The organism is Paraburkholderia terricola (genome assembly GCF_900142195.1).
GTDB lineage: Bacteria > Pseudomonadota > Gammaproteobacteria > Burkholderiales > Burkholderiaceae > Paraburkholderia > Paraburkholderia terricola.
Map to the genome: position 1 here is coordinate 1 of NZ_FRAB01000047.1, position 47,478 is coordinate 47,478.

Below are 47,478 nucleotides of genomic sequence, written 5' to 3' on the forward strand. Positions count from 1 at the left end.
AATTAGCGGTGTGAGCCGCTTTCTTTTGCCTACTTTTCTTTGCGGCCGGCAAAGAAAAGTAGGTGCCGCCCCGCACAGGGGCAACGCTAATAGACCACTAACAAATCAAGCAAAGGCCAAAACAGCAAAACAACAAAGCCACACCCCAACCCGCCGACCAGGCAAAAAAATCAAACCTGCCGAAGGCAATACTCAGCCACAGCATCCAAAACGAGATCATCCTCGCCAACGGCAACAGCACACCGAATCTCGGCAGAAGGAAACAACCCGCGACACCGCTCGACCACCGCAGGCAAATCCCGGCGAACATGCCCACCTTGCCCAAAAAAAACCGGCACAACGGTAACGACAGAACACCCGTCAGCGACAAGAACCCCAACAGCCGTCGGCAAATCAGGCTCCATCAACTCGAGAAAGGCCAACAAAACCGGCCCGGCCTCGCCGCGAGATGCCCGCGCGGCCCGCAGTTTGTCGGCGAGCCGCTCGAACGGCTCGCGCCAGCGCACATCGCGCGCGCCATGCGCAAACAACACCATCCCATGTGTAGCCATGACAAGGCTCCTAATGGCGATCGACCCACTTCAATCCGACTAACCCGAGCACCAGGTACACGAGCCCCGGAGTGGCCGCGGTCAACGCCGCTGGCCACGTATTCAACGTGCCGATATGCGAGAACAGCGTGTTGAACAATTGGAAACTCATCCCCAGCATAATCCCGCCGAACACCTTCACGCCCACCACGCCGGCGCGTGTATGCAGATAAGCAAACGGCAGCGACAACACCAGCATCACGAACACCGCGAACGGATACAGCAGCTTGCGCCACAGCGCGATTTCATACCGCTGCGTGTCCTGATGATTCTCCGTCAAATGCTGGATGTAGCGGAACAGGTTGAACATCGACATGCGGTCCGGCGACACCAGCAGCACCGACAGAATCTGCGGCGTCAATTCCGAACGCAGCGAATACTCCGGCAAGCTCACCTGCTTCGCGCGGTACACGGGGTTCAACGCATCGGCGGGCGTGCCGGTGGGCGGCGCTACGTCGATCAACTGCGTATCGGTCACGCCCGTCAGTTGCCAATGACCCGGCGGCTGGTACTTGCCGCTCTTGGCCATGCGGACGTTCGACAGGCGGAACTTCGAATCGAATTCGTAAATGCGCACGTTGCTGATCGTGGCGTCGGGCTTCAATTCGCCGACGTTCACGAAGCGCGTGACCTGCTCGCCGTCCGAGCGCGCCGTGAGCGTGTCCTTCACCCACACGCCCGACTCGAAATTGCTCGATACCGACGAGCCCATCGCCTCGAGCCGCACACGCTCCGACAATTGATCCGTGTACGGGCCGACCACTTCGCCGATCAGATACGTGAGGAACACGAGCGGAATGCCGATCTTCAGCAGCGAGCGCAGCGCCTGATTGGTGGCGAGACCGGACACGCGGAAAATCGTGTACTCGGAGTTCGCCGCCATCTGCGCGAACACATAGATCGCGCTGATCAACGCGGCGACCGGAATGATTTCGTAGAACCGCGAAGGCGTTTGCAGCGCAACCCGCAACACCGCGTACTGGAACTTGTAGTTGCCGTGGCCGACGGAATTCAGTTCGTTGATCAGGTCGAAGAAAAAGAACAGACCCGAAAACGCAAACAGAATGAAGATGAACGTGAGGTAGATCTGACGCGCGAAATACCTTTCATAGATGCGCATCGCTCAGCTCCCCCGCGAACGGTTGAACATCGCCCGCGTGAAAAGCGGCCGGTTGCGCACGCGCAGCCAGAAAATGAACGCGACGATCGCCGCCACGACGACGTGCAGGCTCACGAGCCCAACCCCGAACGACAGCTTGCCTTGCTCGATCCACGCCTGCACCACGTTCAACAGATTCGAATACGTCAGATAGATCAGGACCGCCATCACCAGGTTGATGGTGCGGCTGCGCCGCGGATTCTGATGCGCAAGCGGAATCGCGAGCAGCATCAGGTTGATCGCGATCAGCGGCAGTCCCGCGCGCCATGCGAATTCGGCGAGGTTCTCGCGGGTCGGATTGCGCAACAGCGTGAGCGTGGGCGTGCCGGTGGTGGTCGGCTTGTTGACGACCGGCTGGCTCTGGATCTTCACGCCATAGCGCTCGAATTCCATGATGCGGAAATCGGGGTGCCCCGGTTCGCCGTCGTAGCGGCGGCCGTTTTCCAGCACCACGAAGCGGTCGCCGTTCTTGCGCGTCTCGGTATGGCCGTTCTTCGACACCACCACGTTGACCTTGCCGTTCTCGGTGCTGGTCACGAACACGTTCTCGACATGCCCCTGATCGGGCGACATCTTCTCGATGAAGAACACCCGGTGGCTGCTGGCCGACTCGCGGAACTGGCCCGGCGCGAGCAGCGAAACCTCGTCGCGCTGCTGGAAGCGCGCGCGAATCAGTTTGTTCTGCTGGTTCGACCAGGGCCAGCCGACGAACACGAAGAACATGATGAGGAGGACGATCGGCGTGGCAAAGACGCCGATCGGCTTGATGAATTGCGTGAGACTCACGCCCGACGACAGCCATACGACCATCTCGGAGTCTTTGTACCAGCGTGTGAGGACGAACAGGATCGACACGAACAGGGTAGCGACGAGCATGATCGCCAGATAGCCGATCACGGTCAGGCCGATCAGGACCAGCACGTCGCGCGGGTCGATCTCGCCCGAGGCCGCGAAGCCGACGATGCGGATCATCATCGTCGTCAGCACGAGCGTGAGCAGAACCATGAACACGGCACCAGCCGTGTACGCGAGTTCGCGCTGGAGGGAGCGTTCGAAGATCATTATTGATGACGAGAGGGGGCGCTCTCGGCGGCGCGCGGGTTGCTCCCCATCACGCCCCCGGTGCAGCCGCCGCGGGAAAAATAGCGGATAATTGCGGCTTTCATCCTAAGCCCAGATTTTATCCGAGGACAAGCGCGATGGACTTTAGCATAAAAGCCTGTGATTGGACCAAAGGCTCGTCAAACGGTTTCCTGACCGGGAAATCGGATTGCATCGTAATCGGCGTGTTCGAGTCGCAGACGCTCTCGGGCGCAGCGCTGGAAATCGACGCGGCCACCAAGGGCCTTCTCACCCGCATCATCAAGGCGGGCGACATGGAAGGCAAGGCAGGCACCACGCAGTTCCTCCACGAAGTGTCGGGCATCGGCGCGTCGCGCGTGCTGCTCGTCGGTCTCGGCAAACAGGACGCGTTCGGTCAGAAGGCCTACGGCGAAGCCGTGCGGGCCGCCTGGCGCGCGCTGCTCGGCACCAAGATCGTCCAGGTCACCTTCACGCTCGCGCAGTTGCCGATCCAGGAGCGCTCGGCGGAATGGGGCGTGCGCGCCGCGATCCTCGCGCTGCGCGAACTGACCTACAAGTTCACGCAGATGAAGAGCAAGCCGGAGAACGGCGCGCGCGCGTTGAAGCGCATCGTCTTCAGCGTCAACACCGGCGACGAGAAGGCCGCCAAGCTCGCCGCGAAGCAGGGCGCCGCGCTCGCCAACGGCATGGACCTCACGCGCGACCTCGGCAATCTGCCGAGCAACGTCTGCACGCCCACCTACCTCGCCAACACCGCGAAGAAGCTCGCCAAGGACTGGAAGCTGAAGGTCGAGGTGCTCGGCGAGAAGCAGTGTGAAGCGCTCAAGATGGGCTCGTTCCTGTCGGTCACGGCAGGCTCGGTCGAGCCGGCGCAGTTCATCGTGCTGCAGTACCAGGGCGGCGCCGCGAAGGCCGCGCCGGTGGTGCTGGTCGGCAAGGGCGTCACGTTCGACACGGGCGGCATCTCGCTCAAGCCGGGCGAAGGCATGGACGAAATGAAGTACGACATGTGCGGCGCCGGTTCGGTGCTGGGCACGTTGCGCGCCGTCGCCGAAATGGGCCTGAAAATCAACGTCGTCGGCATCATCCCGGCGGTCGAGAACATGCCGTCGGCCACCGCCACCAAGCCGGGCGATATCGTCACCAGCATGAAGGGCCTGACGATCGAAGTGCTGAACACCGACGCCGAAGGCCGCCTGATCCTGTGCGACGCGCTCACCTACGCCGAGCGCTTCAAGCCGGCGGCGGTGATCGACATCGCCACGCTGACGGGCGCCTGCATCATCGCGCTGGGCCATCACAACAGCGGCCTCTTTTCGAAAGACGACGCGCTGGCGGGCGAGTTGCTCGACGCATCGCGCGAAGCATCCGATCCGGCCTGGCGCCTGCCGCTCGACGACGAGTACCAGGATCAGCTCAAGTCGAACTTCGCCGATGTCGCCAACATCGGCGGGCGTCCGGCGGGCAGCGTGACGGCGGCGTGCTTCCTGTCGCGCTTCACCGATGCCTATCCGTGGGCGCATCTGGACATCGCCGGCACGGCCTGGAAGAGCGGCGCGGCGAAGGGCGCCACCGGCCGTCCGGTGCCCTTGCTCGCGCAGTTCCTGATCGACCGCGCCGCGCAATGACGCATTGCTGTAAGGTTGAAAGTGCGTCTGTGGAAGCACAGCGGAGCCGCCGATGACGAGAATCGACTTTCACTCGAACGTCGGCGATTCGCTGCTGTATGCGTGCCGCCTGGTCCGCAAGGCGTATCAGGCGGGCCAGCCGACCATCGTGCTGGCCGAGCCCGCGCGCCTGCGAGCGTTCGACGAACAGTTGTGGACGTTCTCGCCGCTCGACTTCGTGCCGCACTGCATGGCGGGCACGCCGCTCGCCGCGCAAACCCCGATCGTGCTCGCCACGAACCTCGACGATGTGCCGCATCATCAGGTGCTGCTCAATCTCGGGGCAACGGTGCCGCCGCAGTTCGCGCGTTTCGAAAGATTGCTGGAAGTGGTCGGTAACGCACACGACGAACTCGCTGCTGGCCGCGAACGCTATCGTTTCTATCGCGATCGCGGCTATGCTTTGAACAATTACAAGCAGGGCAGTTAGGTCTTATCACGCCCGCGTCGCGTTGTGTCGTTGTCTTAGGATGCGGCGTGCGCGCGGCCTGCCTCGGCTTCGACTCAAACACGGAGAGCGCACGTGTCCGATTCCAACGACAATTCGATCCCGGTGCTGCACGAGGTTCTCGTACCGGGCAATCCTGCCCAGGCGCGTCCCGCGGCGGCCACGCAACCGGCGCCCGAGCCTGGCGCGCCGCGCGAACCGAGCTTCACTGTCGAACCGGTGCTTGCGCCCGAACCGGTGCTTGCGCCCGAACCGGTGCTTGCGCCCGAACCGGTGCTTGCGCCCGAACCGGTGCTTGCGCCCGAACCGGTACATGCGGCCGAACCTGCTCTTGCCCGGGACTCCGCGCAGGCGGCGGAACCCGCGCGTCACGCGGAACACGTTCAGCCGAGAAAGCGGGCAAGAGCGCACCCCGCCCTTGACTCGCTGCACGAGCGCGAAGCCGCGCTGGCCGCGCAACCCGGCGTGTTCGACCGAACCGAGCCGTTTGCGCCGCTAGAGGCCGGCGCGAGCGTGCCGCCGGACATCGCTCGCGAACCCGTCGACCAGGCACAGGCGGGCCTCGATGCGGATGCGATTGCCGAACGGCTCCGCGCACGGTTCGCGGGTTTTCTGGCAGGCGAGGGACGCGGCATCATCGAAGCGCGCTGCCGCGATGCATTGCAGGACCACACCGCCAGGCTCGTCAACCAGATCACGCGTGAAGTGGCGCTGAGTCTGGAGACCGAGATGAGCGGCTGGGTACGGGACGCGGTGGAAGAAGAAATGGCGCGGCGCTCAGGCAACGCCTGATGTGATGAAGCAGGGGCGCCCTTGCTGGCGCCTTCATTTGGCGCCTTCATTTGGCGCCTTCGTTCGGCGCCTTTAGCAAAGCGCCTTCACTTGAGCGTCATCACCCAGCTCGCGAGCGTGGCCGCCTGGTCAGGCGTGAGTTGCGTGTTGGCGGGCATCGGCACCGGACCCCATACGCCCGTGCTGCCATCCAGAATCTTGCGCTTCAGATACGTGACGGCGTCTTCGCGGACGGCATATTTCGCCGCGACGTCGTGCAGTGCCGGTCCCATGAAAGAACGGGACACCGAATGGCAGCTCATGCAGTTCTGCTGCTGCGCCAGCATGAGTCCGGCGGCGGCCTCCGCGTGCGCCGCGGGACTGCCGGCGCTTAGGGTCGCGCCGAGCACGCCGGCTATTGCAAGCGCTGCATACGACATTGATTTCATTCTGGTCTCCACCGGTGCAGGTGCCCGGCTTGTGGTGCAAGCATTATAAAAGCAAAGGGGCGCACGGTTTGCCGTGCGCCCCTTTGCGCTTTTACGTAGCCGCTTGTCGCCCACCGCTCATGACGCACACACGACCCGGAGCGCGCCGAACGGAGCAGGATCAGCCCGTCACCGCGCCCTTGTTGGCGGGCAGCGCGAGTGCCGAATACTTCGCGAGCACGCCACGCGTGTAGCGCGGCTTCGGTTGCTGCCATGCGGCGCGGCGACGCTGCAATTCGGCGTCGTCGATGTTCAGTTGCAGCAGCAGCTTATGCGCGTCGATCGTGATCGAGTCGCCTTCCTGCACGAACGCGATCGTGCCGCCCACGAAGGCTTCCGGCGCGACGTGACCGACCACCATGCCCCACGTGCCGCCCGAAAAACGGCCGTCGGTGATCAAGCCGACGCTTTCGCCGAGACCCTTGCCGATGATCGCGGAAGTGGGCGCGAGCATCTCCGGCATGCCGGGGCCGCCCTTCGGGCCGAGATAGCGCAGCACCACCACGTCGCCGGCGACGATCCTGTCGGCCAGGATCGCTTCCAGCGCGCTTTGCTCGTCGTCGAACACGCGGGCCGGGCCGGTGATGACCGGGTTCTTCAAGCCGGTGATCTTGGCGACCGCGCCGTCTTCGGCGAGATTGCCCTTGAGGATCGCAAGGTGGCCTTCGTTGTACAGCGCTTGCGCGATCGGGAAAATCACCTGCTGGTCGGCGCGCGGCTTGCCCGGCACGTCTTTTAGTTCCTCGGCGATCGTCCTGCCGGTGATCGTGATGCAATCGCCGTGCAGGAGACCCGCGTCGAGCAGGATCTTCATGACTTGCGGAATGCCGCCGGCCTTGTGCAGATCGGTCGCGACGAACTGGCCCGACGGCTTCAGATTGCAGATCACCGGCACCTTCTTGCGCATGCGCTCGAAGTCCTCGATGCTCCATTCCACTTCGGCCGCGTGCGCGATCGCGAGGAAGTGCAGCACGGCGTTGGTCGAGCCGCCCGTGGCCATGATCACGGCCACGGCGTTTTCGATCGACTTCTTCGTGATGATGTCGCGCGGCTTCAGATCCTTCTTGACCGCTTCCACCAGCACGCGTGCCGATTCGGCGGCCGAGTCGACCTTTTCCTGGTCGGGATTGGCCATCGTCGACGAGTACAGCAGCGACATGCCGAGCGCCTCGAACGACGAGCTCATCGTGTTGGCGGTGTACATGCCGCCGCATGAACCCGTCGACGGACACGCGTTCTTCTCGACCCCTTCGAAATCTTCCTGCGACATGCGGCCGGCCGTGAACTCGCCCACTGCCTCGAACGACGACACGATGGTCAGGTCCGTGCCCTTCCAGTTGCCCGGACGGATCGTGCCGCCGTACACGTAGATGCTCGGCACATTCGCGCGCAACATGCCGATCATGCCGCCCGGCATGTTCTTGTCGCAGCCGCCGATCACGACCACGCCGTCCATCCACTGGCCTTGCACGCAGGTCTCGATGCAGTCGGCGATGACTTCGCGCGACACGAGCGAGTACTTCATGCCTTCGGTGCCCATCGACATGCCGTCCGAGATCGTCGGCGTGCCGAAGATCTGCGGATTCGCATCGGCGGCCTTGACTGCGGCGACGGCCGCGTCGGCCAGACGCTGCAGGCCGGCGTTGCATGGCGTGATGGTCGAGTGGCCGTTGGCGATGCCGATCATCGGTTTGTCGAAGTCTTCCTTCTGATAGCCGAGCGCGTAGTACATCGAGCGGTTCGGCGAACGCGCCACGCCTTGCGTGATGTTCTTCGAGCGACGGTTGTATGCCATGGGGAACTCCAGTCTGTTTTGTTTTGACCCGGGCTGCAGGTTCGCCGCGGACCTTGTCGATGCGCTTGCCGGCGAGTGCCGCCGGCGCGTCAGTTCAGTGTAGTTCCGACGCGTCGCGCAAGGATGCGGTTTTGCCAAGCGCCTGTCCAATATATTATTCGGGCTCGACTAGGTCGTAAAATCTATTAATCATGCTGCCCGCCATTCCCGACTTGCGCCAGTTGCGCTATTTCGTCACCGTCGCCGAAGAAAAGCACTTCGGCCGCGCCGCCGCGCGCCTTTCGATGACGCAGCCGCCGTTGTCGCAGGCGATTCGCGCGCTGGAGGAGACGCTTGGCGTCGAACTGTTCGCGCGCACCAAGCGCTCGGTCGAACTCACGCCGGTGGGCGCCGATCTGCTGCCCGAGGTGCAGCGCCTGCTGGCAAGCGCCGAGGGCTTGCGGCCGCTCGCGCAAAGCCTCGCGCGCGGCGAGGCGGGCGTGCTGTCGCTGGCGTTCGTCTCCACCGCGGACTACGGCTTGCTGCCGCTGCTGCTGCGCGATTTCGGCGCGAGGCATCCGCGTGTGCGGCTCGAATTGACCGAAGCCACCAGCGACGTGCAGGTGGACGAACTGGTAGCCGGGCGCATCGACGCGGGGCTCGTGATCGCGCCGCTGCCGTCGCGTCATGCCACGCAACTCTCGTGGCTGCCGATCGCCCGCGAGCCACTGGTGATTGCGATGTCGACGGAATTGGCGCAGCGGCTAGGCGCCGCCGCCGGGTCCGATGCGGACCCGCAGGCCGAGTGGCTCGACACGCCCGTCAGCCTGCGCGACGTCGCCGACGCGCCGCTCGTGATCTTTCCAAGGCGTTTGGCGCCGGGCTTTTATGACATCATTATGGATTGCTACGGCGTGGCGGGCCTCGCGCCCCGCGTCGGCCAGGAGGCGATCCAGATGCAGACCATCGTGAGCCTCGTGTCGGCGGGAATGGGTGTCGCACTGGTGCCGCAATCGTTGCGTAATCTGCGCCGCACCGGCGTCGTGTACCGGCCGCTCTCGGAGTCGGTGCCCGCGATCGAAACGGGGCTGGTCTGGCGTACCGCGGAGGTGAGCCCGGTGCTCGCGGGCTTCATCGAAATCGTGCGCGCGCATGCGGCCACCGTCGAGGCGCAGTCCGTCGCGCCGCGTCTTTAGCAGCGGGGCGGCCGCGAACGCATTGCGCGCCGCACCGTCCAACGCATGCGCCGCCCGCTGCGCCCACCGCTTTCCGCCATTCGACAATCGCTTGAACAATCCGCTTCTGAACCTGAACCGCCCATAACAACACGATGCTCATTCACCCGAATTTCGACCCCATTGCCATTCATCTGGGGCCGCTCGCCGTGCGCTGGTACGGCCTCATGTACCTCGTCGCGTTCATCGCGGCGATCGTGGTCGGCCGGCTGCGGCTGCGCTTGCCGTATGTCGCCGCGCAAGGCTGGACCGCGAAGGACATCGACGACATGCTGTTCTACGGCGTGCTCGGCACGATTCTCGGCGGCCGGCTCGGCTATGTGCTGTTCTACAAGGCGAGTTTTTATTTCGCGCATCCGCTCGACATCTTCAAGGTGTGGGAAGGCGGCATGTCGTTTCACGGCGGCTTTCTCGGCGTGACGGTGGCCATGGCGCTGTTCGCGCATCAGCGCAAACGCTCGTGGCTGCAAGTCACCGATTTCGTCGCGCCGATGGTGCCGACGGGGCTCGCGGCGGGCCGCCTCGGCAACTTCATCAACGGCGAGTTGTGGGGCCGCGTGACCGACCCGGCCGCGCCGTGGGCGATGCTGTTTCCGGGCGCCGCGCCGGAGGACGCCGCGTGGCTCGCCGCGCATCCGCAGCTTGGCGCGCAATGGCATCTGAGCGAGGTGTTCACGCAATATCACATGCTGCCGCGTCATCCGTCGCAGTTGTATGAGATCGCGCTGGAAGGTGTCGCGTTGTTCTTCGTGCTGTTCTTCTTCTCGCGCAAACCGAAGCCGCTGGGCGCGATTTCGGCGGTGTTCCTGATCGGCTACGGCCTCGCGCGCTTCACGGTGGAGTTCGCGCGCGAACCGGACGACTTCCTTGGGCTGCTGGCAATGGGGCTGTCGATGGGGCAGTGGCTCTCGCTGCCGATGATCGTCGCGGGCATCGCGATGCTGGTGTGGTCTTATCGCCGGGCGCGACGCGAACCGGCGGTGGCGGCGGGCGCGAACTGAGCGCCGCGCTATCTGTTGTCTTCGTAGTCAATTAAAAAGCCACGGCATGCCGTGGCTTTTTAACAGCGGTGCGTGAGATTCAGCGCAAAACGCGTTACTTCATTTGCACCGAACCCGATACGTTGACCGTCACGGTCGACGTGCCGCCTTCGATCGGCATGGGCGCCGAGACCTTGGCGTCGGCGCTCATGGCGCGCGCGCTCATCATCATCATGGGGCGCGGAATGACGCCGTTGTGCCCGACGTTGACCTCGCGAATCGAATAACCGCCGTAGCCGAATGCTTGCGCCGACGAAGCGGCCTGCTCGCGGAACGACTTGATGGCCTCGCCGGTGAGCTTCTGTTCCGCGGCGCGCTGCGCTTCGGGCGACAGCGAGAACTGCACGTTGCCGACTTGCATGATCGATGCCAATTGGCCCGCGAGCTTCGAAGCCGCGGCGAAGTCGCGCGACTTGAGCACGACCTCCGTGCGGCCGCGCCATGCGGAAATGCGCCCGTCACGATCGGTGGACGGATAGATCGAGAACGAACCCGTGCGCGCCGTCACCTCGTTCACGCCCTTGGCTTTTTGCAGCGCCGAGTCGGCGCGTTGATTCAACGTCGACGTGAGCGCCGACGGATCCTTCGCTTCCTGCTCGTAGAACAGCGTGATGTCGACCACGTCTTGCGGCACGTCCGCGCTGGCCTGTGCGTTTAGCGACAGCACGCCCGCCGGCTGATACTGCGGCGCGTTCTGCGCGCGAGCCACGGCCGGCGTGAGCGCGAGCGCGGTGGGAGCGATGCATGCGAGAGCGAGCGCGATTGCACGTGCGGTGTTTTTCTTCATTGTTGGACTCCTTGCCTGAACAGGTGATGCACGATCGGAGCGAACGCCGCGCATTGGCGACGCCATCGGCATGAGCCAATGGCACGGCGTTTGCGGTCCAGCGTTTGCGAGTCCGTTAGGCGCTTGTAACCTGAGCTTGGTTCCCTAATTTGACGTTGCCTGACAGGCTCGATCCTTGCCGCGCGCAGTTCGGCGCATGGATCGGGCCGTAACGTGCCGCGTGCGCGTGCAATGTCAAATGAGTCGTTGGGTGATGAAGCGCCATTCGGCTTCGGTCACCGGCGTGATCGACAGGCGGTTGCCTTTGGCGAGCACGCGCATGTCCTTCAATTCTTCGTGCTCGCGCAATGCGGCAAGCGGAATCAGCGGGATCTTCTTCTTGAACACGACGTCGACGAGCATCCAGCGCGGCGTTTCCTGCGACGACTTCGGGTCGTAGTAGGGACTCTTCGTGTCGAACTGGGTGGGGTCCGGATAAGCAGTGGACGATACCTCGGCGAGCCCCGCAATGCCCGGCTCGGGACAACTCGAGTGATAGAACAGCACGCCGTCGCCGACCTGCATCATGTCGCGCATGAAATTGCGCGCCTGATAGTTGCGCACGCCGGTCCACGGCAGCGTGCGGTGCGGTGCGTGGGCGAGATGGTCGATGCTTGCTTCGTCCGGTTCGGACTTCATTAGCCAGTAGCGCATGAATCGAATTGGAACGTTAAGGGGTTTGAAGATGCGGAAGAAAATCGAGGCCCAAAGAAAAACGGCACCGAACCGAAGTCCGATGCCGTTCCAAATAAGGTCCCCGCCTTAGCCGCTAGGCCGGCATCCTGAACCGGGGGTTCAGAATTGGTCGCAGTTAGCAACACTTCGGGTACATCAGACAGAGTGACGCGCACGCCCGTGCTACAAATTTCCGCAACCGTGCACATGGCATTGGTTCAAGGAATATATGACCTTGGCGAACCAGGCAGGGAAGCTAAACCGATGAAACTAAAACGATGGAATTCAAACGTTTGCCGAGTCTTGTTGACTACCGCTCATGCACTTCGCTTGAATCAGCAGCCAATCTCGCGACCGGCCACTAGATAATTATTGCATGCTGTACTGCTCGATCACAGTACCCAGTTGCTCGTTCATTTGATGCATTGTACGCCGGATTTCCTCAGCGGGAAATGCTTCTCCGTGCCGCACGCTGCTTTGCAGCTTAAGCAGTTCCGATGCCAGCGACAGCGCAGCCATGACGGCAATGCGATCCGTGCCGCGCACGTTGCTGTTATTGCGGATCTTCGACATTTCGGCGTCGACACGCGCGACCGCTTCAAGCAGTGCGCCTTCTGTTTCAGCCGAGCAGGCGAGACGATAGGGCACGCCGAGAATCGACACTTCGATCTGCTTCGTGGTCATGCGTTTTCTCCGTGGCGGGTCACGTCGCTCCCGGTTTCGGCTTGATGCTGGGCGGGCTCGAGCAGATCGAGCTGGTTGTCCGGCTCATTGTGCGCGCGTGCCCGCGGCAGTTTCTCGAGAATCGCATTCAGCCGCACCTGGGCGTCGTCGATCTTGGCCGACAGTGCGTCGCGTTCCGCTTGCAGCGCATCGCGTTCCTCGCGAAGCATTGCAAGTTCCGTGCGCGTGGCTTCGACTTCGGCGCGTGATTGGGCGAGCTGCTCTTCGAGCGCGAGGCGCGCTTCGTTGTGGCGCTGGCTGATCGCGATCAGCTTGCCGATGTTCTGTGAAAGTGTTTCGAGTTCGGTGAGCATGTGCTGCGTCCTCTAAAGACATCGCATTTTAGCGCGGAATATCGCGGGTTCCGACATTTGTCTCGTTTCGAGACGTAACAACCTCGCTTTATGCAGGCATTGATCGACCATATGATGAAAAAGTACTCGCGCATCGGACAATAACCCGCACTTAACCGAACAGATCGCGCAACGATCAACGATTCTTGACGGGCTCCGGGGCCGCTCCTAAACTGGCCGCACTCTGGTGCCCGCGCGCGCTTTCACAGTGCGCGCAGTTAAACGGGAAGCAGGGCGCGTCGTTCGCCAGAACGCGCGAACCTGCGCTGCCCCCGCAACGGTAAGCGACCGCATTCATCATGCAGGTCGGTCCTGATCGCGTGTTCGAAGCTGAACGTGCGAGTGTGCCACTGCGCGTCACGCGTGGGAAGGCGGGATCGATGTGTCGCCAGCCCGGATACCGGCCAGAGGGAGAGGAACGTCCGCGAAAACGTTGAAAAGCGCGGGCGCCTCGTTACGCATCGGCCTGCGGGGAAGCGGGCCGCGCACGTTACCCACAGGAATGTCATCCCATGCTGTCCCCCATCGCTCGCGCGGCGTTGCTCGTTTTTGCGGGCGTGCCGCTCGTCGTGCACGCTCAGGCCGCTGCTGTTTCCACCTCGTCCGGTGCGTCTTCTTCCACCTCGTCCGCGGCTGCCGCGGCTGCAGGTTCATCGCCCACTGTGTTGTCGCCGGTGGTCGTCACGGCGGGGCGTGGCCCGCAAGCGCTCGCCGACGCGATTCCGCCGACGGCGCTGTTCGATCAGCAGGACATCGCCGACAGCACCGCGACCGACTTGCCCGGCCTGCTGCAACTCGCCCCCGGCGCGCAAATCTCGCGTACAGGTGGCCCTGGTTCGACCACGAGTCTGTTTTTGCGTGGCGCGTCGTCGACGCAATCGCTGGTGCTGATCGACGGCGTGCGGGTCGACTCGGTGAGCCTCGGTACATCGCAGCTCGCACAGATCCCGCTCGACCAGATCGATCGCGTTGAAGTGGTGAACGGCAACGTGTCCGCGCTATACGGTTCGGGCGCGATCGGCGGGGTGGTGCAGGTGTTCACGAAAGACGGCGGCGACCATCCTCCGCGTTTCAACTTTTCGGTGGGCTACGGCAGCTATCACACGCAGACGCAGCAGGCCGGCGTGAACGGCGCATTGGATAAGGACGGCGCCACCACCTTCAACCTGTCGCTTGCCCGTTCGAAGGACGACGGCTTCTCGTCGCTGAATCCGCGCGAGGCGCCGCAAGCCAATCCGAACGCAAACGGCTATCTGAACGAAAGCATTTCGGCTTCGCTGCGTCACAAGTTCAACGACCAATGGAACGCGGGCGTCACGTATTTCCAGTCGAACGGCAACAACAGTTACGACAACGCGTATGGCGTGCCGACCGATTCAAACAATCTGTATAGCAAGGTGCGTCAGATGTCGGTGTTCGCGAACGGCAAGCTGACCGATTGGTGGACCACCCACTTCATCGTCTCCGAAGGCGACGACCGCAGCGTGTCGAAAACCAACGGCATCTATAACGGCCGCTTCGATACCGACAATCGCCAGTACACGTGGCAGAACGATTTCGCGTTCGCCGCGCAGCAGAAGTTGCAGGTGGGCTATGAGCATCTCGATCAAAGCCTCGACTCGGATACGTTCGCGGCGCCGGATCGTCATGTGGATTCGGGTTTCGTCGGCTATACGGGGCGCTTTGGGCGCAACCAGATTCAGGCCGATGTGCGGCGCGACCAGTATTCCGATTTCGGCGGAGCGAACAGTTACTATCTCGGCTACGGTTTCGACATCACCGGCCATTGGAAGGCGACTGCAAGCTATTCGGATTCGTTTCGCGCGCCGAGCTTCGACGATCTGTACTATCCGTACAGCGGCAACGCGTCGATTCAGCCGGAGCGCAGTCATTCGATCGAGGCCGCGTTGCAGTACGCATCGAACGCGCTCGGCGTGATGCGCCTGAGCGCGTTCCAGACGCGCTATTCGAATCTGATCGATTATCAGCAGGTGACGCCCGGCATCTATCTGGCCGAGAACGTTGGGCATGCGAAAGTGCAGGGACTCGAAGGATCGTGGAGCGGCCATGTCGGCAAGACGGACGTGCGTGCGTCGTTGACGCTGCAAAATCCCGTCGACCTCGACAAAGATGCCGACCTTCTGCGGCGCGCGCGGCGTTTCGGATCGCTCGCGGTGAATCGCAGCATCGCCGGCTGGCGCGTGGGCGGCGAGTGGATCGTGAGCGGCGCGCGCGAGGATAGCAGCGGCAAGCTGGGCGGCTACGGCGTGGTAAATCTGTCGGCGCGCTACAACATCACGAAAGCGTGGTACGTGGCCGCGCGAATCCACAACCTGTTGAACAAGGACTATGAAACGGCCTACTCGTATAACTCGCCCAGGCGCGGTGCGTATGTCACGGTTGGCTGGCAGCAGCAGTGACGAACGTTCCTGCATGAGCACGCGCCGATGAACCGCGGTTCGAGTTCGACCACCCCAACCACGAGCACGCTTCGCGTCATGAACGCGAAGCGTGCCGCCGCGATCTGGCTCGCGCTCGCGGTGGTCGCGCTCGTCGTGTTGATGGCGTCGCTCGCACTGGGCAGCGTGGCGCTTGCGCCCGGCCGCGTGTTGGCGGCGCTGATGCCCTCGTCCACGGCGCCTGGCGGGTCCGCCGATCTGACCGCCGAGATCGTTCGCACGCTGCGTTTGCCGCGCGCATTGGCGGGCTTCGCATGCGGCGCGTTGCTCGCGTTGGCCGGCGCGCTGCTGCAAGTGCTGTTGCGCAATCCGCTGGCCGAACCCTACGTGTTAGGCGTGTCAGGCGGCGCGGCGACGTTCGCCCTCGTCGCGATGATCGCGGGTGTGGCGTGGTGGATCGTCGACGCCAGCGCATTCGCCGGCGCGTTCGTGTCGATCCTGCTGGTGCTCGGCCTCGCGCGCCGCGAGCTGTGGCGCGGCGAGCCGCAGGATACGTCGCCGCGTTTGCTGCTGACCGGCGCGGTGACTGCGGCGGGCTGGGGCGCGCTCATCACGTTGCTGCTGAACCTCGCGCCCGACAATCGCTTGCGCGGCATGCTGTTCTGGCTGACCGGCGATCTCAACGGCGGGGCGATGCCGTGGACGGCGCTCGCCGTGCTCGCCGTCGCGCTGCTTGCGATCGTGCCCGCCGCGCCGCGGCTCAATGTCCTGTTGCGCGGCGATGCCGCCGCGCAAGCGTTGGGCGTCGCCGTGGTGCCGCTGCGCTTGCGCGTGTACCTGGTGGCGTCGCTGGCGGCGGCCGCGGCAGTGACCACCGCGGGCACGATCGGCTTTGTCGGCCTCGTGGTGCCGCATATGCTGCGGCTCGCGTTCGGCAACGATCAGCGCATGCTGCTGCCCGCCGCGGCGCTCGGCGGGGGCGTCGCGGTGATGGGCGCCGATCTGATCGCGCGCACCGCGATAGCGCCGGCGCAGTTGCCGGTCGGCGTGATCACCTCGATCATCGGCGTGCCGGTGTTTCTGTGGATGCTGCTGCACAGGCGCCGATGATGAAAGCACACGACGCCTCCCACGCCGCGCTCAGCGCGCAACGTCTGACCTTGCGTGCCGGCACGCGCACCTTGCTCGAAGCGTTCACGCATACGTTCTACGAAGGCGAACTCTGGTGTGTCGCCGGCCCGAACGGCGCGGGCAAGACGACGCTGCTCGCCACGCTCGCGGGTCTGTTGCAACCGTCGGCGGGTCAGGTCGAACTCGACGGCGTGCGCCTGGCCGACTGGCAACCGCTGCCGCTCGCGCAACGCCGCGCGCTGATGCCGCAGAGCGCAGCGGACGCGTTCAGTGCGAGCGTGCTCGACATCGTGATGCTGAATCGCTTCCCGCATCTGACGGGCTGGGGCTGGGAGCGCGAGGCCGATCGCGACGCCGCGCATGCCGCGCTGGAATTGCTGGGCCTCGCCGCATTCGCCACGCGCGACGTGTTGTCGCTCTCGGGCGGCGAGCGTCAACGCGTGGCGCTCGCCGCGGTGTTATGTCAGGACGCGCCGTTGCTGCTGCTCGACGAACCGCTGTCGCATCTCGATCTGCACCACCAGATCGATTGTCTCGAAGCGCTGGGCGTGTGGGCGCATGAGCCTGGGCGTACAGTGCTGTTTTCCTGTCACGATCTGAACCTCGCGCGCCGCTTCGCGACCCATGCGCTATTGCTCGACGGTGACGGCGGCGCTTACGCCGGACCGGTGCACGACGTGCTGACCCCCGCGCTGACGAGCCGCGCATTCGGCTATCCATTGATCCTGATTCGCGACGGCGAACACGAGGCGCTGATTCCCGCGCCGCGCTGAGCGCTTTGTCAAAACCTTCCTTTTAAAAAACCTTATGACTTCCTCGCCACGCTCGTCGGGATTATTCGAAGTCGAACCGCTCGATCAAACGCTGCGCGACGACCTGCAACACATCATCGACACCAAGACCAAGCCGCCGGGCAGTCTTGGACGGCTCGAGGCGCTCGCGCGCCAGATGGGCCTGATTCAGCGCACGACGCATCCCACCGTCGAGCGCCCGGCGCTGATCGTATTCGCCGGCGACCACGGCATTGCCGATGAAGGCGTGAGCCCCTATCCGCAAGCGGTGACCGCGCAGATGGTCGCGAACTTCCTGGCTGGCGGCGCGGCGATCAACGCATTGAGCCGCGTTGCCGGCATCGAGCTCGAAGTGGTCAACGCCGGCATTGCGACACCGTTGCCGTCGTCGGAAGGTCTTGTCGACATTCCGGTCGCGGCCGGCACGCGCAACTTCGCGCGTGAACCCGCGATGACCCGCGACGAGGCGCTGGCCGCGATGCAGGCGGGCGCGGCGCGCGTGCGGCATCACGCGGCGCTCGGCAGCAACGTGATCGGGTTCGGCGAGATGGGCATTGCGAACACCTCGTCGGCCGCCTGTCTGATGAGCCGTTTGTGCAACGTGCCGATCGAGGAATGCGTCGGCCGCGGCACCGGTCTCGACGACGCGGGGCTCGCGAAAAAGCGCGACGTGCTCGCGTCGGCGCTCGCCCGTCACGCCGTTTCCTCCGATCCGCTCGACGTGCTCGCGACCTTCGGCGGCTTCGAGATTGCGATGATGGCGGGCGCATATCTCGCGGCGGCGCAAGCGCGCATGACGATTCTGGTCGACGGCTTCATCGCCAGTTCGGCCCTGCTGGTCGCCGATGCGTTCGCGCCGAACGTGCGCGAGTACTGCGTGTTCGCGCATGCGTCGAACGAGGCGGGGCATCGGCGCATGCTCGATCATTTCGGCGCGCAGCCGTTGTTGTCGCTGGATATGCGCCTCGGCGAAGGCACCGGCGCGGCGCTCGCGGTGCCGCTGCTGCGCGCGGCGGCGGCGTTCGTCAACGAGATGGCGAGCTTCGAATCGGCCGGCGTCGCGAATCGCGATGCGTGATCCATCGTCTCGAAACCTGCCTCCGGCCCACCCATGAATCCGCTCGCCGAACTGCGCTATTTCTTCACCGCGCTCGGTTATTTCACGCGCGTGCCCGTGCCGCGCTGGGTCGGTTATGAGCCGCACTATCTGCATGCGGCGGCGCGTTATTTTCCGCTCGTCGGTTTGTTGGTCGGCGGATCGAGCGCGCTGGTCTATCTCGCGGCGCTGCGTGTGTTTCCAGCGGGGGTCGCGGTGCTGTTGTCGATGGCCGCGTCGCTGCTGGTCACCGGCGCGTTTCACGAAGACGGTCTCGCCGATTGCGTCGATGCGTTCGGTGGCGCCTATACGCGCGAGAACGTGCTGCGCATCATGCACGATTCGCGCATTGGCGCGTTTGGCGCGATCGCGCTCGTGATCGCCCTGGCGCTGAAGTGGCAAACGCTTGCCGCGTTGCCGCCGATGCGCGCCGCGGGCCTGATGATCGGCGCGCACGCGGCGAGCCGCGCATTCGCGATCAGCTATCTGGCCACGCTCGACTACGTGCGCGCCGAAGGCAAGGCCAAACCGGTCGCGCAGCGCCTTTCCGCGCCCGCGTTGCTTTGCGCGGCGCTATTCGGCTTGCCGTGGTTGCTGTGGTCGAATGGACCTGCTTCAGCGGATTGGCGTTTCGCGGCCGTGACGCTGCTCGTCCTGGTGGCGCTGCGCTTCGCAATGGGCCGTTATTTCGTGAGACGACTCGGCGGCTATACCGGCGATTGCCTCGGCTTCGCGCAGCAGGTCTTCGAATTGAGCATCTATCTCATGGGGCTCGCATGGATATCGTCCTGATTCGTCACCCCGCCGTCGTGGTCGATGCCGGCGTCTGTTACGGCCAAAGCGACGTCGCGCTCGTCGAGGATGCCGACGTGTCGTCGGCGGCGCTCGCGTTGCGGCTCGCCGCGTTGCAGGTGCCGGCGCCGCGCGTGTTGATGTCGAGTCCGTCGACGCGCTGCTCGGCGCTCGCGGCGGCGATGTCGAACGATTTCGGCTGCGCGCTCAGTCACGACGATCGTCTGAAGGAGATGAACTTCGGCGACTGGGAAGAGCGGCGTTGGGATGCGATCGATCGCGAGTTGCTCGACGACTGGGCGGCCAACTTCGAGCACGCGCGGGCGCACGGTGGCGAAAGCGTGACGCAATTCGTCGCGCGGGTGCGCGCGTGGTTCGACGCGTTCGCGCAAACGCGCGAGCTGACGCCGGCTTACGTGGTCACGCATGCGGGCGTCATGCGGGCCATCGCGTCGCTGGTGCTGGACGTGCCGTTGGAGCGCTGTCTGCGGTGGTCGCTCGATATGACCGGGATTGTCTGGCTGCGCCGCGATGACGAGGCGCGGCAGTGGTCGTTGGTGCGGTGGAATGCGTGAGCGGATTCGAGCAACGATTAGTCCGTGCCAACGCCGCATTCAAATCGCGCCACCTCGTTTTGATTTGCGTGCCACTTTTCTGGGAAATTTGTCACGATATCGCGTTTCGTGCCACTTTATGCCATTGGATCTGGCACGAAATCCGTGTTCCGTGCCATAATTCTTGGAAAGGTGGCGCTATTTCGTGCTAATCGCGCCACTTTGACTCCACGGTGGCGCGCATGAACAGCAATGGCATCAAACAGGAACTGGATCTGATCGAGCAGCTCATCGCCGCAAGCGCTGAGGGCCAAGGCGTGCGCGCGCTCGCCGCGGCCGTTGCCGCACGCGGGCGAACCATGCCCCGGCGCACGCTGCAACGCCGGCTCGACGGGCTGCTCGAAGCCGGCCGCATCGGCTCGGAAGGCGCGGGACGGGCGCTCGTCTACACGCGAGTGCCCGCTGCCAGCGACGCCGTTCTTCCGGCGCAGCCCACCGGCAGCGCAAGCACCGCGAGCGAGGCTTACGTGCCGGTCTCGAGCGACGGCCTCGAAGTGCGCGCGGAGGTGAACCGGCCGCTCCACGAACGGCGGCCGGTCGGCTACAACCGCGCATTCCTGGAGCGCTATCGTCCGAATCAGGACGCTTATCTGTCGCAGTCACAGCGCGAGCGGCTTCACGAGTGGGGGCGCACGTCGGCGGATGCGCGGCCGGCGGGCATTTATGCGCGCGACATCATGGGCCGGCTTCTGATCGATTTATCGTGGGCGTCGTCGCGGCTGGAGGGCAATACCTACACGCGGCTCGACACGGTGCGGTTGATCGAGCAAGGGCAGATCGCGGAGGGCAAGGACGCGCAGGAAACGCAGATGATCCTGAACCACAAGGCCGCGATCGAAATGATCGTTGAGAGCGCCGACGAGGTGGGCTTCAACCCTTTCACCGTCCTGAACCTTCACGCGATCCTCTCCGACAACCTGATGTCGGACCCGTTCGCGAGCGGTCGCTTGCGCGTGCGCGAAGTGGAGATCAGCGGCACCGTGTTTTTTCCGCTCGCCGTGCCGAAGCAGATCGCGGAATGCTTCGAGGCGCTGCTGAACAAGGCCGCGCAAATCGACGATCCCTTCGAACAGGCTTTTTTCAGCATGGTGCACCTGCCGTACCTGCAACCGTTCGAGGACGTCAACAAGCGGGTCTCGCGTTTGGCCGCGAACATCCCGTTGATTCGCGAGAATCTGTGTCCGCTATCGTTCGTGGACGTTCCGCGGAAGGCGTATATCGAGGGCACGCTCGGCGTCTACGAAACCAATCGCGTCGATCTGTTGCGCGACGTTTTCATGTGGGCCTACGAGCGTTCGTGCCAGCGCTATCTGGCGATTCGCCAATCGATCGGCGAGCCGGACGCATTTCGGCTCAAGTACCGCAATGCGTTGATACAGGTGGTGCAGGAGGTGATTCGCGGCGGCCTCGCGGGCTCGCGGAGCGAGATTGAAACACTCGCGCGCGAGCGGGTGAGCGCGGGCGACCTGTCGTCGTTTGTCGACGCGATCCAGTCCGATCTCGATCACCTTTATCCCGGCAATGTCGCGCGTTACAGGCTTCGGCTATCCGAGTTCGAACACTGGCCGTTCAAGCGCGCCGAGACCGCGTTACGTTGATGTCATTTCCGGCGTGAGCGCGCCACTTCGAGGTCTTCGCACAGTTGCCTTGCGCCCTGAGCGATACGCGGCGCCGGCCGGTTGATCAGATCGCCGTCGATGGCGAACAGGTTGTTGTTCGCCACCGCGCTCAGGCTCGGCCAGGCGCGCCATGCGCCGAGCTGCGGCAACGTGGTGTCCGGTCTGGTCGCGCCGGGCGCGGCCGTGACGATCGCTTCCGGGTTCGCGGCCAGCACCGCTTCGGTCGAGACGGTCGGCACCAGCGGTTCGAGCTTGGCGAATACGTTGCGGCCTCCGCATAGCGCGATCACGTCGCTGACCATGTGCTCGCCGTTGAGCGTCATCAACGGTTGATCCCACACCTGATAGAACACGCTGACGGGCGGCCGGCTCGCATATTGCGCGCGCAATCTCGCGATGTCCCGGCGGTATTCGGCCGCCGCTTTATCCGCAGTGGTTGAGGTGCCCAGCAATTGCCCGAGCCTGGTCAGCGACACGGCAATGTCGTCGAGATGATGCGGCTCGCTGAAGTACAACGGCACGTGCATCTCGCGCAGCCGATCCAGTTGACGCTGCGCATTGCCATGCCGCCACACGACGATCAAATCGGGCTTCAACGCGACGATGCGTTCCAGGTCGAGCGCCTTGTTGTCGCCGACGCGCGGCACTTGCTTCGCTTCAGGCGGATAGTCGCTGTAGGAGACGGCGCCGACCAGTTTCGCGCCGCCGCCCGCGGCATACAGCAACTCGGTGACGTGCGGCGCCAGGCTGATTACCCGTTGCGCGGGAGCGGCAAGGGTGACGCCGGCGCCGGTGTCGTCGGTGACGGTGATCGCGGCGTGGGCGTGCAGCGTGGCAACGCAGAAGAAGACGGTGAGGGCGAAGCGGGTCATCGAGTGGCGGCGCGTTGGTCGCGCGAGGCGGGTGAATCGGACAACGGTTCCTGTTATTCGCATCGTTGGCTTTGATCCGCTGTCATGCGGAATCGATCTCTCGAACCGCTTCGCGCAAGCTCTCGTCGAAGCGCGTCCATTCCGGTTCGTTCGCGGGCAGGCCGACACGCACGCTGCCCGACGGCGTGAACAGCCGCGTCCACACGCCGCGCCGGGCCAACGCTTCGTGCAAGGCGGCGGCGCGTGCATCGTCGGTCCATGCGAAGAGTGGCGTGCCGCAGGTATTCAGACCTTGCGCATGCAGCAGTTTCACGAGGCGCGCGCTTTCGGCATCGAGCCGCGCGCGCATCTCGCGTTGCCACGTCTCGTCGTCGAACGCGGCTTTGACGGCGTGACGCGCCGGACCGCTGACCGTCCACGCACCGAGCGTGCGGCGCAACGCATCGAGCAACGCGGGCGCGGCGAGCACGAAACCCGCACGCACGCCGGCGAGGCCGAAGAATTTGCCCGGCGAGCGCAGCACGATCAAGCCGTCGCGATTCGTGCTGGCCGCGAGCGATTGCGAGGGCATCGTATCGGCGAACGCTTCGTCGACGAGCAACGTGCCGCCGCGCGCGCCCAATTGCGCATGCCAGTGCAACAGCTTGCCGGCGCTCAGATGCTCGGCGGTGGGATTGTTCGGATTCACGATGGCGACATGCGTGAGCGCGTCGGGCAAGGTTTCGCGGGACGCGTCGAGCGGCATGACCTCATGGCCGGCCCGCTCGAAAGCGGGCGCGTATTCGCTGTACGTGAGCGCCGCGATGCCGACGCGTGCGCGTGGCAGCAGCGAGGGCAGCGCGCGAATCGCCGCCTGGCTTCCGGCAACGGGCAGCACATGTTCCGCGTCCGGCGCGCCGTAATAGCGCGCGGCGCAGGCGGCGAAGCCGTCGCCTTCGTCGGGGAGACGGCGCCAGGCATCGGCGGGAACGGGCGGCACCGGATAGCCGTGCGGATTGATGCCCGTGGACAGGTCGAGCCACTGCGCGTACGGAATGCCATACCGTTGCGCCGCTTCGTGCAGATTGCCGCCGTGAACCACGGCATGGATGGCAACGCCGCCGGCGGTGATTGAATCAGGCATTCGATCAGCCATGAAACGGCACGCTCAGCAACGCCAGCACGATCAGCACCGCCAGCCAGAGGACGAGCGTGCGTTCGACCAGCATCAATGCCGCCACGATGTGAGCGGCTTTCGCCGGATGTCCGAAGCCGAGCGTCGGCCTGTCCTCGAGCACGCCGTGATAGACCGCCGGCCCGCCGATCAACACGTTCAGGCTGCCCGCGCCCGAGGCCATGACCGGTCCGGCGTTCGGGCTGTCCCAGCGCGCAGCCTGCTCGCGCCAGCAGCGCCATGCGGTGCGCGTGTCGCCCAGCAGCGCGTAGCTCGCCGCGGTCAGCCGCGCGGGAATCCAGTTGAGCACGTCGTCGAGGCGCGCGGCCGCCCAGCCGAAGCGCAAATAGCGCGGCGTGCGATAACCCCACATCGCATCGAGCGTGTTGGCGAGACGAAACGCGAGCGCGCCCGGACCGCCCGCGATGGCGAACCAGAAGAGCGCGCCGAAGATCGCGTCGTTGCCGTTTTCGAGCGCCGATTCGACGGCGGCGCGCGAGAGCGCGGCTTCGTCGGCCTGACTGGTGTCGCGCGACACGATGCGTGAAGTCAGCAAGCGCGCCTGCGCGAGATCGCGTTGCGTGAGAGCCTGCGCAATCGGCGCGATGTGATCGTGCAGGCTGCGTGCGCCGAGCGCGAACCACAACAGCACGACATGCACCGCGCAGGCCGCGAAAAACGGCAGCGCCGCGACGAGCCACCAGGCGATCAACACGGGCGGCATGACCGCCAGCGACCACGCGAGCAGTCCCTTGAGCCGCAAGCGCCGGCCGCGGTTATAGCGCGCTTCGAGCCGCATCGCCCATTTGCCGAAAACCACCAGCGGATGCGCGGTGCGCGGCTCGCCGAACCAGCGGTCGACGACGACGCCCGCAGCCGTCAGCGTGACGATGAGAGGCAGCGACAGCATCACGCGCCGCCGGCTGTTTTCAGCGCGAGCGGCAAGCCCGCGACCATCATCGTGACGTGGCGGCTCAACGCGGCGACGCGCTGATTGAGCCGCCCGAGTTCGTCGACATAGAGGCGCGTGGCCGCGCCGAGCGGCACCACGCCGAGGCCGATTTCATTGCTGACCACGATGAGCTTGCCTCTTGCGTTGAAGAGCGCCGTTTCGAACGCGGCGAAATGCGCCTGATAACGGTCGACGGGCAGGCCGTCGCCTTCGGGCGGACACAGCAGGTTGGCGAGCCACAGCGTCAGGCAGTCGATCAGAATGCAGTGGCCGGGCGCGTCGAGTTGCGCAACCGCGCCAGCGAGATCGACGCTCGCTTCGTGCAACCGCCAATGCGCCGGACGCCGCTCGCGATGATGCGCGATGCGCGCGCTGAATTCGGCGTCGCCGGACACACGCGCGGTGGCGATGTACGTGACGGGCAGGGCGCTGTCGCTCGCAAGCCGTTCGGCGTGCACGCTCTTGCCCGAACGGGCGCCGCCGAGAACGAAGGTGAGGTCGCGGGAAGTCATCGCGTGATTGTACCGGCGCGATGGGATAATGCCGCGTTCAAGCGCGCGTTGCCTCGTGGCCGCGTGGGCCGATGCGTCGCCGGCTATCGCGCCGTTGTTCGCCGCCGCGTTGCTGCGAAGTTGCCGCTTCATGTGTTCTTCACCGCCGAGCCCGACATTCACGTGACCACCACTCCGACCCCGCATGACGCCGCACCCGTGCCGCGCGGCACGCTGATGATTCAGGGCACCACCTCCGATGCGGGCAAGAGCACGCTGGTCGCCGGATTGTGCCGGCTCGCGCGCCGCGCCGGGGTGCGGGTCGCGCCGTTCAAGCCGCAGAACATGGCGCTCAACAGCGCGGTGACGGTCGACGGCGGCGAGATCGGCCGCGCCCAAGCCCTGCAGGCGGTAGCCGCCGGCATCGCCGCGCACACCGATCTGAACCCGGTGCTGCTCAAGCCGACGAGCGACCGCGGCGCGCAGGTGATCATCCACGGCAAGGCGCGCATGAATCTCGATGCGCGCGCGTATCACGACTACAAGCCCATCGCGTTTGAAGCCGTGCTGGCATCGTATGCGCGTCTGCAGGCGGCGTACGACACGATTTTCGTCGAAGGCGCGGGCAGTCCCGCCGAGATCAATCTGCGCGAACGCGACATCGCCAACATGGGTTTCGCGGAAGCCGTCGATTGCCCCGTCGTGCTGGTGGCCGACATCGACCGCGGCGGCGTGTTCGCGCATCTGACCGGGACGCTCGCGTGTCTGTCGGCAAGCGAGCAGGCGCGGGTGCGCGGCTTCATCATCAACCGTTTTCGCGGCGACGTCGGTCTGCTGAAGCCGGGGCTCGAGTGGCTCGAGGCGAAGACCGGCAAGCCGGTGCTCGGCGTCGTGCCCTATCTGCACGGACTCACGCTCGACGCGGAAGACATGCTGCCGCCCGAATTGCGCGCCGCGAACAGCGACGCGGGGCGCATGCTGCGCGTGGTCGTGCCGGTGCTGCCGCACATCAGCAACCACACCGATTTCGATGCGTTGCGCGCGCACCCCCAAGTCGATTTTCATTATGTGCGCAGCGGCACGCCGCCGCCGTCCGCCGATCTGATCATCTTGCCCGGCTCGAAGAACGTGCCGGGCGATCTGGCGTTTCTGCGCGCGCAAGGCTGGGATGCCGTGCTGCAAAGGCATCTGCGCTACGGCGGCCGGGTGATCGGGATTTGCGGCGGCATGCAGATGCTCGGGCGCGAAGTGGCCGATCCGCATGGCGTGGAAGGCCCGCCGGGCACCTTCGCGGGCCTCGGCTGGCTCGATTACTCGACGGTGCTCACGCGCGAGAAGACGCTGAAGAACGTGACCGGGCGCCTCGCGTTGCCCGGCTCGCCGGCGGTGGCCGGCTATGAGATTCACATGGGCGAGACGCAAGGCCCGGCGCTGGAGACGCCGGCGCTGCGGTCGGTGCAATCGGTGCAACCGGTGCAACGGGACACGGCGCATGGGATGCAAGAGGCGCACTCCGACGGCGCGTTTTCCGCCGATGGCCAGATTCTCGCCACCTACGTGCACGGTCTGTTCGACACGCCCGCCGCATGCGCCGCGCTGCTTGCGTGGGCCGGTTTGAGCGATGCCGCGGCGATCGACTATCCGGCGCTGCGGGAGGCGTCGCTGGATCGGCTGGCGGATACGCTCGCCGAGCATCTTGATCTTTCGAAGCTCTTTGCGGCGATCGGGTGATTTGGACTCGGGTGAGCGTCGGCGATTAGATCTTCACGGGAAATAATCAAAGCCTGAGTGGCGGTTTTTCGCTGCATCCGGTTCGAATACAGTCCTCGTGTTAGCGGCCGGTCGCCGGCCGCTTCTCTTTCAAGGATCCCTCATGAACCCGAATCGCTCCGCCGACCTGGCCGCTTTCCTCCTCCGGCTCGCCCTGGGCGTGCTTTATCTCGCGCACAGCCTGCAAAAGATCTTCGTTTTCACGCTGCCCGGCACGGCGCAGTTCTTCGTGTCGCTCGGCCTGCCAGGATGGCTCGGCTACGTGACGGCGTTCGTCGAACTGATCGGCGGCATTGCGCTGCTGCTCGGCGTGCAGGTCCGCTGGGTCGCGCTGGTGCTGCTGCCGTTCATGCTCGGCGCGACGTCGCAGCATCTGCATAACGGATGGGGTTTCGCGTCGCCGCACGGCGGATGGGAGTATCCGGCGTTCTGGGCGGTGACCTTGGTGGTGCAGTCGCTGCTCGGTGGCGGCGTGCTGGCGCTGGGTGGGCAGAAGGCGGGGCGCATGGCGGCTGCTTGATGCTTTGGGTGACGGTGGTTTTGATCGGCGCCTCCAACGCGCCCGCGCCCTGAACCGCGAGACAACAAAAAGCACGCGCCGTGAGGCCGCGTGCTTTTTCCAATGGCGCCTTGCCGCGCCGCCCCTATCCGCCGATCAGTACAGCACGATCTGCGTGCAGCGAAACAGCGCCATCGTCTTGCCGTCGGGATCCGTGACCGTGGCGTCCCACACCTGTGTGCTGCGCCCCAGATGCACACCCTTGGCGACCGCGCGGATCGTGCCTTCGGTGGTCGTCCCAAGAAAATTGCTTTTCAGCTCGATGGTCGTGAAGTTGCGCGCGGTCGGCGGCAGATGCGCGAGGCAGGCATAGCCGCAAGCGGTGTCGGCGAGGCCGATCACCGTGGCGGCATGCAAAAAGCCGTTCGGCGCGAGCAATTCGTCGCGCACGGTCAACTCCGCGGTCAACGTGCCTTGCTCCAGCGACAGCACATGCACGCCCAGCAAGCCCGGCAGCCTGCCCTCCTGGCGTTCGTGCAGACGCTCCACGGTGTATTCAGGGCGAAGTTTGCTCATGAAATTCGGTCCTCGAAGGAAAATCGGCGCTGCCGGAGTGATCAATTAGCCGTTGCAGGGCTTCGGCCCCGCTGCATTTGTCGATATTATCAACGGCTGGATCGGCGGGTGAACCTGAATCCGGTCAGGATCGGGGCTCATCGGCGCAAGTCAGAGCAAACAGCGCGGCAAACCGGCTGGCAGTGTCCAGCCTTCTTTCCGGGAGAATTCATGACGGTGATCGTGGTGGCGAATCCGAAGGGCGGCGTGGGTAAAAGCACGTTGTCGACCAATCTGGCCGGCTATTTCGCGGCGTCCGGCGAATGGGTCGCGCTGGCCGATCTGGACAAGCAGCAGTCCGCGCACGCCTGGCTGTCGCTGCGGCCCGACACGCTGCCGGCCATCGAAACCTGGGAAGTCGACCCCGAGACTCCGGCCAAGCCGCCGCGAGGATTGGAGCACGCGGTCGTCGACACGCCGGCCGGCTTGCATGGCAATCGGCTGGGTATCGCGCTCGATCTGGCCGACAAGGTAATCGTGCCGCTGCAGCCGTCGATGTTCGATATTCTCGCCACGCAAGAATTTCTTGAGCGGCTGGCGAAGGAAAAGGCGGTCAGGAGAGGCGCGATCGAGATCGGCGTGGTCGGCATGCGGGTCGATGCGCGCACGCGCTCGGCGGAGCAGTTGCACCGCTTTGTAGAAGGTTTGAAGCTGCCGGTGCTGGGTTATCTGCGCGACACGCAGAATTACGTGCAACTGGCCGCGCACGGCCTGACCTTGTGGGACGTCGCCAAAAGCCGCGTGGAGAAGGATCTGGAGCAGTGGCAGCCGATCCTCGAATGGACCAGCAAGACGGGCAAGAGGGCTTGAGGGCAAAGAGCAGGCGGCGTGGCCGCCCGCTGCATGTGGCTGCGTGGCGTTGAGAAGCGGCGCGAGTGAACTACGGCCTCAAGTCCAGTTTTGCGTCGGCACGTGATCGCGGCTGCCCTTGATCTTGTTGTGCTCGTCGACGAACACCAGGTCCGGCTTCCAGCCCGCCTTCAGTTCCGCTTCATCGACCACCGCGAACGCCGCGATGATCACCAGATCGCCGAGCTGCGCGCGCCGTGCGGCCGAACCGTTCAGCGAAATCATGCCGCTGCCGCGTTCGCCCTTGATCGCGTAGGTCGAGAAACGCTCGCCGTTGTTGATGTTCCAGATGTCGATGCGTTCGTTTTCGACGATGTTCGCCGCTTCCAGCAAATCCTCGTCGATCGCGCACGAGCCTTCGTAGTGCAGTTCGCAATGCGTGACCGCGACGCGGTGGATCTTCGACTTCAGCATGTTGCGTTGCATGACCAATCCCTTGTGGCTTCCTGTCCGTTTCTACGCGACGTAAGACGATTTCAGATTTCGAGGTTGTCGATGAGGCGAGTCGTGCCGAGCTTGGCGGCGGCCAGCACCACCAGTTCGGCGTTGGCGTCTTGCGGTCCCGGCGGGAGCAGATTCGAGCGCTTGCGCACCGCGACGTAATCGGGCTGCCAGCCGCGCGCGGCCAACGCCGTCATCGCCGCCTGTTCGAGCTTGGCGAAGTCGCGCTCGCCGGACAGCACCGCGTCGCGCACACGATTGAGTTCGGCGGCCAGCCTCGGCGCCTCGGCGCGCTCGGCGGCCTGCAAAAAGCGGTTGCGCGAGCTGAGCGCGAGGCCGTCGGCGTCACGCACGGTTTCGGCGGCGATGATGTCGGTGGGCAGCGCGAACTGATGGCACATGCTGCGCACGATCATCAACTGCTGGTAATCCTTCTTGCCGAACACGGCGACGCGCGGCTGCACGCACGACATCAGTTTCATCACCACCGTGCACACGCCCTGGAAGAAGCCGGGGCGGAATTCACCTTCGAGAATGTCGCCCAGATCGTGCGGCGGATGCACGCGGTACTCCTGCGGCTCCGGATAGAGGTCTTTTTCCGTCGGCGCGAACAGCACGTAGACGTTTTCCTTTTGCAGCTTCTCGATATCGGCTTCGAGCGTGCGCGGGTATTTGTCGAAGTCCTCGTTCGGGCCGAACTGCAGCCGGTTGACGAAGATGCTCGCCACCACCGGATCGCCGTGCTGACGCGCGAGACGCATCAGCGACAGATGGCCTTCGTGCAGATTGCCCATGGTCGGCACGAAGGCGGTGCGATTCTGGCCGCGCAACTGGTCGCGCAATTCATGGATCGAGCTGATGACTTTCATGATCGGACTGGAAATTCCTGGCGCGACGCGAGACTGGGTTGGTGCGAAAAATCAGCTTTTCGCGCGGCCCGCCGCCTCACTGGTGATGAAAGGTTCGGAGCGCGGGATTGTAGTGGATTTGCGCCGCTGGCGCACCGGAACGAGGCATGCGGGCCGCGCGTGGTGCACGGATCGGCGCATGGCTCGCGGCTTCATGCCGGCAGATAGGCAAGGCGCACATAGATCGGCGCGAACGGCTCGGCCTGAGTGATTTCGACGAGCGACTCGCGGCACAGTTCGAGCACGGCAATGAAATTCACGACCACCACCGGCACGCCCTTGCTCGTGTCGAACAGGTCGGCGAACTCCATGAAGCGCGCGTTCTGCAATTGCCGCAGGATCGAGCTCATATGCTCGCGCACCGACAATTCCTCGCGCGAAATCTTGTGATGCTGAACCAGCTTGGCGCGCTTGATCACGTCGGCCCACGCGGCGCGCAGGTCTTCGCTGTTCACGTCCGGAAAGCGCGGCGTGATGCTTTGCTCGATATAGACCTCGGCGCGCAGGAAGTCGCGCCCGAGCTGCGGCAACTGGTCGATGCGCTGCGCGGCGAGCTTCATCTGCTCGTATTCCAGCAGGCGGCGCACCAGTTCCGCGCGGGGGTCCTCGGCTTCCTCGCCGCTGTCCGCCTTCTTCACCGGCAGCAGCATGCGCGACTTGATCTCGATCAGCATCGCGGCCATCAGCAGATATTCCGACGCGAGTTCGAGATTGGTCTGGCGCAACTGCTCGACGTAGCCCAGGTACTGCACCGTGACGTCCGCCATCGGAATGTCGAGCACGTTGAAGTTCTGCTTGCGGATCAGGTACAGCAACAGATCCAGCGGTCCTTCGAACGTTTCGAGAAACACCTCGAGCGCGTCCGGCGGAATGTACAGGTCGGTGGGCAGCTTGAAGAGCGGCTCGCCGTACAGGCGAGCGAAGGCGATGCCGTCGACGGTGTCCGGCGTCGAGTCGGTGGTGGGCGCGGCAAGCGCGGCGTCGCCGGCGGCCGGCCGTGCGCCGTGTGCCTCGTCGGCGTGACTCACGCGCTTAGAAGTTTTGATAGTACGAGTAAGGCGTCTGTTCGACGCGCGAGGCTTTCTGCTCGGCGCGTTCTTCCAGGTCGATCGGCTGTTTGTCCCACAGCAGCGCGCGGCCGCGGCGTTGTTCGGCCTCGAGGCTGGGCTTCTGTTGCTTGAGCTGGTTCAGGAACTGGGTGATGTCCGATTGATACATGGCTCGACGTCCGTGGTGTGGGAAATGGCGGCGGCCTGGCAGTAAGAGGGGAGCGGCGCCGCAGCTATTCCATAATTTTACCGCATGCGCCGCGCGCGGACGAAAAACGGCGGCCGCGCGAGAGGGCGGTATGCAAGAATTCCTGGAACCCGCGCGGCGCGGGGCGCGTCAAAGGCGGGCATCGCCGATACGGCGGCGTCTGACGCATGACACGGTATTTGGCGTGCATTCCGCGAGCCGATCGGCGCGCGCGGCGTTGGGCCGACGGCATCACGCAATGCGCATGCGCTGAGCGCCCATGCGCTGCGGCGTCGGGCGAACGCTTGTGAACCGATTGCGCGACGTCGCCGATGTGGTCAAATAGCGAGCTTCGGCCGCCGCGGCGCGCCTGAGCGACAGAATTCATCAACCACGTCCGGAGGATTGTTTGGCGGGATGTGCGATCGAAAAGCCGCATCCGCGGCGCGGCGAGACCGGCCTCGGGCGCGGGCACATGGCGTCCATCCGGCGCTGGCTGCGCGCGTGGCTGGCATTCGGCATCGTCATGTCGATGCTGGCCGTGACCGACGCCCACGCGGCGCGGCGCGCGGCCGCCAGCTACAAGGTCGAAATCGAAGCCACGCCGCGTTCGCTGGGCAAGCTGCTCGAGGAGCATCTGGATATCGCGCGGTTCGCCAAACGGCCCGACATCAGCGACGACCAGTTCCAGTTTCTGATTACCGCCACGCCCCAGCAGGTGCGCGACCTGGCGTCCACGCAGGGTTATTTCACGCCGGTGGTACGCACCGACGTGCGAACCGTCGACGATAAAAAGCGCGTCACGGTCAGTGTCGATCCCGGCCCGCTCACCACCATCAGTTCGATTTCGATCTCGTTTCGCGGCGCGGTGCTGACCGAGGACCCGGCGCAGGAAAATACCGCGCGCTTCGCGTTCTCGTTGCACGAGGGCGATCCGTTCTCGCAGGGCGGCTGGGACGACGCCAAGAACGCGGCGCTCAAGGCCTTGCAGGCGCGCCGCTATCTCGGCGCGAAGATCTACCATTCCGAGGCGCGCGTCGATCCGCGCACGCACGAGGCGACGTTGTCGGTCACGTATGAAAGCGGGCCGACCTTCACGATGGGCAAACTCGACGTATCCGGCACGCGGCGCTATCCCGAGCAGATCGTCGACAACGTGAATCCGATTTCGGTCGGCGACATCTACGACGTGCAGCGCGTCGCCGAATTGCAGCGGCAGTTGCAGAACACGCCGTATTACGCGAGCGTCGCGATCGACGTGGACAGCGACCCGGCCAAACCGCTCGAGACGCCGATGCACGTCAAGGTGTCGGAGTACCCGTACAACAGCGTGCGTGGCGGTGTCGGCTATTCGACGGACAACGGCCCGCTGATCCAGGGCGCGTACTCATATCTCGACACCTTCGGCAAGGCGTGGCCGTTCACGATCGAGGGCCGCGTCGACCAGAACCAGCAATACGGACAAATCCAGTTGGCGATGCCGCCGGGGCGGCGCGCGTGGACCAACAGCGTGCTGGCGTCCTACACCACCACCGACGTTTCCGACACGCGCATCTACAGTATCCGCGCCGGCGTGCAGCGCGCCCGCACCTCGCAGTTCATCGACTACAACTACTCGATCCTCTTCTATCAGGACCGTCTCGACCAGAATGCGATTGCGCCGACCACCAGCCGCGCACTGGTGCCGTCATGGTCCTGGACCCGCCGCCATACCGACGACCCGTTGTTTCCGCGTTCAGGCAACCTGCTTCACGTCGAGGCGGGTTTCGCGGTCAAGGGCGTGCTGACCGACCAGACGTTCATCCGCGGCTACGCGCGCGGTCAGCAGTATCTGCCGATCGGCAAGGAAGACATCGTGCTGCTGCGCGCCGAACTCGGCGGTGTGTTCACGAGCGGCAGTTCGAGCGGCATTCCGGCTTCGCTGCTGTTTCGCGCCGGGGGTTCGAATTCGGTGCGCGGCTATGGCTACCAGAGCATCGGTAATAGCGTCGCCGGTTCGGTGCTGCCCACCAAGTATCTCGTGACGGCGACGGCCGAATATCAGCACTGGTTTACTCACGATTGGGGCGCCGCCGCGTTCTTCGACATCGGCACCGCGACGGATACCTGGGGCGAAAAAGTTTTTTATCCCGGCGTCGGCATCGGCGCGCGCTGGCGCAGCCCGGTCGGTCCGGTGAACGTGGACGTCGCTTACGGCATCCGCAACCAGAGCGTGCGGCCGTATCTGACGCTCGGCATCGCCTTCTGATGGACACCTGCTTCTACATGATCCACGCATGACGACGGACGTTTCCGCTCAATCTTCCGCGCAGCCGCCCGGCGCGCCTCCGCCAGGAGAGCCGCCCGCACAACCGCCGCCTGCCGACGCGCCGCCGCCGAGGCGTCGCCTCGGCCGGCTGCTGCTGAAAACGCTCGCGTGGACGGTCGCGGTGTTGGTGCTGCTGCTCGCGCTGGCGCTCGGTCTGCTGTACGGCGCGCTGACGACCGAGCGCGGCACCGCGTACGCGTGGCAGGCGGCGGTCAGGCTGCTGGGCGGCAAGCTCACGGGCACGCTCGAAAGCGGCGCGCTCGCGAACGGCGTGCAACTGCGGCAAGTACGCTGGCGCAGCCTCGACGGCAGCGGCACCGACATCCAGGTCGACCGCGTCGCGGGCCGCTGGGGATTCACGCGCGAGCCCTGGCGCTTCGCGATCGACTATCTGCATGTCGGCACGATCGACGCCCGGGTCGGCGCTTCGTCGAAGAGCAGCGAACCGCTGACGCTGCCGCAAGACTTGCGCTTGCCGCTGCAACTCGAAGTGCGCGACGTCCGGGTCGATAAGCTGTTGTTGCGCCAGGGCGGGTCGACGACCGAGTTCTCGCATTTCGCGTTTCATGGCCGCAGCGACGGGCGTCATCATCAAGCCGCGATCGAGCGGCTCGACACGCCGTTCGGCGCCTTGACGGCGACGGCCAGGCTCGATGGCGCGCGGCCGTTTCCGCTTTCCGGCGACATCGGCTATTCGGGCAAGGTCAACGAGGAAGCGGTTCAGGTGGACGGTCATCTGAGCGGCTCGCTGGAAAATCTGGTCGCCGAACTCGACGCCACCGGCATGAAGCTCGCCGGTCATGCGCGGGTCGAGGCCACGCCGTTCGGCGCGGTGCCTTTGCAGCGCGCCACGCTGACCTTCGATCACGTCAATCCGCAGGCGTTTGCGCCGGGCGCGCCGCTGGCGGATCTGGCGGTGCGGGCGGAGTTGCAGCCGGTAGGGCACGAAGAGGCGCCGGGCGGGGCGGGCGCGGTCGAGCTGGTTCCGGGCGCGGCGAGCGGGACGATGGCGGCGAGCGCTGCTGAGGCCGGCGGAGCTTCCGGTGCGGAGAGCGCCGGCAACGGCCGCGTCGCTCCCCACGCCGCCCAAAAAAGCGCCGCCGGTTTCGCCGTGGCCGGCCACATGTCGATCGTCAACGCCAAACCCGGCGCGATCGACCAGAACCTCCTGCCGCTGATCGACGCCAACGCCGACGTGCGCCTCGACGCCGAGGCGCAGCGCATCTCGAACCTGAACGTCCGGCTCGTGAAGAACGCCACGCTGACCGGCGGCGGCGCGCTGACCGGCAAGCGCGGGCGATTCGATCTGCAGGTCGCCGGGCTCGACCTGAACGCGCTGCAGGCAACCGTGCGGCCCACGCAGCTTTCCGGCCCGATCGGGGTCCGTCTGAACGACGACGTGCAAAGCCTTACGCTCGATCTCGTCGATCCAAAAGCGGCGCTGCGCGCGCAAGGCAAGCTGACATTCGATCCGGCCCGCGTCGCCTTCAACGACGTGCGCATCACGTCGGGCAAGGGCCGCATCGATCTCTCCGGCGCGCTCAAGCACGACGCGAACTCCAGCTACAACCTGAAAGCGCAACTGACCGATTTCGATCCGTTGACGCTGACATCGCAGATGCCATCGCGCACGCCGGTGACCGGGGCGACGCCGGCGTCGAGGGCCGACAAGGCCAAACAGGCCGCGGCCGAAGCGGGCAGCACGGCCGGCGCCAAAAGCGCGGCCCCAGGCGACAAAGCCGCCGCCGTGGCGAAAAACACCGCGAAGGCCACGGTGAAGTCGGAAGTCGTTCAGCGCAAGACACCGCCGCCACGACGCGGCGCGCCGCCCGTCCGCAAGATCGAGGCACGCGTGAACGGCACGCTCACCGCGGCCGGCATGCTGGCTCCGGTCTTCACCACCAAGGCCGAATTCAAGCTCGGTCCGAGCGTCTACGACGGCCTGCCGCTGACCGGCGGCGGCACGATCCAGCTCGCCGGCTCGCGGATCTTGCCGAGTCGCGCGAATCTGTCGGTGGCGGGCAACCAGGTGGACCTGCAAGGCAGCTTCGGCGCGCGCGGCGACCGGCTGCGTTTTCGTGTCGACGCACCGCAACTGGCGCGCCTCGGTTTCGGACTCGCCGGCCTGGTGGCGGCCGACGGCGATCTCACCGGCTCGTTCGAGCACCCGAATGTCGTGCTGAACTACAAGGCTGACAGCGTGGTATTCAGCAGCAACCGCGTCGGTCATGCGGAAGGTCATGCGGAACTGCGCGACGGCGCGAACGGCGCGCTGGTCTTCAGCACCGACGCGCGCAACGTGAGCGCGGGCGGCGTCGACCTGGCCACGCTCACGGCGCGTCTGTCCGGCACGCGCGCCAATCACACGCTCGAGGCCGCGGCCACCGGCAAACTGCAGGACCGTCCGCTCGCTCTCACGCTCGCCGCCAACGGCAAGCTGACCGAAGCCCGCGACGGCACGCGCTGGGACGGCACCGTGACCCGTTTGCAGAACCGCGGCACGCCGGCGCTGAATCTCGAAGCGCCGCTCGCGGTGAGCGCCGGGCCGAGCCGCCTGACCCTCGGCGCGACCCGCCTCACGCTCGAAGGCGCGGTGCTGAGCCTGAAATCGTTCGCCTTCGACCACGGCAAGATTCAGTCGGCGGGCAGCTTGACCGATATTTCGCTCGCGCGTTTGCAGGATCTGCGGCGCGAGGTCACCGGCACGCCGCCCGTCGTCAAGACCGATCTCGTGTTCGACGGCGAGTGGGATTTCTCGCTGGGCAGCACGGCTAGCGGCCACATCCAGTTAAAGCGCCGCGCCGGCGACGTCACGGTCGAAATCGGCCGCGGCCTCGCCTCGCTGGGTATCACCGACCTCAGCGCGCGCGCCGACTTCACCGGCGGCAACCGGCTCAATGCCACCGTGCATGCGCAGGCCAACCGGATCGGCGTGATCGATGCCGACGCGCACACCACGCTCGCGATGCGCGACGGTTTCCTCACCGTGAACGAAGAGGGCCCGCTCACCGGCAACGTGAATGCGAACGTGCCGTCGCTCAAAACCACCGGCGGCCTGTTCGGGCCGAGTTATCTGCTCGACGGCCACCTCGCGCTCAAGCTCGCGCTCGGCGGCACGGTTGCCAAGCCGAACCTGACGGGGTCGCTGATCGGCGACGGTTTGTCCGCGACGCTGGTGGACCAGGGCGTGCAGTTGAAGGACGGCGTGGTGCGCATCGCGCTCTCGCACAATCTGGTCGATTTCCAGCAGGTCGAGTTTCATGGCGCGAGCGGCACGCTGCGCGCGACCGGGCGCGTGCGTCTGGACGGCGCGGAGCCGGACCTGACCGCGAGCATCGTCGCGGACAAGCTCGAGTTGTTCGCGGCGCCGGACCGGAATCTGTCGCTGTCGGGCAGCGCGAGCGTGGCCAACGCCGGCGCGCAGGGCGGCATGGCGATCAACGGCAAATTCGCGGTCGACCATGCGTTGTTCGACATGCCGGAAGAGTCCGCGCCGAAACTGGGCGACGACGTGGTGGTGGTGCGCCCGGACGGCACGGTCGCGGGCGAGCGGCCGAAGCCGGTGCCCGGCACCAACAAGCCGGTCGGCCCGTTCGCGCCGCGCGCCAATATCGACATCGACCTCGGCAAGGATTTCCGTTTCCGCGGACAAGGCGCGGACCTGGGCCTGACCGGCACGATCACGGCGATGAGCGCGCCGAATCTGCCGCTGCGCGCGGTCGGCAATGTGCGGGTCACGCCAGGCTCGACCTATACGCAGTTCGGCCGCAAGCTCAACATCGAGAACGGCTTTTTCACGTTCAACGGTCCGGTGGCGAATCCGGGCATCAATATTCTGGCGATGCGCCGCAATCAGCAGGTCGAGGCGGGCGTGCAGGTCACGGGCACGGTCCAGTTCCCGGTGGCGAAGCTGGTGTCGGAGCCGAACGTGCCGGATAACGAAAAGCTTTCGTGGCTGCTGTTCGGCCACGGCACGGACCAGGGCAACAACGTCGGACAGCAAAGCACGATGACCACCGCGCTCGCGCTGCTCGGCAGCGCGAGCGGCAAGCGGATCGCGCAGACCTTCGGGCTCGACGAGTTTTCCATCGGCCGAAGCGAGGTCGGGCTGACCGATCCGCAGGTGGTGATGGTATCGAAGGCGATCAACGAGTGGCTCGTGCTCGGCTACGAGCAGGGGCTGCAGTCGGCGAGCAATGCAATCAAGGCGACGGTCAATCTGACGCGCTACTGGTCCGTTGCGACTTACGGCGGCACTTTCGACGGCGTCGAACTGCTGTATACGCGGCGCTTCGACCGGATCCGGTGGTGATGGCCGGATCGCCGCGAGAGCGGCGCGGCGGGCAACGCCACGTCACGGCATAAAAAAACGGCACGCCTTTGCAGGGCGTGCCGTTTTTTGTTCGTGCCTCCCGGCTTTGAAGCCGGGCGCCGCGCTTCCTTCGGGCTTACTTCACGTTTATTTCACGCGCATGCCCGGCTTTGCGCCGCTGTCCGGCTCCAGCACGTAGAGGCCCGGTTCGGCTTTCTCGTCGGTGGCCGAGGCCGCCAGCACCATGCCCTCGGACATGCCGAACTTCATCTTGCGCGGCGCGAGATTCGCGACCATCACCGTCAGCTTGCCGACCAGCTGCTCCGGCTGATACGCCGACTTGATGCCCGAGAACACGTTGCGGGTGTTCTCCTCGCCGACGTCGAGCGTGAGTTGCAGCAATTTGTCCGAGCCTTCCACCGCCTTGCAGTCGACGATTTTCGCGATGCGCAGATCGATCTTGGCGAAGTCGTCGATCGAGATGATGGCGGGCGCTTCGTCTTTGTCGACGGCGGCGGCGGCCGCTGTTGCCCTTGCCGCCTTCGACTTGTGTTTCGCGTCGGCCGGCGCCGCTTCCGGCGTGGCTTGCAGCGAATCGCGATTGGCCGCCAGCAGCGCCTCGATCTGCTTCGGATCGACGCGCGTCATCAAATGCTTGTACGCGTTGATGGGGCGCGCGGAGGACAGCGGCACGTTGGCGTCGGCCCACACCAGCGGCTCGATGCCGAGGAAGCCTTCGACGGCTTCGGCCAGCTTCGGCAGCACGGGCTTGAGCGCCAGCGATAGCAGACGGAAAGCCTCGATGCTCACGCTGCAGGTTTCATGCAGCGCGTCCGGGTTTGCCGGGTCTTTCGCCTGATCCCACGGCTTGGCGGTGTCGACGTAGGCATTGACCGCGTCGGCCAGATCCATGGTTTGACGCAGCGCGCGGTTGTACTCGCGCGCCTCGTAGTTCGCGGCGATCTGCGGCACGGCGGCGCGCAGCGAGGCGAGCAGCGGATGCTGCATCGCGCTGTCCCGCACGCGGCCGTCGAAACGCTTGATCAGGAAGCCGGCGGCGCGGCTCGCGATGTTCACGTACTTGCCCACCAGATCGCTGTTCACGCGCGCCTGGAAGTCGTCGAGGTTCAGGTCGAGGTCTTCCATCGTGCTGTTCAGCTTGGCCGCGAAGTAGTAGCGCAGCCATTCCGGATTGAGGCCCGTGTCGATCACGCTTTGCGCGGTGATGAAGGTGCCGCGCGACTTCGACATCTTCGCGCCGTCCACCGTCAGGAACCCGTGCGCGAACACGTTGGTCGGCGTGCGGTGGCCCGAAAACTCGAGCATGGCCGGCCAGAACAGCGTGTGGAAATACAGAATGTCCTTGCCGATGAAATGGTATTGCTCGGCGGTCGAGCCCTGGCGGACCCACGCGTCGAAATCCAGCCCGCGTTTTTCAGCGAGGTTCTTGAAGCTCGCGTAATAGCCGACCGGCGCATCCAGCCACACGTAGAAATACTTGCCCGGCGCGCCCGGAATCTCGAAGCCGAAATACGGCGCGTCGCGCGAGATGTCCCAATCGGCGAGCTTGGCTTCGCCGGCGTCGCCAAGCCATTCACGCATCTTGTTGGTGGCTTCGGGCTGCGCCAGGCCGCCCACCCACGCGCGCAGGAAATTCTCGCAGCGCGGATCCGACAGGCGGAAGAAATAGTGCGTCGAGGTCTTGCGGATCGGCGTGGCGCCGGAGACCACCGAATAGGGATTGACCAGTTCGGTGGGCTGGTAAGTGGAACCGCACACTTCGCAACTGTCGCCGTATTGGTCTTTCGCGCCGCACTTCGGACACTCGCCCTTGATGAAGCGGTCCGGCAGGAACATTTCCTTGACGGGGTCGTAGGCCTGTTCGATATCGCGCGCGTCGATCAGGCCGGCTTCTTTCAACGCCAGATAGACGTTCTCGCTGAGAATGCGGTTCTCTTCGGAATCGGTCGTGTAGTAATTGTCGAAGGAAATCCCGAAGCTGTCGAAATCGCGCTTGTGCTCCTGCCACACGCGGTCGATCAACTGTTTCGGCGTGAGTCCTTCCTTTTCCGCGCGCAGCATGACCGGCGTGCCGTGCGTGTCGTCGGCGCCCACGTAATAGACCTCGTGACCGTGCATTCGCAACGTCCGAACCCAGATGTCCGTCTGGATATATTCGACCAGATGGCCAATATGGATCTGCCCATTCGCATACGGAAGGGCCGACGTGACGAGAACCTGGCGACGGCCTGACGGCGCGCCTGCGGAGAGATCGGTTGCGGGTGCTGACATAAGGATGGTGGGAGCCTGCGGTGGGACGAAACGTTGATTCTAGCAGGGCAGGCGCCCGGCGCGGCGCGGGCTGGATCGGCTGGAGGGGCCGTGAAGAAGCGCGACGGTGTATACCGAGTGCCCAAAAAAAACCGGGGCTATTAAACCCCGGAGCAACAACGACAAGAGGAGAATGGTGACGCGGCGGCGATTGCCAGCCACGTACCGTAAAGAGAGACAGCGGATTTTCAGCAGAGTTCGAAATTTTTTACGTTCTCGTGCAGGTTTTCTCCCAGCTCGGTTTTACGGTTCGCGGACGCCCGCGGCGCAAGCCCGGCGCCCGCTTCCTCATCCTCTTTCGAGCCGTGACGTCATTGCGTGGCGTGCTGCGCCGTGGCGCGCAGATAGATTTCCACGCGACGGTTCGCGGCGCGGCCAGCTTCGGTGTTGTTGTCGGCGATCGGCTGGTTCGGGCCCATGCCTTGTGCCGACAGGCGTTGCGGCGCGACGCCACGTTGGCCCAGGTAGCCCGTCACGCTTTGCGCGCGGTTGACCGACAGCGTCTGGTTGTACGCCGGCTGGCCGGTGCTATCCGTGTGGCCGACCACCTGAGCGATCAGTTCCGGGTTCTGCTGCAGGGTCTGCGCAAGCTGATCCAGCACCGGGGCGAACGACGGCTTGACCGCGTAGCTGTTCGTGTCGAACGTGACCGAGCTCGGAATGTTCAGCTTGAGCGAGCCGTCCGGCTGCTCGGTGATCTGCGTGCCGGTGCCCTTGGTGGCGCCGGAGAGCTTGTTGTGAATGGCTTGCCAGTTGTAGCCGGTGATGCCGCCCACCGCTGCGCCGACGCCCGCGCCGATCGCCGCGCCCTTGCCGCCGCCGAAGATCGCGCCCAGCGCCGCGCCGGTGCCGGCGCCCACGCCCGTGCCGACGGCCGTGTTAGTGCCCTGTTGGCTTGCGCAGCCTGCCAGCAGGGAGCCGGCAACGGCGAATACAGCCAGGCGAGTCATGATTTTTGCATTCATTTTTGATTCCTCTTGAGTGAAGCGAGTAACGCGGCAGTTAGCGATCAATCCATTTCGGCTAACGTGACGCGAGTAAAGCGGACTGCTCGACAATACGGAAAATCCTACGCTTTCTAAGTCCCGGTCCGACAGTGAAGCAGGGTCTTGCGGCACGGCTTGGCGCCAGCCACTACAATATTAGCTGGTGTACGCAGCGATGCGACCCCTTCGGCGTTCCGCCTGCCGGAAGGGTGCCCGGCAGGCCGGGTTTTCGCAATGCTGTCTAACAATTTCTTTCAAATTCCGGCGCGCGCGCAGACCCGATTCGCGCCGCGCCGCAAGTGTTCCCACGGAGTGTCAATGAGTATCGATCGGGCTTTGATCGACGCTGCCCTCGCAGCCGTCACCGACCCCAACACGGGCCGGCCCTACGCCGCTGCCAGGAACATCAAGAACGTCGCCGTGGAAGGCGACACGGTCAGCCTCGAGGTGGTGCTCGGCTATCCGGCGAGACGCCAGTTCGAAGCGGTCCGCGCGCAGTTCGCGGACGCGCTGCGAGGCGTGCCGGGCGTAACGAACGCGCGCATCGAGGTGTCGCAGCAGATCGCGGCGCATACCGTGCAGCGCGGCGTGAAACTCTTGCCGAGCGTGAAAAACATCGTCGCGGTGGCGTCGGGCAAGGGCGGTGTCGGCAAGAGCACGACCGCCGTGAACCTGGCGCTGGCGCTAGCGAGCGAAGGGGCGTCGGTCGGCATACTCGACGCGGACATTTATGGTCCGTCGCTGCCCATGATGCTCGGCATCGTCGGCCGCCCCGAGTCGCCCGACGAGAAGTCGATGAACCCGATGACCGGCCACGGCGTGCAGGCCAATTCGATCGGCTTTCTGATCGAACAGGACAACCCGATGGTGTGGCGCGGCCCGATGGCCACGTCGGCGCTCGAGCAACTGCTGCGGCAGACCAACTGGCAGGATCTCGACTACCTGATCGTCGACATGCCGCCGGGCACCGGCGACATTCAGCTGACCTTGTCGCAACGCGTGCCGGTGACGGGCGCCGTGATCGTCACGACGCCGCAGGACATCGCGCTCCTCGACGCGAAGAAGGGTCTCAAGATGTTCGAAAAGGTCGGCATTCCGATTCTCGGCATCGTCGAGAACATGGGCATGCACATCTGCTCGAATTGCGGCCATGAAGAGCACATTTTCGGCGCCGGCGGCGGCGAGCGAATGGCGAAGGAATATGGCGTCGAGGTGCTCGGCAGTCTGCCGCTCGACATCGCGATCCGCGAGCAGGCCGACTCGGGCCGGCCGACCGTGGTGGCGGACCCCGAAGGACGCATCGCGGAGATCTACCGGTCGATCGCACGCAAGGTCGCGGTTCATATCGCCGAGCGGGCGCGCGACATGACGTCGAAGTTCCCCAACATAGTCGTGCAGAACACCTGACCAGGCGCTTGGGCGAGGCGCCTGTCCGCGCCTATTTGCGCTGGTTTGCGGCTGGTCTCGCGGTATCATGTCGGCTTCACAAGTTCGGCTCGGCGGCCGCAGGGGCGGCCGCCAGGCCGGCAAGAGGATCGCATGGGAAAACGAATCGACGGGCAGGCGGTGCATGCGTTCATCGTCCTGGCTGCCAGCAGTCTGCTGTTATGCGGCTGTAGCGCGTTCCTGAGACCACAGGAAAAGCGCGCCGACGCGCAGTTGCTGCCCACCGTGGGCAACCAGGCGCGCGGCCTCGTTACGTTCATCGAGCGCTCGGACGGCGTGCAGGTCACCTACAATCTCGCCGGCTTGCCGCCCAATAGCGACCATGCGCTGCAAGTCCACGAGCGCGGCGACTGCAACGCCGCCGACGGCTCCAGCGCCGGCCAGGTGTTCTCGCCGGCCGCCGAGCGTCTGAAAGCGGGCGCGCGGGTCGAAGGCGATCTCGGCAACATTCATGCGGACGCGAACGGCGTGGCGAGCGGCTTCATCGTCGCGCCGGACGTGTCGCTCGACGGTATCCGCTCGGTGTTGCAGCGCGCGGTGCTGCTGCATCACGATGCGACCGACCCCTATGCGTATCCGCAGCATGGCGCGGGCTCCGCGCTCGCCTGCGGTTTGATTCGCCAGTGAGCGGCGGGAGTTCGATCTCCTTGCGGGCGGCCTTTCGAAGCGCGGCCGGTCATGTCTGATCACGCGTTGGATTGTTTCTCCAGCGCACCCGCGGCAGTCTTCGTGATCGCGTAAAATGAGCGCCTTTCGTTGGGGCCGCCTGGCCCACGGCGCGTAGCCGGGAATCCAGCCAGGCTCCGCATGGCGCGGCGGCGCGGCGCTTGAAGCCTGCGGTAGCCCGCCAGTTGCCCGCCGCGAAAGTTACCCGTTGAAACCGGGCCGTTATCCGTCACCCTGTCATTCACGTCGAGCAGCGTTCACCTATGACCATCAAATCCGACAAGTGGATCCGGCGCATGGCCGCGTCGCACAACATGATCGAGCCGTTCGCGCCCGATCAGGTCCGCGTCTCCGAAGACGGCCGGAAGATCGTCAGCTACGGCACGTCGAGCTACGGTTACGACATCCGCTGCGCCGACGAATTCAAGATCTTCACGAACATCAATTCGACCATCGTCGATCCGAAGAACTTCGACGAGAAGTCGTTTGTCGATTTCAAGGGCGACGTCTGCATCATCCCGCCGAATTCGTTCGCGCTCGCCCGCACCGTCGAATATTTCCGTATTCCGCGCAGCGTGCTGACCGTGTGCCTCGGCAAGTCCACCTATGCGCGCTGCGGGATCATCGTCAACGTGACGCCGTTCGAGCCGGAATGGGAAGGACACGTCACGCTCGAATTCTCGAATACGACACCTTTGCCTGCCAAAATCTACGCGAACGAAGGCGTCGCCCAGGTGCTGTTTTTCGAAAGCGACGAGATTTGTGAAACGTCGTACGCGGATCGCGGCGGCAAATATCAAGGTCAGCACGGCGTCACGTTGCCCAAGACGTAACGTCGGCAGCGCACTGATCCACCAGCTATACGGGGTGACCGCTGCAATTGACAGAATGCAGCGGTCGTTCTTTTTGGAGAATCGCCCATGAAGTTTCGTTTTCCCGTCGTCATCATCGACGAAGATTTCCGCTCCGAGAACATCTCGGGTTCCGGCATCCGGGCTCTGGCCGAGGCAATCGAGAAAGAAGGCGCGGAAGTGCTCGGGCTGACGAGCTATGGCGATCTGACGTCGTTCGCGCAGCAGTCGAGCCGCGCCTCGTGCTTTATCCTCTCGATCGACGACGACGAGCTGCTGCCCTACGTCGATAACGTCGTGGTGGAAGGCGAGACGCCGGAGCTGGCCGCCGCGATCGTCGCATTGCGCGCGTTCGTGGCCGAAGTGCGCCGCCGCAACGCGGACATTCCGATCTTCCTGTACGGCGAAACGCGCACCTCGCGCCACTTGCCGAACGACATCCTGCGCGAGTTGCACGGCTTCATCCACATGTTCGAGGACACGCCGGAGTTCGTCGCGCGCCATATCATCCGCGAGACCAAGGTGTATCTGGATTCGCTCGCGCCGCCGTTCTTCAAGGAACTGGTGCAGTACGCGGAAGAAGGCTCGTACTCGTGGCACTGCCCCGGTCACTCGGGCGGCGTCGCGTTCCTCAAGAGCCCGCTCGGCCAGATGTTCCACCAGTTCTTCGGCGAGAACATGCTGCGCGCCGACGTGTGCAATGCCGTCGACGAACTCGGCCAACTGCTCGACCATACCGGGCCGGTCGCCGCGTCCGAGCGCAACGCCGCGCGCATTTTCAGCGCCGACCACGTGTTCTTCGTGACCAACGGCACGTCGACCTCGAACAAGATCGTCTGGCACGGCACGGTGGCGCCCGGCGACATCGTGCTGGTGGACCGCAACTGCCACAAGTCGATCCTGCACGCGATCACGATGACCGGTTCGATTCCGGTGTTCCTCACGCCGACGCGCAACAATTTCGGCATCATCGGCCCGATTCCGCGCAGCGAATTCGAGCCGGAAAATATTCGCAAGAAGATCGAGGCGAATCCGTTCGCGCGCGAAGCGCTGGCGAAAAACCCCAATCTCAAGCCGCGCATCCTGACCATCACGCAGAGCACCTACGACGGCGTGATCTACAACGTCGAGATGATCAAGGGAATGTTGGGCGAATGGCTCGACACGCTGCACTTCGACGAAGCGTGGCTGCCGCACGCCGAATTCCACGAGTTCTATCAGGACATGCACGCGATCGGCGCGGGGCGCCCGCGCATCGGCGCGATGGTGTACGCCACGCACTCCACGCACAAGCTGCTGGCCGGCATTTCGCAGGCGTCGCAGATCGTCGTGCAGGATTCGAAGAACAGCCGCTTCGACAAGCACCGCTTCAACGAAGCGTATCTGATGCACACGTCCACCAGCCCGCAGTACGCGATCATCGCGTCGTGCGACGTGGCCGCCGCGATGATGGAAGCGCCGGGCGGCACCGCGCTTGTCGAGGAATCGATTGCCGAAGCGCTCGACTTCCGCCGCGCGATGAGCAAGGTCGACGCCGAATACGGCGACGACTGGTTCTTCAAGGTGTGGGGCCCTGACCAGTTCGCCGAGGAAGGCATCGGCTCGCGCGAGGACTGGATGCTGCGCCCGAACGACCCGTGGCACGGTTTCGGCCCGCTCGCCGACGGCTTCAACATGCTCGATCCGATCAAGGCGACCATCGTCACGCCGGGTCTCGACATGGACGGCGGCTTCGGCGAGTCGGGCATTCCCGCCGCGATCGTCACGAAGTACCTGGCCGAGCACGGCATCATCGTCGAGAAGACCGGGCTGTATTCGTTCTTCATCATGTTCACGATCGGCATCACCAAGGGCCGCTGGAACTCGATGGTGACCGAGTTGCAGCAGTTCAAGGACGACTACGACAACAACCAGCCGCTGTGGCGCGTGTTGCCCGAGTTCGTCGCGCATCATCCGATGTACGAGCGGGTCGGCCTGCGCGATCTGTGCCAGCAGATTCACAGCGTCTACCGCGCGAACGACATTGCGCGCCTGACGACCGAGATGTATCTGTCGAGCATGGAACCGGCGATGAAGCCGTCCGACGCGTTCGCCAAGCTCGCGCACCGCGAGATCGACCGGGTACCGATCGACGAACTCGAAGGCCGCGTCACGTCGATTCTGCTGACGCCGTATCCGCCGGGCATTCCGTTGCTGATCCCGGGTGAGCGCTTCAACCGGACGATCGTCAACTACCTGCGTTTCGCGCGTGAATTCAACGAGCGCTTCCCCGGTTTCCACACGGACATCCACGGGCTGGTCGGCGAAACGATCAACGGGCGCATCGAGTACTTCGTCGATTGCGTGCGCGCCTGACGATGCGGACGATGAGGTTCCTGTGGAGCGTCGACGGCTGGCGGCGCGGGTTCGGCGCGCTGGTTGTCGCGTTCGCGCTCGGCCTCGTGCTCGGCGCCGCGTCCTCGGCGGCGCGCGCCGAAGTGGCCGCGGCCGATCCGATCGACGCGTCGATGCGTACCTGTCTCGCGCGCAGCGACATGTCGTCCGCGGCGGGGCAGGTGCAGTGCATGGACACCGCTCGAATCGCCTGGAAAGCCGCGATGGACAACGCGTGGCAGCAGCTTCAGCAAGGCTTGCCGCCGGCGCGGCGCAAGCAGTGGGAAAAGAGCCAGGCAAGCTGGCAAGCGTCACGCGATGCCGAGAAGCAATTGCTCGCGGCGGTATTCGCGACGACGCGCGGCACGAGGTATGTGCTGGCCGAAGCCGACATGCAGTTGCAGCCGGTGCGTGACCGGGCGCTCGCGTTGCGCGGTGCGGTGGCGGGGATCAACGCCGGTGCCGACCCGCCGCGCCGTCCGCGTGCGTGCGGCGCGGATGCGCGGTGCGAACATGCGATGTTCGATCTGAACCGTTATTACCGTCGCTTGCAGTCGAAGATGCCGGTGCATTCGCGATCGACGCTGACGCGGGCGCAGAAGGCGTGGACCGTGCATCTCAATGCGAGTACGCCGTTGCTCGATGAGCGTGGCCGGATCGATGTGATTGGCGCGAGAGTCGCGACGATTAAGCGGTTGTCGGAGACGGTGGGGAATGATTAAGGTGGGTGGTGCACTGCGTGCTGGGGGCTTGTTTGCGTTGGTGTTTTGGCCTTTTCTTGTGTTCTTAGTGGTCTATTAGCGTTGCCCCTGTGCGGGGCAATGCTCTCAACTTAAGCCTCAAAGAGCTTGTAAACGAGGCATTGCCCCTGTAAACTTCATCGCATAACTCACTGATAAATCAACGATATGAACTCAAATACCAGCGTCCTCGCGGCTTCTGGCTGAGTTCTCCGATTTCCTGCTCGATCCGGCGCTCGCCGATCGCGTGCGTCGTTCTCCCACTGCCTTTACCCGCAATCGCACACTGACCTTGCCGCGCATGGCCGCGCTGATGATGTCCGGCATGTGCGCCAGTGTGCAGGCCGAACTTGACGCGCTATTCGGCGCACTGGGAAGCAGCGGCGGGCGCACCCGCGCTGTCAG

The 47,478-nt window shown here is 64.8% G+C and carries 42 protein-coding genes, 1 other RNA gene and 1 riboswitch; of the genes, 22 read left to right on the top strand and 21 right to left on the bottom strand.

Going from position 1 to position 47,478, the window contains the following annotated elements; all coding sequences use genetic code 11:
- Nucleotides 1-170: 170 nt before the first annotated feature.
- From BUE39_RS28135 to lptF, 3 genes are read right to left on the bottom strand one after another with little or no spacing between them, the layout of a single operon-like run.
- A complete protein-coding gene (locus BUE39_RS28135) occupies nt 171-551 on the bottom strand; it encodes a sirohydrochlorin chelatase (RefSeq protein WP_073431946.1) in 381 nt (126 codons plus the stop codon).
- 10 nt (nt 552-561) lie between these two features.
- Nucleotides 562-1,710 carry an LPS export ABC transporter permease LptG gene (gene lptG, locus BUE39_RS28140; protein ID WP_073431947.1) on the bottom strand — a complete coding sequence of 383 codons (1,149 nt, stop codon included), beginning with the start codon at nt 1,708-1,710 and terminating at the stop codon, nt 562-564.
- A gap of 3 nt (nt 1,711-1,713) precedes the next feature.
- Entirely contained in the window at nt 1,714-2,811 is a 1,098-nt protein-coding gene (lptF, locus tag BUE39_RS28145) for an LPS export ABC transporter permease LptF (RefSeq protein WP_073431948.1), read from the bottom strand.
- 137 nt (nt 2,812-2,948) lie between these two features.
- Here lptF and BUE39_RS28150 point away from each other — a divergent pair, with 137 nt between their 5' ends.
- The 3 genes from BUE39_RS28150 to BUE39_RS28160 all read left to right on the top strand — a co-directional run bounded on the left by BUE39_RS28150 (nt 2,949) and on the right by BUE39_RS28160 (nt 5,739).
- Nucleotides 2,949-4,460, top strand: a complete 1,512-nt coding sequence (locus BUE39_RS28150) for a leucyl aminopeptidase (RefSeq protein WP_073431949.1) — start codon at nt 2,949-2,951, stop codon at nt 4,458-4,460.
- 52 nt (nt 4,461-4,512) lie between these two features.
- Nucleotides 4,513-4,929, top strand: coding sequence for a DNA polymerase III subunit chi (locus BUE39_RS28155; protein ID WP_073431950.1), 417 nt, complete (start codon nt 4,513-4,515; stop codon nt 4,927-4,929).
- A 93-nt stretch (nt 4,930-5,022) separates the two neighbouring features.
- Entirely contained in the window at nt 5,023-5,739 is a 717-nt protein-coding gene (locus BUE39_RS28160; RefSeq protein WP_073431951.1) for a DUF2486 family protein, read from the top strand.
- 86 nt (nt 5,740-5,825) lie between these two features.
- Here the strand turns inward: BUE39_RS28160 and BUE39_RS28165 are convergent, their stop codons facing one another.
- Both BUE39_RS28165 and ilvD read right to left on the bottom strand, forming a co-directional pair.
- Nucleotides 5,826-6,167, bottom strand: a complete 342-nt coding sequence (locus BUE39_RS28165) for a c-type cytochrome (RefSeq protein ID WP_073431952.1) — start codon at nt 6,165-6,167, stop codon at nt 5,826-5,828.
- Between the two features lie 160 nt (nt 6,168-6,327).
- Entirely contained in the window at nt 6,328-8,001 is a 1,674-nt protein-coding gene (gene ilvD / locus BUE39_RS28170; protein WP_073431953.1) for a dihydroxy-acid dehydratase, read from the bottom strand.
- A gap of 191 nt (nt 8,002-8,192) precedes the next feature.
- Between ilvD and BUE39_RS28175 the strand changes: the two genes are divergently transcribed.
- A complete protein-coding gene (locus BUE39_RS28175; protein ID WP_073431954.1) occupies nt 8,193-9,176 on the top strand; it encodes a LysR family transcriptional regulator in 984 nt (327 codons plus the stop codon).
- A gap of 134 nt (nt 9,177-9,310) precedes the next feature.
- Nucleotides 9,311-10,216 carry a prolipoprotein diacylglyceryl transferase gene (lgt, locus tag BUE39_RS28180; protein WP_073431955.1) on the top strand — a complete coding sequence of 302 codons (906 nt, stop codon included), beginning with the start codon at nt 9,311-9,313 and terminating at the stop codon, nt 10,214-10,216.
- 94 nt (nt 10,217-10,310) lie between these two features.
- On the opposite strand, the gene BUE39_RS28185 is transcribed toward lgt, so the two are convergent.
- From BUE39_RS28185 to BUE39_RS28205, 5 genes are all read right to left on the bottom strand, one after another.
- Nucleotides 10,311-11,042: an SIMPL domain-containing protein gene (locus tag BUE39_RS28185; RefSeq protein ID WP_073431956.1), complete on the bottom strand. Its 732-nt coding sequence runs from the start codon at nt 11,040-11,042 to the stop codon at nt 10,311-10,313.
- 234 nt (nt 11,043-11,276) lie between these two features.
- Nucleotides 11,277-11,735: an EVE domain-containing protein gene (locus tag BUE39_RS28190; RefSeq protein ID WP_073431957.1), complete on the bottom strand. Its 459-nt coding sequence runs from the start codon at nt 11,733-11,735 to the stop codon at nt 11,277-11,279.
- A 96-nt stretch (nt 11,736-11,831) separates the two neighbouring features.
- A non-coding RNA gene (gene ssrS / locus BUE39_RS28195) (6S RNA) lies at nt 11,832-12,013 on the bottom strand.
- Between the two features lie 112 nt (nt 12,014-12,125).
- Nucleotides 12,126-12,440, bottom strand: a complete 315-nt coding sequence (locus BUE39_RS28200; RefSeq protein ID WP_073431958.1) for a cell division protein ZapA — start codon at nt 12,438-12,440, stop codon at nt 12,126-12,128.
- Nucleotides 12,437-12,793, bottom strand: a complete 357-nt coding sequence (locus BUE39_RS28205) for an ATPase (protein ID WP_073431959.1) — start codon at nt 12,791-12,793, stop codon at nt 12,437-12,439. The genes BUE39_RS28200 and BUE39_RS28205 overlap by 4 nt, the downstream gene beginning before the upstream one ends.
- A 207-nt stretch (nt 12,794-13,000) precedes the next feature.
- A riboswitch (cobalamin riboswitch) is annotated at nt 13,001-13,255 on the top strand.
- An 89-nt stretch (nt 13,256-13,344) separates the two neighbouring features.
- Between BUE39_RS28205 and BUE39_RS28210 the strand changes: the two genes are divergently transcribed.
- The 7 genes from BUE39_RS28210 to BUE39_RS28240 all read left to right on the top strand — a co-directional run bounded on the left by BUE39_RS28210 (nt 13,345) and on the right by BUE39_RS28240 (nt 21,253).
- The gene (locus tag BUE39_RS28210) at nt 13,345-15,252 is read left to right on the top strand and encodes a TonB-dependent receptor plug domain-containing protein (RefSeq protein ID WP_073431960.1); all 1,908 of its coding nucleotides are present in this window, start codon (nt 13,345-13,347) and stop codon (nt 15,250-15,252) included.
- 27 nt (nt 15,253-15,279) lie between these two features.
- Nucleotides 15,280-16,341, top strand: a complete 1,062-nt coding sequence (locus BUE39_RS28215; protein WP_073431961.1) for a FecCD family ABC transporter permease — start codon at nt 15,280-15,282, stop codon at nt 16,339-16,341.
- Nucleotides 16,338-17,135, top strand: coding sequence for an ABC transporter ATP-binding protein (locus BUE39_RS28220; RefSeq protein ID WP_073431962.1), 798 nt, complete (start codon nt 16,338-16,340; stop codon nt 17,133-17,135). The genes BUE39_RS28215 and BUE39_RS28220 overlap by 4 nt, the downstream gene beginning before the upstream one ends.
- 34 nt (nt 17,136-17,169) lie before the next feature.
- Complete coding sequence (cobT, locus tag BUE39_RS28225; RefSeq protein WP_073431963.1) at nt 17,170-18,231, top strand: nicotinate-nucleotide--dimethylbenzimidazole phosphoribosyltransferase; 1,062 nt, start codon at nt 17,170-17,172, stop codon at nt 18,229-18,231.
- A 33-nt stretch (nt 18,232-18,264) separates the two neighbouring features.
- Complete coding sequence (locus tag BUE39_RS28230; protein WP_073431964.1) at nt 18,265-19,041, top strand: adenosylcobinamide-GDP ribazoletransferase; 777 nt, start codon at nt 18,265-18,267, stop codon at nt 19,039-19,041.
- Nucleotides 19,026-19,616 (top strand): alpha-ribazole phosphatase, encoded by a 591-nt coding sequence (cobC, locus tag BUE39_RS28235; protein WP_073431965.1) that lies wholly within the window; start codon nt 19,026-19,028, stop codon nt 19,614-19,616. Before BUE39_RS28230 ends, cobC begins: the two co-directional genes overlap by 16 nt.
- Before the next feature lie 221 nt (nt 19,617-19,837).
- On the top strand, nt 19,838-21,253 hold the full coding sequence (locus BUE39_RS28240) for a Fic family protein (RefSeq protein ID WP_073431966.1): 1,416 nt from the start codon (nt 19,838-19,840) through the stop codon (nt 21,251-21,253).
- A 2-nt stretch (nt 21,254-21,255) separates the two neighbouring features.
- On the opposite strand, the gene BUE39_RS28245 is transcribed toward BUE39_RS28240, so the two are convergent.
- The 4 genes from BUE39_RS28245 to cobU form a co-directional block, all read right to left on the bottom strand.
- Nucleotides 21,256-22,146 (bottom strand): cobalamin-binding protein, encoded by an 891-nt coding sequence (locus tag BUE39_RS28245; protein WP_073431967.1) that lies wholly within the window; start codon nt 22,144-22,146, stop codon nt 21,256-21,258.
- 82 nt (nt 22,147-22,228) lie between these two features.
- Nucleotides 22,229-23,269, bottom strand: coding sequence for a threonine-phosphate decarboxylase CobD (cobD, locus tag BUE39_RS28250; protein WP_090518854.1), 1,041 nt, complete (start codon nt 23,267-23,269; stop codon nt 22,229-22,231).
- A 4-nt stretch (nt 23,270-23,273) separates the two neighbouring features.
- Nucleotides 23,274-24,209: an adenosylcobinamide-phosphate synthase CbiB gene (gene cbiB / locus BUE39_RS28255; protein WP_073431969.1), complete on the bottom strand. Its 936-nt coding sequence runs from the start codon at nt 24,207-24,209 to the stop codon at nt 23,274-23,276.
- Nucleotides 24,209-24,763, bottom strand: coding sequence for a bifunctional adenosylcobinamide kinase/adenosylcobinamide-phosphate guanylyltransferase (cobU, locus tag BUE39_RS28260; protein WP_073431985.1), 555 nt, complete (start codon nt 24,761-24,763; stop codon nt 24,209-24,211). The genes cbiB and cobU overlap by 1 nt, the downstream gene beginning before the upstream one ends.
- Nucleotides 24,764-24,979: 216 nt before the next feature.
- On the opposite strand from cobU, the gene BUE39_RS28265 reads away from it, so the two are divergent.
- Nucleotides 24,980-26,473, top strand: coding sequence for a cobyric acid synthase (locus tag BUE39_RS28265; protein WP_073431986.1), 1,494 nt, complete (start codon nt 24,980-24,982; stop codon nt 26,471-26,473).
- Between the two features lie 142 nt (nt 26,474-26,615).
- On the top strand, nt 26,616-27,032 hold the full coding sequence (locus tag BUE39_RS28270; protein ID WP_073431970.1) for a DoxX family protein: 417 nt from the start codon (nt 26,616-26,618) through the stop codon (nt 27,030-27,032).
- 135 nt (nt 27,033-27,167) lie between these two features.
- On the opposite strand, the gene BUE39_RS28275 is transcribed toward BUE39_RS28270, so the two are convergent.
- Nucleotides 27,168-27,587, bottom strand: coding sequence for a PaaI family thioesterase (locus tag BUE39_RS28275; protein ID WP_073431971.1), 420 nt, complete (start codon nt 27,585-27,587; stop codon nt 27,168-27,170).
- A 210-nt stretch (nt 27,588-27,797) separates the two neighbouring features.
- Between BUE39_RS28275 and BUE39_RS28280 the strand changes: the two genes are divergently transcribed.
- The gene (locus tag BUE39_RS28280; RefSeq protein ID WP_073431972.1) at nt 27,798-28,436 is read left to right on the top strand and encodes a ParA family protein; all 639 of its coding nucleotides are present in this window, start codon (nt 27,798-27,800) and stop codon (nt 28,434-28,436) included.
- Nucleotides 28,437-28,514: 78 nt separating this feature from the next.
- On the opposite strand, the gene panD is transcribed toward BUE39_RS28280, so the two are convergent.
- The 4 genes from panD to BUE39_RS28300 all read right to left on the bottom strand — a co-directional run bounded on the left by panD (nt 28,515) and on the right by BUE39_RS28300 (nt 31,042).
- The gene (panD, locus tag BUE39_RS28285) at nt 28,515-28,901 is read right to left on the bottom strand and encodes an aspartate 1-decarboxylase (RefSeq protein WP_073431973.1); all 387 of its coding nucleotides are present in this window, start codon (nt 28,899-28,901) and stop codon (nt 28,515-28,517) included.
- Nucleotides 28,902-28,951: 50 nt separating this feature from the next.
- A complete protein-coding gene (panC, locus tag BUE39_RS28290; RefSeq protein WP_073431974.1) occupies nt 28,952-29,785 on the bottom strand; it encodes a pantoate--beta-alanine ligase in 834 nt (277 codons plus the stop codon).
- 191 nt (nt 29,786-29,976) lie between these two features.
- Entirely contained in the window at nt 29,977-30,852 is an 876-nt protein-coding gene (locus tag BUE39_RS28295) for a segregation and condensation protein A (protein WP_073431975.1), read from the bottom strand.
- 4 nt (nt 30,853-30,856) lie between these two features.
- Nucleotides 30,857-31,042: a DUF3460 family protein gene (locus BUE39_RS28300; RefSeq protein ID WP_073431976.1), complete on the bottom strand. Its 186-nt coding sequence runs from the start codon at nt 31,040-31,042 to the stop codon at nt 30,857-30,859.
- A gap of 427 nt (nt 31,043-31,469) precedes the next feature.
- Between BUE39_RS28300 and BUE39_RS28310 the strand changes: the two genes are divergently transcribed.
- A complete protein-coding gene (locus BUE39_RS28310; RefSeq protein ID WP_073431978.1) occupies nt 31,470-33,308 on the top strand; it encodes an autotransporter assembly complex protein TamA in 1,839 nt (612 codons plus the stop codon).
- 28 nt (nt 33,309-33,336) lie between these two features.
- Nucleotides 33,337-37,680, top strand: coding sequence for a translocation/assembly module TamB domain-containing protein (locus BUE39_RS28315; RefSeq protein ID WP_073431979.1), 4,344 nt, complete (start codon nt 33,337-33,339; stop codon nt 37,678-37,680).
- A gap of 147 nt (nt 37,681-37,827) precedes the next feature.
- Here the strand turns inward: BUE39_RS28315 and metG are convergent, their stop codons facing one another.
- Both metG and BUE39_RS28325 read right to left on the bottom strand, forming a co-directional pair.
- The gene (metG, locus tag BUE39_RS28320) at nt 37,828-39,972 is read right to left on the bottom strand and encodes a methionine--tRNA ligase (protein WP_073431980.1); all 2,145 of its coding nucleotides are present in this window, start codon (nt 39,970-39,972) and stop codon (nt 37,828-37,830) included.
- A 350-nt stretch (nt 39,973-40,322) separates the two neighbouring features.
- The gene (locus BUE39_RS28325; protein ID WP_073431981.1) at nt 40,323-40,976 is read right to left on the bottom strand and encodes an OmpA family protein; all 654 of its coding nucleotides are present in this window, start codon (nt 40,974-40,976) and stop codon (nt 40,323-40,325) included.
- A 339-nt stretch (nt 40,977-41,315) separates the two neighbouring features.
- On the opposite strand from BUE39_RS28325, the gene apbC reads away from it, so the two are divergent.
- From apbC to BUE39_RS28350, 5 genes are all read left to right on the top strand, one after another.
- The gene (gene apbC / locus BUE39_RS28330; protein WP_073431982.1) at nt 41,316-42,404 is read left to right on the top strand and encodes an iron-sulfur cluster carrier protein ApbC; all 1,089 of its coding nucleotides are present in this window, start codon (nt 41,316-41,318) and stop codon (nt 42,402-42,404) included.
- Between the two features lie 132 nt (nt 42,405-42,536).
- Nucleotides 42,537-43,070 (top strand): superoxide dismutase family protein, encoded by a 534-nt coding sequence (locus BUE39_RS28335; RefSeq protein WP_073431983.1) that lies wholly within the window; start codon nt 42,537-42,539, stop codon nt 43,068-43,070.
- 302 nt (nt 43,071-43,372) lie between these two features.
- Nucleotides 43,373-43,942: a dCTP deaminase gene (dcd, locus tag BUE39_RS28340; RefSeq protein ID WP_012432068.1), complete on the top strand. Its 570-nt coding sequence runs from the start codon at nt 43,373-43,375 to the stop codon at nt 43,940-43,942.
- A gap of 87 nt (nt 43,943-44,029) precedes the next feature.
- Entirely contained in the window at nt 44,030-46,315 is a 2,286-nt protein-coding gene (locus tag BUE39_RS28345; protein ID WP_073431984.1) for an arginine/lysine/ornithine decarboxylase, read from the top strand.
- An 11-nt stretch (nt 46,316-46,326) separates the two neighbouring features.
- A complete protein-coding gene (locus BUE39_RS28350) occupies nt 46,327-47,055 on the top strand; it encodes a lysozyme inhibitor LprI family protein (protein WP_073431987.1) in 729 nt (242 codons plus the stop codon).
- Nucleotides 47,056-47,478: the final 423 nt, after the last annotated feature.

Coding starts and splice junctions, on each gene's coding strand:
- BUE39_RS28135 (WP_073431946.1), bottom strand. CDS start 551: ATGGCTACACATGGGATGGTGTTGTTTGCGCATGGCGCGCGCGATGTG.
- lptG (WP_073431947.1), bottom strand. CDS start 1,710: ATGCGCATCTATGAAAGGTATTTCGCGCGTCAGATCTACCTCACGTTC.
- lptF (WP_073431948.1), bottom strand. CDS start 2,811: ATGATCTTCGAACGCTCCCTCCAGCGCGAACTCGCGTACACGGCTGGT.
- BUE39_RS28150 (WP_073431949.1), top strand. CDS start 2,949: ATGGACTTTAGCATAAAAGCCTGTGATTGGACCAAAGGCTCGTCAAAC.
- BUE39_RS28155 (WP_073431950.1), top strand. CDS start 4,513: ATGACGAGAATCGACTTTCACTCGAACGTCGGCGATTCGCTGCTGTAT.
- BUE39_RS28165 (WP_073431952.1), bottom strand. CDS start 6,167: ATGAAATCAATGTCGTATGCAGCGCTTGCAATAGCCGGCGTGCTCGGC.
- ilvD (WP_073431953.1), bottom strand. CDS start 8,001: ATGGCATACAACCGTCGCTCGAAGAACATCACGCAAGGCGTGGCGCGT.
- BUE39_RS28175 (WP_073431954.1), top strand. CDS start 8,193: ATGCTGCCCGCCATTCCCGACTTGCGCCAGTTGCGCTATTTCGTCACC.
- lgt (WP_073431955.1), top strand. CDS start 9,311: ATGCTCATTCACCCGAATTTCGACCCCATTGCCATTCATCTGGGGCCG.
- BUE39_RS28185 (WP_073431956.1), bottom strand. CDS start 11,042: ATGAAGAAAAACACCGCACGTGCAATCGCGCTCGCTCTCGCATGCATC.
- BUE39_RS28190 (WP_073431957.1), bottom strand. CDS start 11,735: ATGCGCTACTGGCTAATGAAGTCCGAACCGGACGAAGCAAGCATCGAC.
- BUE39_RS28200 (WP_073431958.1), bottom strand. CDS start 12,440: ATGACCACGAAGCAGATCGAAGTGTCGATTCTCGGCGTGCCCTATCGT.
- BUE39_RS28205 (WP_073431959.1), bottom strand. CDS start 12,793: ATGCTCACCGAACTCGAAACACTTTCACAGAACATCGGCAAGCTGATC.
- BUE39_RS28210 (WP_073431960.1), top strand. CDS start 13,345: ATGCTGTCCCCCATCGCTCGCGCGGCGTTGCTCGTTTTTGCGGGCGTG.
- BUE39_RS28215 (WP_073431961.1), top strand. CDS start 15,280: ATGAACCGCGGTTCGAGTTCGACCACCCCAACCACGAGCACGCTTCGC.
- BUE39_RS28220 (WP_073431962.1), top strand. CDS start 16,338: ATGATGAAAGCACACGACGCCTCCCACGCCGCGCTCAGCGCGCAACGT.
- cobT (WP_073431963.1), top strand. CDS start 17,170: ATGACTTCCTCGCCACGCTCGTCGGGATTATTCGAAGTCGAACCGCTC.
- BUE39_RS28230 (WP_073431964.1), top strand. CDS start 18,265: ATGAATCCGCTCGCCGAACTGCGCTATTTCTTCACCGCGCTCGGTTAT.
- cobC (WP_073431965.1), top strand. CDS start 19,026: ATGGATATCGTCCTGATTCGTCACCCCGCCGTCGTGGTCGATGCCGGC.
- BUE39_RS28240 (WP_073431966.1), top strand. CDS start 19,838: ATGAACAGCAATGGCATCAAACAGGAACTGGATCTGATCGAGCAGCTC.
- BUE39_RS28245 (WP_073431967.1), bottom strand. CDS start 22,146: ATGACCCGCTTCGCCCTCACCGTCTTCTTCTGCGTTGCCACGCTGCAC.
- cobD (WP_090518854.1), bottom strand. CDS start 23,269: ATGCCTGATTCAATCACCGCCGGCGGCGTTGCCATCCATGCCGTGGTT.
- cbiB (WP_073431969.1), bottom strand. CDS start 24,209: ATGCTGTCGCTGCCTCTCATCGTCACGCTGACGGCTGCGGGCGTCGTC.
- cobU (WP_073431985.1), bottom strand. CDS start 24,763: ATGACTTCCCGCGACCTCACCTTCGTTCTCGGCGGCGCCCGTTCGGGC.
- BUE39_RS28265 (WP_073431986.1), top strand. CDS start 24,980: ATGATTCAGGGCACCACCTCCGATGCGGGCAAGAGCACGCTGGTCGCC.
- BUE39_RS28270 (WP_073431970.1), top strand. CDS start 26,616: ATGAACCCGAATCGCTCCGCCGACCTGGCCGCTTTCCTCCTCCGGCTC.
- BUE39_RS28275 (WP_073431971.1), bottom strand. CDS start 27,587: ATGAGCAAACTTCGCCCTGAATACACCGTGGAGCGTCTGCACGAACGC.
- BUE39_RS28280 (WP_073431972.1), top strand. CDS start 27,798: ATGACGGTGATCGTGGTGGCGAATCCGAAGGGCGGCGTGGGTAAAAGC.
- panD (WP_073431973.1), bottom strand. CDS start 28,901: ATGCAACGCAACATGCTGAAGTCGAAGATCCACCGCGTCGCGGTCACG.
- panC (WP_073431974.1), bottom strand. CDS start 29,785: ATGAAAGTCATCAGCTCGATCCATGAATTGCGCGACCAGTTGCGCGGC.
- BUE39_RS28300 (WP_073431976.1), bottom strand. CDS start 31,042: ATGTATCAATCGGACATCACCCAGTTCCTGAACCAGCTCAAGCAACAG.
- BUE39_RS28315 (WP_073431979.1), top strand. CDS start 33,337: ATGACGACGGACGTTTCCGCTCAATCTTCCGCGCAGCCGCCCGGCGCG.
- metG (WP_073431980.1), bottom strand. CDS start 39,972: ATGTCAGCACCCGCAACCGATCTCTCCGCAGGCGCGCCGTCAGGCCGT.
- BUE39_RS28325 (WP_073431981.1), bottom strand. CDS start 40,976: ATGAATGCAAAAATCATGACTCGCCTGGCTGTATTCGCCGTTGCCGGC.
- apbC (WP_073431982.1), top strand. CDS start 41,316: ATGAGTATCGATCGGGCTTTGATCGACGCTGCCCTCGCAGCCGTCACC.
- BUE39_RS28335 (WP_073431983.1), top strand. CDS start 42,537: ATGGGAAAACGAATCGACGGGCAGGCGGTGCATGCGTTCATCGTCCTG.
- dcd (WP_012432068.1), top strand. CDS start 43,373: ATGACCATCAAATCCGACAAGTGGATCCGGCGCATGGCCGCGTCGCAC.
- BUE39_RS28345 (WP_073431984.1), top strand. CDS start 44,030: ATGAAGTTTCGTTTTCCCGTCGTCATCATCGACGAAGATTTCCGCTCC.
- BUE39_RS28350 (WP_073431987.1), top strand. CDS start 46,327: ATGAGGTTCCTGTGGAGCGTCGACGGCTGGCGGCGCGGGTTCGGCGCG.